Here is a 56,561-nt window from a genome sequence, read left to right as displayed (position 1 = left end):
GCCTGTTCGACAGCTTCCTCGACGATTTGAAGCGCATGGGCTTCTCCGGCGTGCAGAATTTCCCGACGGTCGGGCTGATCGACGGCGTCTTCCGGGCCAACCTCGAGGAGACCGGCATGGGCTATGGTCATGAGGTCGAGATGATCCGCGTGGCCCGCTCCAAGGACATGCTGACCACGCCCTATGTCTTCAACGAGGCCGAGGCGGTCGCGATGACTGAGGCCGGGGCCGATATCCTCGTCGCCCATATGGGCCTGACCGTTGGCGGCAATATCGGGGCCGAAACGGCCTTCAGCCTCGCCGATTGCGTACCGAGGATCGACGCCATCGCAGCGGCGGCGCGCAGCGTGCGCGAGGACATCATCATCCTCTGCCATGGCGGCCCGATTTCCTCGCCCGACGATGCCCGTTACATCCTCTCGCAATGCCGTCACTGTCACGGTTTCTATGGTGCGAGCTCGATGGAGCGGCTGCCGACCGAGGCTTCGCTGACGGCGCAGACCCGCAGCTTCAAGGCGATCGCCAAGGCCGCCGAATAGGCGTCCCACGGAACGACAGGAGGAAACGGAAATGGCGAAAGTCTATATCAGCGGGATTGTCGATGCGCCGGTCGACAAGGTCTGGGCCTATGCCCGCGACTTCAACGGCCACGGCGAATGGCATCCGCTGATCGCCGAGAGCCATGTCGAGGACGGGCTGCCGAGCGACCGTGTCGGCTGCGTGCGCAACTTCAAGCTGACCAATGGCGGGCACCTGCGCGAGCGGCTGCTCTCCTTCAGCGACTTGGAGCGCCGCTTCACCTACAACATCATCGTCTCGCCGATGCCGATCGAGAACTACGTCGCGACCTTCGGCGTGAAGCCGATCACGGAGGGCGACAAGACCTTCGTCGAGTGGATGGCGGAGTTCGACGTCTCGGCGGCCGACGAGGCCGACATCAAGGAGAAGGTCGGCCAGGGCACCTTCGCCGAGGGGATCAAGGCGCTTGAGAAGGCGGTGAAGGCGCGCGACTGAGAGTCGAGCTATTCGCCCTCGGGCGGTGCAGCCGATTGCAGCCCATAGGCACGCATCTTGTTGTAGAGGGTCTTGCGGGAGACGCCGAGATAATCGGCCGTCTGGCTGCGGCGGAAGCGATTGCGCTTCAGTCCGTGCAGGATCCACTCCTTCTCCGAGCTGAAGTTCCGCGCCGAGGAGGCCGCTTCGGCCCCGAGCGGCGGCAAATGCTGCTCCAGGATGACGCTGCCGCTGCAGGCCAGCACGGCCTGCTCCAGCACCGAATCCAGTTCGCGCAGGTTGCCCGGCCAGTGATAGGCGGCGAGAGCGCGGAAGGCGGCAGGGTCGAGGCTTTTCGGCTCGCTCTGCCGGCGCAGGCCGATCATGCGCAACGATTCATCGACTAGCGAGGGCAGGTCCTCGCTGCGCTCGCGCAGCGGCGGCAAGACGATGGTGAAGCAGCCCAGCCATTCGGCGAAGCGGGCATCGATCCCGTCGGCCGGCAGATGGCGCAGGTCCTCGCCGGCAATGGCGAGGAAGCGGACATTGAGCGGCGACGGCGTCTCGCTGCCATAGCGCCAGAACGAGCCGGCCTCGACCGCATCCAGCAGGGCGCGCTGCACCTCGAGCGGCATCTCGTCGACATCGTCGAGCAGCAGCGAGGAGGAATGGACGATCTCGAGCCAGCCGAGCCGGTGCTTGACGGCGCTCGGGTGCATCCCGGCCATGCAGCCGAAGAGGTCGAGCTTGAGGCGCTCGGCGCCCTGGTTGGCGCAGGGCAGGCTGACCATGTCGCGCGCCTGGCGCGGCCCGAAGCGATGCAGGGCGCGAGCGATCTCGCGCCGGCCGGTGCCCGCCTCGCCGGCGATGACCACGGGATAATCGGTCGTGGTCAACCGGTTGAACAGGGCGCGCGCCGTCTCGGCCGCCTGCGAATGACCCCAGAGGGGGCGCGGGAAGCGGCGCGGGTTGAAGCGGCTGTCGAGCCCGTCGGGCTGCTGGCGCGCCATGCCGATCGCCTTGAAAGCGGCGGTGACGACCTCGATGGCGCTTTCCGAGGGCACGCGATCAATGGTCGAGCCGCCGATATAGCCGTCGACCCGGGCGATCTGGCAGAACTCCTCAAGCTGCTTCGGGCTGACGATCGGTCCGCCCTCGACCAGGCAGCGTGTCTTGCGCGAGACGGCGCGAACCTGCTGGGCGATGGCATTGGCCATCAACCCGGCATCCTCGACGCGCAGATGCGAGACCGCGCCAAGCACGCCGCCGACATTCCAGCCGAGATCGATATTGACGATGTCGGCACCCTGCCTTGCGGCCTCTGTCGCCTCGTCGGCGGTATGGGTATAGGCCAGCGTCGAGAGCCCGCGTTCGCGCGCGACCTTGAGCAATTCGAGCTCGCGGCCGAAGCCAACGCCGCTGCGTTCGAGGAAGGCGCGATACTGGCCGTCGATCAGGATCGAGGTCGGGAAATTGGCGATGCCGGCGAAACCGGCTCTGGCGATGCGCTCGACCAACTCGACGAGATCGAGCCGCGGATCGAAGCTCGCCGCGCCGAAATAAACCGGCACGGTGGCGCGCGGCAGGATCTCGGAGCGCGCAAAGCTGAGCACGAACTCGTTGCTGTCGCGCAAGGGCAGCATGGCGGCGACCGAGGGCTCGCCGATGCAGCGCATCCTGCCGGCGCTGAGTGCGATCAGGAAATCGGCGCCGCCGCGCGTCGCCGACTGGGCCGCCATGCCGGTGCCGATCGCGGCGCCCACCATGAAGCGCGGCTGCTCCCGCTGGGAGCCTGAAAGGTCCGGCCCCATCGGAGCCGGGAGCCTGGCGTTACGACCCGTCAAAGGAGCGGATATAGTCCTGGACATCGATTGTCTTGCCGCTGCGGGCGCTCTCGATCCCCGCGAAGATCAGGGCTGCCGCGTGGAGGTTCGCCTCGACATGGGTCTCCATCTCGGCGCCGCCGTCAAGCCAGGTGCAGAATTTCTCGATCAGCCAGTTGTTCAGCCATTTCGGCTGGGTGATGAGCTGGATCTTCTGGCCCTGGCCCTCGCGACAGCGCTGGCGCACGAGCTGGCTACGCGAGAAGATTTCGATCTCGCGGTTGTTCAGGATCGCCGTGCCAAATTCGCAATCGACGCGGATATATTCCTTCATCCAGTCGTTCAGGCCGACGGCGGCCGAGGACGAGCCCTCGTAGATGCCGCGCACGCCATTCTGGAACACCATCATCACGATGCCGTCGGTGTCGCCGGCGTATTTCGCCCAGTCGGGCTTCCAGGTCGAGGCGGTCAGCGACTGGCATTGCGCCCCGGCGAAATCGGTGACGAGGTCGAGATGATGGACCGCACCCTCGATCATCAGCGGGTCCTGCATGGTGTGTCGGAACAAAGCGCCCCAGGCGAGGTGCTCGCGCATGTCGGCGAAGTAGCGGCAGCTGACATTGTTGACGCGGCCGATCTGGCCGGACTGGATGACCTGGCGCAGCGTCGTCTTGTCCTGGTCGAAGCGGTGGCTCATTGTCACCGCCATCTTGCGTCCGGCGGCGCGGATCTTGCGGGCGATGCGGGCACTGGCCGCCATCGTGTCGGCGATCGGCTTCTCGCAAAGGATGTCGACATTGTGCGCCAGCGCGACGTCGATCACCGCCTCATGGTAGCCGGGCGGCACGACGATCGTGCAGAAATCGACCTTGTGGGCGGCGAAGGCGGCCTTGGGATCGGTATAGCAGGCGGCTTCCGGCAGCTTCAGCGCCTTGCGGCCGAATTCGAGCGCCTTCGGGTCGATATCGACCAGCGCCACGACCTCGATCGTGCCGTCGGCGATGTTCGAGGCGAGGAACTCAGTGCACCAGCGCCGCCCGAAGGTGCCGACGCCGACGTGGATGACCTTCTTCGTCATGGTTCAGATTCTCTCGGGCTGAGGCAGGGCAGGGCCGTGGGTGTGGTTCCAGAGATGGCCGACGCGCTTGCGGCCCTCGAGCGATGTCTCGAAATAGACGGCCTTCACCGGCTCCGAGACACTCGCCATGTCGTGATGGTGGCCCATGCCGAGAGCGACGCAATCGCCCGGGCCGCTGTCGAAGAAGCGGTCTCCGACGACGACGGTGCCGCGGCCTTCGAGGACGAGCCAGTACTCATCGCAATCATGGTAGTGGGAATCGACCCGCGTTGACTTGGGATAGGAGACCGGGTCGCCATTATTGGTCGCGTTCGGCTCGTCGGCGACGCGAAAAATGCCGCAACCGGAGATATCCTCGCCCCAACTCCCGCACAGCCGCACGACCTGCGTCTTCGCGCCATGGCCGGTCGCGCTCCAGGCGGCGAAGCCGGGCTTGTCGTGAATGTCGAGAAACTGGCCTTCCTTCAGGATGACGGAGCCATCCGGCCCCATGATCTGAGCCGTGCCGCCGGTGCAGAGCAGGCGCTCCTTGGCGGTTGCCTGCTTGCGGGACGCCGCCTGGTTCTCGGGAAGGTCGATGATTTCGAAGGAGCGAAGCGTGCACCAGGCCGGCGGCGCTTCAAGACTGCGGAAAAGCGACAAGATCGGCACCTCGGAACGACATGGATGGCAGCCGGAGGTGAAAGGCAGTGGCCGTCGCGCCCGCGCGAGCCCGTCCTGGCAACCTCCCGGCGAAGACCCTGCCCGCAGCCTTGAGCGGCCGAAGTGAATCTCCACGGTTAGAATGACCGAGCCGCCATCAGGCCGATAGGACAAAACCGGGAATGGTGGGTAGAATTGGGAAAGCCGGGTGCCAGCAAGGACATCCGAGAATGGCGTGGGGCAGACGGATCTGCAACCCTCGCCAGGAGGAGCGCCGTGACCGATTCAACCTATGCAAAACCGCAATCGCTTACGCGCGTGCCGGGCGCGGCGGAGCTGCCTGTCCGGCACGGCGAGCCGCCCCGGCCGTTCCGCATCGTCACCGGCACGGAGCAGGACTGGGAGGGCGTCGCAGCTGATGAGCTCGTGCTGGTCTGTCCCTGGCTGGCGGGGCTCGACCCCGCAACCGGCCTGTGGCTTGCGGCACTGCCGATCCATGATTGCAACGCCTTCATCGATGGCGACTGGGTGCTCAATGCCCCGGCGCAATTGCGCGAGCGCTGCTATGTCGGCGTCTTTGCGCTGGACCGATTGCGCTCCGGCCCGCAGATCTTCGGCCCCCTGCGCGACAGGGGCGTCACCCGGCTGATCAACCTGCCGAGTGTCAGCTTCTTCGACGGCGCTACCGCGCAGACATTCGGCCGGCTCTCCTTCACCCTGGAGAGCGAGATCGCCTTCCTGGCGCAGGCGCGCAGCCTCGGCTTCGGCACGGCCCTGTGCGCGCGCGCGGAGGCTGAGCCTGCGCCCGGGAGGATGGCGCAGTTCGACTTCGTGCTGCGCCATCGCGGCCCCGGGCATCCGCTGGTGATCGAAGACGGCTGAGCGCAGCCACCAGTCCAGCTGCGCTCATGTGCGTCCGGTCGCCTATTTGATGTAGCCGCGCCGGCGCATGAACTGGGTCGCCTTGGCCTGCAGGTCGGCTGCCGCCTTTTCCGGCGTCTTGGTCTTGGCGCAGGCGGCATTGGCTTCGTCCGCCACCATCAGCAGGATCTGCTCGGCCTCCTTGACCGGGATGTAGCCGAAGGTCTCGCCGCTGAAGGCCGCGCGGACCGCCGGGTAGTGCGGGTTCTTCGCAACCAGATCGGCATCGCCGAGCAGGGAGAGCCGGGCCGGCGACAGGCCCGCCTCGGCATTGCGCTTGGCGATCGCCTTCGAGGTCAGCCAGGCAACGTAGAGCCTTGCCGCATCCGGGCTCTTGGCCTTGCCGTTGACACCGATCGAGGTGCCGCCGAGCAGCGCGCCGGAGGGCGGCGAGACCGCGGCGAACTTGCCCGCGACCTGCGACTTGGCCGGATCGGACAAGGCGGCGAGCCCACCGGCCCACATGATGGCGTGGGCCGACTTGCCGGTCGAGAAGCTGTTAAGCACCTCGTTATAGTCCCAGGTCAGGTTGCCGGGCGGGCTGATCGGCTGGAGCTGCTCGGCCATGAATTTCAGCGCCTTGATGCTGGCCGGACCGCCGAGATCGGGAACGCCCGCGGCATCGACATAGGTGCCGCCAAAGGCGTGGTAGAGCAGCGACCACATCACGTAGCATTGCGGCGTCTTGCCAGCCGGCAGGGCGTAGCCATAGCTGCCGTCGCCGGTCAGCGCCTTGCCGCGCTCGAAGACCTCCTCCCAGCTCGCAGGTGCCTTGGCCGCGATGCCGCGCTTGGCATAGTCGGCGGTGTTGTAGAGCAGGAAGGCGACGTCGCCGAGGATCGGCAGGCCGACCAGCTTGCCATCGTGCCGGCCGTAGATGTCGAGCACCTTGGGGGCGTAGTCGTCGAGATCGAGCGCCGGAGCACCTGGGACGCTCGCTGCCGTCGACGAGAGATCGGCGAGGTAGGGCGCCAGATCGTTCTTCCACTGATAGACGAACAGGCTGACATCATAGGAATTGGTGCCGCTCGACCAGTCGAGCATCAGCTTGGCATAGTGGTCGCTGGGCGCGCTGCGGGTGACCTGGAGCTTGATGCCGGTCGCCTCGGTGAACTCCTCGCCGATCTTGATGGTGGGGTCGAAGGGTGGACTGGTGCGGGAGAGCACGTTCAACGTGGTGCCCGCATAGGTTTTGGGCAGGGCGTCGGCGGCGAAAGCCGAGGCCGAGGCTGCGAGCGTTCCGGCGGCCAGGCCTCCGGCGACGAATTGGCGTCGGTCGATGCCGTTCATGGATATCTCCTCCCTCGCTTGCGTTTTGCCGGAGCGCCTTGTGGCGCTCCCCTCTCATCCCTTGACCGCGCCCATGGTGAGACCCCGGACAAGGTATTTCTGCATGACGACGGCGAAGGCCACGACCGGCGTCGAGATCATCACGGCGGCGGCGCCGATCGCGCCCCATTGCACGCCGTACTCGTTGCGGAAGCCGATCACGGCGAGCGGCGCGGTCGCGGCGTTGGACTGGGTCAGCGCCAGCGCGAACAGGAACTCGTTCCAGGCGCCGATGAAGACGAAGACGCTGGTCGCGACGAGACCACCGCCGACGAGCGGTACCATGATCTTCCAGAAGACCTGGAACTCGGAGCAGCCATCGACGATGGCGGCCTCGCGCAGCTCGTTCGGGATCTCGCGGAAGAAACCGCGCAGCAGCCAGACGGCGAAGGGCAGGTTGAAGGCGCAGTAGACCACGATCAGGGTCAGGCGCCGGTCGAGCAGGCCCGCCCTGGAGGCGGCGAGGTAGAGCGGGATCAGGATGGCGATACCCGGCACCATGCGCGCAACAAGCACCGAACCGAGGAAGAGCCTGCTGCGCTTGTTCAGGTGCGCCAGCGAATAGGCTGCGGGGGCGGCCAGCAGCAGCACGGCGAGCGTGGTCGGGATCGCGGTGAGCAGGCTATTCTGCAGGTAGAGCTGGAAATTGCTGTCGACGAAGATGGTGCGGAAGCCGTCCAGCGTCGGCGCGAAGACGAAGCGCATCGCCAGCGTATCGACCGGCTGGCGGAAGGCGGTCAGCACCATCCAGGTGTAGGGAAAAGGTAGACGAGCGCGATCACGGCCCAGAGCGCCGTCAGCGCGGCCATGCGGCCCTTGCTCGTCTGGCTGAGGTCGACACCATTCATCCGCGATCCTCCAGCGCACTGCGGAAGAGCCGGAGCAGCAGCGGCGAGCTCGCTACGAGCACAATCACGACGAAGATGCAGGCGATGGCGGTGGTACGGCCGATGTCGAAGGCCGAGAAGCCGGTCTTGTAGGCGAATATCGTGATCGTTGTCGTCCGGTCGCCCGGGCCACCACCGGTGAGCAGCCAGATCTTGTCGAAGTCACCCATGGCGGCGATGGCGCGAAACGAGGTCGCGATCAGCATGTAAGGCACGAGATGAGGCAGGGTGATGTAGCGGAAGAGCTGAAGTGACGTCGCGCCGTCGACCTTGGCCGCATCGATGGTGTTGCGGTCGAGCGCCTGCAACCCCGCCAGGATGACCAGCATGAAGAAGGGCGTGGTCTGCCAGACATCCATCAGGATGATCGAGGGCAGCGCCATGGCGAGGTCGAGCCAGGAGAAGCCGGGCAGGCCGAGCCCGCGCAGGGCCGTGTTGAAGACGCCGGAATCCTCCTCGTAGAGCAGCTTCCAGAAGATGCCGATCACCGAGGGCGTGATTACCATCGGAATGATCATGATCGAGCGGAAGAACGAGCGGGCATAGAACTGCGTGTCGAGCAGCAGCGCGAAGATGGTGCCGAGCGTCAGCCCGCAGCAGATCGAGACGAAGGCGTAGATCAGCGTGACCCGCACCGCGGACCACAGCTCCGGGCTTATCAGGACATCGCTGTAATTCTCCAGCCCGACATAGATGTCCTGACTGCCGGGGCTGGTGAAGATCCAGGCCGTGAAGCTCGCGTGAAACGCGAACAGCATCGGGCCGAGATAGATCAGGGCCAGCACGCCGGCTGCCGGGGCCAGGAAAAGCAGCGCATTGCGGCGCTGGCGACGCGCCGAGGCGGAAGCCGTCATGTCCTGGCGGAGCCCGTAGCGCGCCCCGTGACGGGATAGAGCGGGTCGGTGTAGCCCGGCGTCGAGGCATGGCCGGGGGGCACGAGGCTATCGAGGAAAGCCTCGTCCTCGGCATCGAACGCCTGGTCTAGCGCCGCGAGGTATTGCACCCATTGCGCGTCGCTTTTCGGCCCGGCGATCACCGCCGGCACTGCCGGATTAGCCAGGACCCAGTTCAGCGCGAAGCCGATCATGCTGCCGCCGCGCGCCTCGACATGGCCGCGGATGCGTTCGGCGATGGCGAGCGATTCCGGCCGGAACTCGGTCTGCAGCAGGCGGGGGTCGTTGCGGCCGGCGCGGGTGTCGGCGCCCGGAGCGGTCCCCGGCCGATACTTGCCGGTCAGGACGCCGCGCGCCAGCGGGCTGTAGGGCACGACGCCGATCCCGTAATTGGCGCAGGCCGGAATGTACTCGACCTCGGCCATCCGCGTCATCGCGTTATAGGGCGGCTGTCCCGCGACCGGCTTCGGCGTGCCGATCAGGCCGCAGAGCCGGATCAATTCGGCGAGGCGCCAGCTCGCGAAATTGCTGATGCCCCAATGCCGGATCTTGCCCTGGCGGATCAGGTCGCCGAGCGTCTCGACAGTCTCCTCGCTGGCGACGGAGCGATCGTCCATGTGCAGGTAATAGAGGTCGATCCGGTCGGTACCGAGCCGCTTCAGGCTCTCCTCGACACCCTGCATCAGCCAGCGCCGGCCGAGACCGCCGCGGTTCGGCTGCGACGGGTCGACCGTCGCGCCGATCTTGGTGGCGAGGATCCAGTGATCGCGATCGCCGGCAATAGCGCGCCCGACCAGTTCCTCGGAACGCCCTTTCGTGTAGCTGTCGGCCGTGTCGATGAAGTTGACACCGGCCTCGCGCGCGCGGGCGACGATGCGCTGCGCCTCGTCCTCCGCGGTCTGGTCGCCGAACATCATGGCGCCGAGACACAGGCGCGAGACATGCATGCCGCTGGAACCGAGGCGTCGATAATTCAAGTCAGTCTCCTAACGTGGATCAGGTGGCGCGAGGCTCAGCCCTTGACCGAGCCCATGGTCAGCCCGCGCACCAGGAAGCGCTGCATCACCACCGCGAACAGCACGACCGGCGTCGATATGATGAAGGCGGCGGCGCCGATCGAGGGCCATTGCACGCCGTATTCGCTGCGGAAGGCGACCATGGCGAGCGGCGCGGTCGAGGCGAAGCTGTTGGTCAGGGCGAGAGCGAACAGGAACTCGTTCCAGGCGGCGATGAAGACGAAGACGCCGGTTGCGACGATGCCGCTCGAGGTCAAGGGCAGCATGATCTTGAGGAAGACCTGCAGTTCCGAGCAGCCGTCGATGATGGCGGCTTCGCGGATCTCGCCCGGCACGTCGCAGAAGAAGCCGCGCAGCAGCCAGATCGCGAAGGGCAGGTTGAAGGTGGCGTAGAGCACGATCAGCACGCCATGGGTGTCGAGTACGCCCAGGCGGGAGGCGACGAGGTAGATCGGGATCAGGATGGCGATGCCTGGCACCATGCGCACGACCAGTACGAAGAGCAGGAAGCCGGTGCCGCGGATCGGCAGATGCGCCAGCGCGAAAGCGGCAGGTGCCGCGACTGTCAGCACCACGACCGTCGTCAGCGTCGAGACGATGATGCTGTTGAGCATATAGGCGCGGAAGATGCTGTCGCCGAGCACGCTGCGGAAGCCTTCCAGCGTCGGCTCGAAGATGAAGCGCAGCGAGAGCGTGTCGACCGCGGAGCGGAACCCGGTCAGCACCATCCAGGCATAGGGGAAGAGATAGACGATGCCGAGGCAAAGGCAGAGCAGGCTGAGCAGCAACCGCTTGGCGGAATGGGAGAGCGTGAACGTCATGCCGGCCTCCGCGCGGTCCTGAACAGGTGCCGCAGCAATGGCGCACTGGCGACCAGCACGATGACGACGAAGATCATGGCGATCGCCGTGGTCCGGCCCATGTCAAAGGAGGAGAAGGCGATCTTGTAGGTGTAGACGGTGATGGTCGTGGTCGCCTCGCCCGGCCCGCCCTGCGTCAGCAGCCAGATCTTGTCGAAGTCGTTCATCGTGGCGATGCCGCGAAAGGCCGCCGCGATCAGCATGTAGGGCACGAGATGGGGCAGGACGACATAGCGGAAGCGCTGGAAGACGTTCGCGCCGTCGACCCGCGCCGCATCCATCAGGTTGCTGTCGACCGATTGCAGCCCGGCCAGGATCACCAGCATGAAGAACGGCGTATTCTGCCAGGAATCCATGATCACCATGGCGAAGAAGGCATGGTCGAGCCCGAGCCAGGCGACCTTTGCGAAGCCCATCGCGACCAGCAGCGAGTTGAGCACGCCCTGTTCCTGCTCGTAGAGCAGCTTCCAGAAGATCGCGATCACCGCCGGCGTGATCACCATCGGGATCAGCATGATCGAGCGGAAGAACGAGGCGAAATGCAGCTCGTTGTCGAGCAGCAGCGCCAGCAGCGTGCCGAGCGTCAGGCTGAGCGTGACCGAGGTCAGCGTATACAGCAGCGTGATCTTCACGGCCTGCCAGAAGGACGCGGCCCCGAGCACGTCCTTGTAGTTCTCCAGCCCAGCGCGGATCGTCTCGCTGCCGGGCTCGGTCAGCACCCAATGGGTGGTGCTGGTCATGACCGCGTAGATCATCGGCCCGAGATAGACGGTCGCGAGCATGATCACCGCCGGCGCCATGAACCAGTAGGGCTCGAGCGGCACCTTTGCCCGGCGATGGATCTGCCCCTTGCGGAGTCCGGCCGGCATGGTCTGGTGTCCGGCCGCCAGAATTTGCGAACTCGTCACGGCTGGCCGCTTACTGGATATAGCCGCGGCGCTTCAGAAGCGTGGTGACGCGCTCCTGCAAGGCCGCTGCGCCCTGCTCCGGCGTCTTGGTGCCCGAGCAGACGGCATTGGCCTCGTCGTAGATCTGGATGTTGACCTGCTCGGCGTCCTTGATCGGCGCATAGGTCGCGACATTGCCCTCCATCGCCTTGAGCACCGTCGGGAAGAACGGGTAGCGGGCATTGGTCTCGGCATCGAGCAGGGCCGAGCGGCGCGTCGGCGAAAGGCCGACCAAAGCGGTCTGCTTGACGATCTCGGGCGAGGTGAACCAGCCGACGAAGAGCTTCGCCGCATCGAGATTGCGCGACTTAGCGCCGACCGAGACGCCCCAGCCGCCGAGCAGCACTGTCTCGGGCGTCGGCGCGTAGCCGATCGATTTGGCGATCTTCGACTTGGTCGGATCGTAGAGCGAGCCGACGCCGCCGGCCCACATGTAGCCCTGCGCCGCCTGAGCCGATGAGACGCTCGCGATCATCTCGGGGAAATCCCAGGTCAGGTTGCCGGGAGGGCTGACCGGGCCGAGCTGCTCCTTCATGAAGCGGAAGGCCTCGACGCTCGCCTTGCTGTCGAGCAACGGCTTGCCGGTAGCGTCGAAATACTGCCCGCCGAAGCTATGGAACAGCGTGATCCAGACGCAGCAGGTTTGGATCGTCTTGCCGGCCGGCATGTTGTAGCCGTACTGGTCGCCCTGCTTGAGCTTGACGCCGTTCTCGACGAGCTGCTTCCAGGTCGCCGGCCCTTGCTCCGGATCGAGCCCGGCCTTCGTGAAGGCGTCCTTGTTCCAGACCGTGAAGGAGGTGTCGCCGTTGATCGGGATGGTGGCGAGCTTGTCGCCCACCTTGGAATAGGCCGCCAGGGCGCGCGGGGCGTAGTCCTCCCAGTTCATCGCGGGAATGCCGGCGACGTCCTTGTCGAGGTGGGCATGGTCGACGACGAACGGCGCGACCTGCTCCTTCCACTGATAGGCGACCAAGTAGATATCGAAGGAATTGGTGTTGGTCGTCGTGTCCAGCACCATCTTCTGATAGCGCTCGGCTGTCGGCAGGGCCGAAAATTCGACCTGGATGCCGCTGGCGGCGGTGAATTCCTTCGCCACTTCGGCAGATGCGACATAGGCCGGCGTGTTGCCCCAAACCACCTTCACCGTCTTGCCGGCATGGGTCCTGGGCAGGTTGCGGGTCGCTGCGGCGGCAGCGGCCTGAGCGGCGCAGTGTTGCACGAGAGCGGTGTACGAGGCGCCGGCGGCGAGAGCGCCCAGCGTGAACTGGCGGCGCGAAAGCCCCATCATTGTCGATCCTCCCATGTGGTTTCTTGTTGGGAGCAGGACAGCAGATCAAATATGCGGTCTCAATCGGCTTGTTGGGGCACACTGTGTAATTGTGGGTAACTTTGGACAGTGCTCCGGCCTGCCGCTAAAGCGCAAAAGATTGCTTTCAATCAGCATTCGGGTTCCGTTGATCGCCCGATCCCGGTCTGCCGCATGTGGAAGCAATTCCGAAGCGAGGCGCCCTCAGGGCCAGTGCTGAAATGGACACACAGGAGGGGAGCATGCGATCCGCCCGGCCAACGACGTAGTCTTAGTGAGGACACCGGACTTCAAGCACGCTATCGGCATTCAACATCGCCTCAGGCAACTCTCCCGCGCCTGTTGCATGTCGAGTATGCGGACGACCGTCAGCGCTCCCGCATCTTCAGGATTGGGCGTGGCGACGGCGCTGGGAAATGCCGCACGTAGGATTCGTCGCGCGGCTCAACCTCTGGATACCAGACCAGAAGCGTCTGTCGCTCGGGGTCTGCCTCATCGATCTCGACTCGGCCTTTTCCGTCCGTCGCTGCAGCAAGGTGTTCGGCCAGGAATTCGTGCAGCGCGCCGGTGATATAGCTGCGACAGGCGTCGCGAATCGCGTCTAGGCGAGCACGGCGCTTGTTGTTCGACAGTGCCTCGAGCTCTTCCACGGAAGCGGGCTCGTCGAGATCGTCACGAAACACCGTGACGTCGATGTCTTCCGAAAATCGCTCAATGAGTCCATAGGCTTTCGATAGCGATGTTCCGCCCTTGAACAATAGGCGTGGCCCTCCCGCTGGTCGTTCACGATAGAGGGCGTCGAGAGTCCAGCAGACCCAAAAATCCTTTTTGACATTCCCGATCGGGGTGCCGAGCCGGTTTGCTGTGGTCAAAAAGAGGTCGAGCTTCTCGGCGGGTGCGGCTGAGATGACTTCGGCATAGGCAACAGCGCTCACGAGTGCTTCTCCAGCTCGCCATTCATAGGTTCAAGAAGGGGCCGGAGAAAATCCTGCATCCAGATCGGCATGGCAGAGAGCCCCGCGCGAAGATCCTCGCGTATCTCCTTTCCATGCTTTGGAGCGGTGAGCAGCCTGCGAAGTTGGTTCTCGACGCTCCGTCGATCCTCTTCGGTGCTCATCATATCCTGCATCCAGTAGAGTGCTTGGACGACGCGCATGCCTGGGCGTCCCGCCCAGTAGAGACGGCTGGGTGCGGCCGATTTGAAATGGATGACCTGCTTCCCGAGCGTGATCGGTTTCAAGCGGGCATCAATCAGCACTTCAATGCGCGCCGGGGCCGCCGTGGTGAGGCCGAGGTCGTTTGCGGCAGTCATGCCGTCGACCACGACACGGGCTTGGTCCCGCCGCGTCACGGCTCTGATCACAGCGCGATAGTCGGGGACCGCCGTTTTGCCAGTGAGGTTGCTTTTTCGCGGCTTGTCGTAGAGCCCACGATCGATGCGACGGAGTTCGCCTGCCGCGACGAGGCGTTGCAATGTCTTGTCGATGGCAGCGCGGCTGGCGAGGTCCGCGAAATCGCCGGGCGTCCACACCTCTGCCGGCGTCGCGTCAATACGGGCCATAAGGCGCCGCCGAAGGTCTGTGGCCGGTTGATCGAGCATGTCCGAAATATGATGCAAAGTTCGGACGCTGTCGAGGGCGTCCTAACAATGCTGCATTCTTCGGACAAGCCGTGAGCCCCACCGGCGCTCAATCGACGTGAGCGTCGAGGTTTGCGAGAGCCGCGTTGAGCCGAGCAGGCATCCCCTTGATGTCAGTGTCAGCTGACGTGAACAATTACGTCGTATCCAGCCGCGGCGACTTGCCTCGGCTGCGCGATTATCGCCTTTCGTGAGACACAGCTTTCCCCGTTGCGGGGCTAGCCGCGTGATTGAGCTGGCGTTCCTCGGAAGGGGCGTTCCCGCGCGCTACGCTCCCCGCGCGCCCGGCAGCGCGATCTTATGCGGCATGGAATGCAGCCTGGCGTCTTTCCTGATCTTATCCAGATCGGGCTCGCTCTGCACGATCATCCATTTGCGCACGGACGCCACGACCGGGCTCAGGCTGTTCTCGTTCGGGCTCAGGAAATTGTAGGTCGCGCCCGTATTGATATAGGCTGAGGAAGCCGCCTGGAGCGAACGCGACGCCAGAAGACGCGATGCGACGGACAGCCAGCCAAGCGCGATGCCCTGCCCGTTGAGCGCCGCCTGGAGCGCGACCGCATAGTCGGAAAAGACCATCAGCTGATAATTCCTGGGCATGTCGATCCGGGCCAGCCGCGCGAAAGTCTCCCAGTCGCACCAATGATCGCTGAGCGCGATCAGGGTATGCGACTTTCCCGTGCGGGGACGGTCGAACGTTCCGACCCGGCTGAGATAATCGAATGAGGCGATCGGCTGGATGTATTCCTCCATGTAGAAGGTCTCGTTCAACAGAGCCTGCGCGGCCGGAAAACGCCGCAGCCCGAGATCGGCGGTGACGGCCGAGGTTCCAACCCCGCCCTGAATGAGTTCGAAGCGCAGATCGACATCGGGAAACGCCCGGTTGAAGTCGGGCAGCCGAGGGATCAGCCAGTGGGCCGCCATCGACGATGAAATTGAGAGCAGGACCGCCTCGCGATGGTCTTTGCGCCTCTCCCATGACGAGATCAGCGTTTCAAGGGAATCAAAAGCCTCCGTCAGGATGGAGCTCAAGGCCACGCCGCTCGCGGTCAGCCGGACCTTCGGACCGGAGCGCGCGAAAAGCTGCTTGCTGATCGCTGCCTCGAAATTGCCGATGGCCTTGCTGATCGCCGGTTGAGATACGTTCAGCTCTTTCGCGGCGCGCGAGAAATTTCCATGGCGAGCGGCCGCCTCGAAAGCATAGAGCACATGCGCCGGCGGCAACTTTGATCTCATACCATAACCCTTGCTTATGATGAAGATACGGTCAAATTCTGATCGAATATCAAAAGCCTCATTTTATATCACTAAAATCAGCATCTTAAGCAGAAATTAGTGCGCAGTTTGACACATCAGGGCAGAAGGCGCCCCTTCCTTTCATAATTCATAAGGGAGGCTTTCGTGGTGGCTGACGTCCTGAATAGACGCACATTCAACGCACTGCTCGGCGGAACGCTCGGCAGCAGCTTGATGCCCAATCTCGCCTTCGCTCAAACACCGCGCAAAGGCGGAAGAGTTCGCGTCGCAATGGCGCAGCAGAGCACCAATGATACGTTCGACAGCGCCCGTTTCAGCAACGCCAATGACTATATCCGTGGTTCTGCGGTCTTCAACACGCTGACGCGCCTGGATCCGGCCGGCATGCCGAAGCCGGAACTCGCGCTTTCGTGGGAAGCCAATGCCGCGGCCACGGAATGGCGCTTCAAGATCCGCCCCGATGTCGTGTTCAGCGACGGACAGCCGCTCAAGATTGAAGACGTGGTCTATTCGATCATGCGCCACGCGGGCGAAAACACAGCATCCTCGGCCAAGCCGTTAGTCAGCAACATCCAGTCTGTGCGCAAGGAGGGAAACGACCAGCTCGTCGTGACCCTGCTCGGCGCCGACGTCGAAATCCCGATCCTCTTCGGTTTGCTGCAGTTCGCGATCGTCAAGGAAGGCACGACGGATTTCTCCAAGCCGCTCGGCACGGGCCCCTTCGTCATGGCTGCCTTTCAACCCGGCATCCGTACCATTCTCAAGCGCAACGAGCGCTTCTGGCAGGAGGGCAAGCCATATCTCGACGAGATCGAGATGATCTCGATCACCGACTTGAATGCCCGCGTCAGCGCGCTTCTGTCCGGCGACATCGATATGGCGGCCGACGTTCGTGGGCCTGGCATCGGGCAGATCGAGGCGAACCCTTCGACGAAGCTCTTCACAACGGAGAGCACCCGCTATGCCGGATTCCAATTCGACGTGGCTCGCGCGCCAGGCTCCAATCAGGATCTCGGCCTGGCGATAACCTACCTGTTCAATCGCCAGAAGATCGTCGACCTCGTGCTCCAAGGCCACGGCACCGTCGCCAACGATCATCCCATCGGCAAGATGAGCCCGTACTACAACAAGGATCTGCCGCAGCGCGAGTTCGATCTCGACAAGGCGAAGTTCCACCTCAAGAAGTCTGCTATCGGCACCACGCCGGTAGAGCTCTCTGTCAGTGATGGCGTCGTCTACAGCGTCGACATCGCCCAGCTCCTTCAACGCGAGGCTGCCCGCGCCGGGCTGGATCTCAAGCTTCGTCGCGAGCCGTCGGAGAGCTACTGGACCGCGGTTGCCGGCAAGCGCCCATATTTCGCAACGAATTTCTTCGCCCGCCCTTCGCCTAATCTACTGCTGGACGTCACTTGGAAGACCGGCTCGCAGTGGAACTACTCACACTACTCGAGCGCGCGCCTAGACGAGCTGATTGGCCTGGCCCGGGCGACGCTCGACCTGCAGAAGCGCACGGCAATGTACCATGAGATGCAGACGATCCTGCATGGCAGCGGCGCGCTCTCGATGCCCGTCTTCATGAGCTACATCGATGGCGTTTCGAGGCGAGTCCAGGGCCTCGTCCCCAACCAGCTCGGCAACTTCTCAGCCTTCCGTTTCGCCGATCAGATTTGGCTGGCATGACCGGAAGCGACGATGGACCTGGTTCGCTTCATCATCCGACGGCTGGCAGCAGGCATCGTCCTGCTGCTCGTCGTGTCTCTCGTCATTTTCGTCGCCTGCGAATTTCTTCCGGGCGACGTCGCAGAGATCATGCTTGGCCAGTCGGCCAGTCCTGAGAATGTCCAGGCGCTGCGGGTCGAGCTCGGTCTCGACAAGCCTTCCTACCTGCGCTTCCTTGCATGGATCTGGGGCATGTTCCATGCGGATTGGGGCATCTCGTTGACCACGCGTCTGCCAGTGGCGGACATGCTCTCGGAGCGGCTGGCCAATACGCTGGTTTTGGCGGGATTGACGACGCTTGTCGCCGTCCCGCTCGCCCTTGGCCTCGGTATCGTCCTTGCCGTGCGCAAAGGCACGAAACTCGACCGCTTCGGCACCGTCGCGATCGTTGGACTCTGTTCCACGCCGGAATTCCTCGTAGCGACAGTCGGCGTGCTCGTCTTCGCCATTCACCTGCATTGGCTGCCTGCGATTTCTTATCTCTCGCCCGGCCAAGGCGTCTTTCCGTTTATGAAGTCGATCCTGCTTCCCTTCGCCACGATGACCATCATCATCGGGGCGCAGATTGCCCGCATGACGCGAGCCATCGTTGGGGACATTCTGACCCAGCCCTATGTCGAAATGGCGCGGCTCAAGGGCGCGAGCGGCACGCGCGTCGTCGTGCATCACGTGTTGCGCAACGCAGTCGGGCCGCTCGTCAACATCGTCTCGCTCAACGTCGCATACCTCGTCAGCGGGGTGGTCATCGTCGAGACCATCTTTGCCTATCCCGGACTGGCGCGGCTCATGGCCGACTCGGTGCTGGCGCGCGATCTGCCTGTGGTCCAGTCCTGCGCGATAATTTTCTGCGCCGCCTATATCGCGCTGATCATGCTGGCGGACATCATCGCCCATCTTTCCGACAGTCGTGCCAAAGACGGAGCGATATCGTGACGGCGCTGACACAGGTTCGCAGGTCCCGCGTCACGCTTTTCGGCGTGGCGAGTGCGATGCTGGCTGCCATCGCTGCAATTGCGCTTCTCGCGCCGCTCCTGCCGCTGCACGACCCCGATGCTTTCGTCTCCAACCAGACCTTTGCGCCTCCTTCCGCGCAATACTGGCTGGGAACGGATTTTCTCGGACGCGACCTGTTTGCGCGGCTTCTCGACAGCGCCCGCATCACCCTGGGCATGGCACTGGTCGGCACGGTGCTGGCCCATCTGATCGGCGATACGCTTGGCCTGTTCGCCGCCATACGGGGCGGGTGGGTCGACGCCGTGGTCAGCCGCATCGTCGATGTCATCCTGTCGATCCCGAAGATCATCGCCGGCTTGGTCGTGCTCGCCGCAGTCGGCCCGTCGATCGTCGCGATCGTTACTCTGACGGCGATCGTCTATGCCGCGGGCGTCTTCCGCGTCGCGCGGGCGCTCGGCAAGGATCTGGTATCGCAGGATTTTGTCGTCGTCGCCCAGGCACGCGGCGAGAGCCTCCGCTGGATCCTGTTCGATGAGATGCTGCCGCATGTCGTCGCACCGCTCGCGGCCGATTTCGCCTTGCGGATGAGCTTCGCGATCCTTTTCATGAGCGGCCTCAGCTTCCTGGGGCTGGGCGTTCAGCCGCCCATGGCGGATTGGGGCGGCCTGACCCGCGAAAATCTGGAGGGGCTGCAGATCGGTTCGCTGGCGGCCATCTATCCCGCCGGGGCCATCGCCATCGTCGCCATCTCGCTGAACCTGTTCGTCGATGGTCTGTGCGAACGGGGTGCCGAGGGAGGCGCGATATGACCCTCCTCGACATCCGCAATCTCAGCCTGCGCTCCGACCGGGGCGTTCCCATCCTGAGGTCGGTTTCGCTGAGCCTGGAGCCCGGCCAGGTCGTGGCGCTGATCGGCGCGTCGGGCTCGGGCAAGACCACGCTCGCCTTGAGCGTGCTCGGGCTGCTGCGACCAGGCATCGTGCAGGAAGCCGGCGAAATCCTCTACAAGGGGCGCGATATCCTGCGCATGAAGGCCGGTGAGCTGAACAGCCTGCGCGGCAGGGAACTGTCCTACATCGCCCAGAGCGCCGCCACCTCGTTCAATCCCAGAATCCGGCTCGAGCAGCAGGTCACGGAGAGTAGCCGGATCCATCGCACCATGACACAGGCCGAGGCGCGAGGGCGGGCCGAGGCGATGTATCGGACGCTCGACCTGCCCGAGACCGCCGGTTTTTCCGCCCGCTATCCGCATGAGGTGTCCGGCGGGCAGCTTCAGCGCTTCATGATCGCGATGGGTCTGCAGGAGCGTCCGGATGTCCTGGTTTGCGACGAGCCGACCAGCGCTCTCGACGCCACGACGCAGGTCGAGGTGCTGAAGGCGCTGAAGTCCGGCATCGGCGCCAACCGCACGGCCGCGATCCTCGTCGGGCACGACATCGCCCAGGTCGTACAGGTCGCCACCCATGTCCTCGTGATGCGCCAGGGAGTGGTCGTCGAGGAAGGGTCCGTGGACGATATCCTGAACCGCCCCGCCCACGACTACACGCAGGCGCTGCTTCACATGCATCGCCGCTTTGATCCGGCGCGGCGGCCGGTCGGCGCCGGCAGAAGCGGGGCCGCGCCGCTGCTCGAGGTCAGGAACCTCGGCGTGAACTATGCCTCGCGCCACGGCTCGGCAGGCATCAGCGCGCTCAGGGGCGCCTCGATGCGTCTGCATCGCGGCGAGATGATCGCGGTCATCGGTGAATCCGGGTCCGGCAAAAGCACCTTCGCTCGCGCTGTCGCGGGCCTGACGGCGGCCAGCGAAGGCGAGGTTATCCTCGACGGCGTGCCCGTGGCGGGGGATGTGCGCAGCCGTTCGCAGGCGACGCGCAAGGCGATCCAGATCACGTTCCAGTCGGCGGACACCTCGCTCAACCGGCATCATACGGTCGGGCGCATCCTCGGGCGCGTGCTCGAGTTCTACGGCGAAACGTCCAAAGGCCGCCGCGATGCGCGGATCGCGGAGTTGCTCGAATGCGTGCAACTCCCGGCGCATTATGTGTCCCGCAAGCCCAGCCAGTTGTCGGGCGGAGAAAAGCAGCGGGTCAACCTCGCACGCTCCCTCGCTGCCGATCCCGACGTCCTCATCTGCGACGAGATCACCTCGGCGCTCGACAACATCGTGTCTGACGCGGTGCTAAGGCTGATCGACGATCTCAAGATCCGCCTCGACATCGGCGTGATCTTCATCAGCCACGACCTTTCGGCCGTCGCCAGCATGTCTGACAAGATCATGGTGCTGCGCGGCGGAGACGTCGTCGAGCACGGCGCGACCTCCGAGGTTCTCGGCGATCCGCAGCACCCCTATACCGCGCTCCTCCGCTCTTCCGTCGCCGAGTTGAGGGTCGGCTGGCTCGAGGAGGCGGCCGGTCTCCATCGCGAGCTGCGGGCCAATCTTGAGGCGCCAGCAGGCGCCATTCGCAGCTGAATTGGGACAGAACCGTGAAAATAAAATCCGCCACCGTATACTCCGTGCAGGGCCAGGGCCTTAAGCCAGTTATTGTCAAGCTCGAAACCTACGAAGGCATTGTCGGCCTGGGAGAGACAGCGATCTCCTACGGCTGCGGCGGAACCGGTGCTGCCGGAATGATCAAGGATCTCTGCGCCCGTTTTGTAATCGGCGCCAATGCTACAGGCATCAACGCGCTGGTTGCTGAGATGTACGACCAGTCGTTCTGGCTGAAGAACCCGGGCGGCATTGCCGGCGCCGGCCTTAGCGCCATCGAGCAGGCGCTCTGGGACATTCGCGCGCGCTCGCTTGGGGTACCGGTCTACGACCTGTTCGGCGGACGGATGCGCGACGATTTAGCTTACTATGCCAACGGTTGGTATTTCGGCGCCAAAAGCGTTGGAGAACTCGTGACAAAGGCGGTGGCCGCCGCCAGAGACGGGCATTCAGCGCTGAAAATGTATCCGCTGGCGCGGATCCAGCCCAACGGAACGTTGCGCCACCCGACCTCCCGCTACGCCGATGAACGGGACGCGGTGCGTGGGGCAGTCGGGCTTGTCCAACAGGTCCGCAAGGCGATCGGCGCCGACGTCGGCCTCGTCCTCGACTTGGCCGGCGGGCTCTCGGTCAGCGACACGATCCGCTTTTGCCGGGACGTCGAGGATTGCGATATTGGATTCGTGGAGGAAGTCAGCGACCCGGGCGATCTCGGGTCCTTGCGCCGTGTCGCAGATGCCACCTCTATCCCGATTGCGACTGGCGAGCGTCACTACATGCGCTACGGCTTCCGCGATGTCTTCGAGAGCAGGTCGGTCAGCATATTGCAGCCCGATATTGGAAATGCGGGCGGCTTTGCGGAAGTACACAAGATTGCGGCGATGGGCGAAGCCTACAGTCTCAAGGTCCAGCCGCACGTCTGCGGTAGCTCGGTCGCGGCAAGTGTCGCCATGCACATGAGCGCCTGCCTGCCGAACTTCTATGTCCAGGAACACTTCCCTTACTGGACGCGGGTTCCGGGATATATCGAAGTCGCCACTCAGCCTTTTGACACCTGCGCTCGCGATGGTGCGATCCGGGTATCCGATGCCCCCGGCTTTGGCGTCACTCTGGATGACAAAGTAATGCAAGAGCACGTCTGGGCGCACCTGTCCTGACTACGCGCCTGCGCGAGTGAACTAACTATTCGACGAATCTTAGACGATCCCCGAAGTGATGGCGCCCTGACCGCGCGCCACGCATGCTCGGATTTAACCTGCAATATGAGACAAAATGGCTGAAACAATTCGACCCATCGACAGCGAAGAACTTGCAAGGCTGCGCGCCGATACGCCCGGCCTGCGGCACCAGACGTTTCTGCTGAGCTGCGGTGCGTCACTGATGCCGCGCCCGGTTCATGACGCCATGCGTGCCTATCTCGATCTGGAACTGATGCAAGGCGGATACGGTGCGGCCGAGACCGAAGCGAAAAAACTGGACGACGTCTATCCCTCGATTGCCCGGCTGCTGAACGCTTCGCCTGACGAAATAGCGCTGGTGGAAAACGCGACGGTGGCTTGGCAACTCGCCTTCCAGTCCTTTCAGTTCCATCTTGGAGATGCGGTCATCACTGCGGAAGCCGAGTATGCCGCCAACTACGTCATGCTTTTGCAGGCTCGAAAGCGCTACGGGATAGAAATCCGGATTTGCCCCTCGAACGCTTTTGGGGAAATAGATGTCGAGGCGCTCAGCGCCCTCATCGACTCCCGCGTCCGGCTTATCGCCTTAACCTGGATTCCGACCAATGGCGGCTTGGCCAATCCGGCAGCCGAGGTGGGCCGGATCGCTCGCGCGCACGGGGTTCCGTATCTGCTCGATGCCTGCCAAGCAGTTGGCCAGCTGCCGATTGATGTCGAGGCTCTCGGCTGCGATTTCCTGGCCGGAACAGCTCGCAAGTTCCTGCGTGGTCCCCGCGGCGCTGGATTCCTCTACGTCAATTCGAGAATGATGACGACCCTGGAGCCCCCGATGATCGATCATTATGGCGCACCATGGGTGTCGATCGATCGCTACGAACTGCGGCCGGATGCCCGACGTTACGAAAGCTGGGAGAACAACTACGCTGCACGGATCGGCATGGGGATCGCCGCAGATTATGCGATAGCGATCGGTCTCGACAGGATCGAATCCCGCTGCAATCATTTGGCTAGGCGGTTTCGCGATGGATTGGGGTTGCAGCGCGGCGCAAGGCTACATGATCTGGGTCAAGCTCCGAGCGCGATTGTCAGCTTCACCCTCGACGGGGTGGATTCGAACGACGTCGTTTCGCATGCGCGCAGCCACAAAGTCAGCATCAGCACTTCGATGGCGTCGAGTACCCGCATAGACGCGGAGCGGAGAAACCTGCGAACGCTGGTTCGCGTCGCTCCGCACTATTTCAACGATGAGTCCGAGGTCGATCACGCGCTCGAGGTGATCGGATCGGCTGCGAAAACTGCAGGATCGCATTTGCTTTGTCACACCTCAGGTAGCTAAGTAACTAGTCCCGGCATTTGGTGGCTTGATCGAACCTGAAATTTTCGGGCTCCATTGTCCGCCGTCTGCAGATGTACTTGTAGGGTGTGTGATCTTTCGGGATCTTCAGGCGCTGCCCAAAATTGTAAGCTCAGACGAAGTCCCATGGCTTGGGTTCGGATGGAGCATCTGCCGTATTGAGGCGGCGGGCTGGCCATCACCGACCCGCTCGGTGGCCAAATACCTGTTCTCTTCGACGTTATCTCGGCTTCGGCGGGACATATCCGCTCGACATCGGGATGAGAGGCGCAAAATGCTTCGACAGCAGTTTTAGTGTGCCGAAAATGGGCGAATGGCGCGGTTTTAGGCGCTTTCTTCTTGCACAGTCACTTGCAAGATTGCCGATTTACACAGCCCGCCGCTAGCGTTGACCATGACGGCCATGGAAGGTGGGCCTGCATGTCGAATCTGGTTTTTGCGCTAGCGATTAATGGCCTCGTCTGGGGGCTGATCATCGCGCTCATCGCGCTCGGCCTGTCGATCATTTTCGGCCTGCTCGACATCATCAACGTCGCTCATGGCGACTTTTTCATGGTCGGTACCGTGGCCGGGTTGGTCGTGGCGGAGGCGACGGGATCGTTTTGGCTAGCATTGGCTGCCGTGCCGGCGATCGGCTTCCTGCTCGGCCTCGTCGTCGAGCGTCTCGTGATCCGGCCGAGCGCGAGGCTGGCCTCGCTGACGATTGTCACGACGTTCGGATTGTCGATGATACTGCAGGAGATGGTGCGCGCAAGCTTCGGTGCGCAGCCACGCCGCATGGCGGCGCCGGTTCCGGGCACGATCCCGCTTTTTGGACTGGACTACGAACTCTACCGCATCATTGCGGCGCTGTTCGCATCCCTGTGCCTGATCGGCTTCTTCGTCTTCCTCAACCGCAGCAAGCTCGGCACCTGGATCCGCGCCGTGCGCCATGACCGCGAGACGGCGACCGCGCTCGGCATTCCGGTGACGCGCGTCTGCGCCTTCACCTTCGCGCTGGGAACCGCGCTCGCGCTGGTCGGAGGCGCGATCGCCGCGCCGATCACGACGGTGGAATTCCGAACCGGCATCGACATCCTGCCTGCCTGCTTCATGGCCGTCGTCATCGGCGGCCTAGGCAATCTCCAGGGTACGATCGCCGCCGCGGTTCTGCTCGCGGTCCTTGAAGGCATCATCACCAGCGTCGGTGATCCCACGATCGCCCGCATCGTCTCGCTGGCCGTGATGTGCGGCGTGCTGCTGCTGCGCCCGCACGGCCTTTTCGCTGGAGCCACTCGATGAGCCGCGCAACCCTCGACCGGGCCGCCGTCGCGCTGCTGCTCGTGGCCCTGCTCGCCGCACCTGTCCTGCTTGACGTGCTCGGGGCTCCGTTCTGGGTCAATATCATCGCCGAGATCCTGATCTGGTCTCTGCTGGCCGCCAGCGTAAACCTGCTCTTCGGCTATGTCGGCCTGCTCTCGTTCGGGCAGGCGCTCTACTTCGGCTTCGGAATGTATGGCGTCGCGCTCTCGATCGGCCATTGGGGTGTCGGCTTCTGGAGCGCCTTCGCCATCGGCGTCCTCGCATCCATCCTGATGGCGGCAGCGGCCGGAGCGCTCGCCGTCAGGTTGACCTGGCATTATTTCGCAATCATCACCGTGATTTTCTCGCTGATCTTCTACTTCGTCGCCTTGTCGTCGAAGGCACTCACCGGAGGAGACGACGGCCTGTCCTTCGCTGCGCCGCCAGTTCTTGATCTCGGAGGCTGGAAGCTCAGCCTGACGGATCCCGCGACGCAGTATTACTTCATTCTAGCCGTCTGCCTGCTCTGCTACGGATTGAAGGCGCTGATCATTGCGAGCCCATTAGGCCTTGCCTTCGCCGCCGTGCGCGAGAACGACCGGCGCGCCTCGCTGATCGGCATCGACGTTTACCGGACACGCTGGATCGCCTTCGTGCTTGCCGGCGCATTGGCCGGCGTCGGCGGAGCGCTGTTCGCCTTCTTCGGCCGCTACGCCTCGGCCTCCTATATGGTCTACCACGTTTCCGGAGAGGCTGTCGTTTGGGCGATCGTCGGCGGGGCGGGCACCCTGCTCGGTCCCTTCGTCGGCACGGCGCTGCTCGTCCTCTTCCGCGAACTCGTCTCCGGTTTCTGGGAGCACTATCTATTGGCAGTTGGCGCGATCGTGATCGTGGCGGTGATTTTCGCGCCGGAGGGCCTCGTCGGTGCCTGGAATCGCATCGGTCGACGCGACGCCGCGCAGGTTTTGCCTGAGGCCGACGCGGCTGCTGCGGCCGAGGCGCGCACATGACCGGGACCGCTCTCGCCATTACGGGACTCGTCAAACGCTTCGGTGGCCTCACCGCAGTCGACGGGTTCGATCTTGCGCTTGAAAGCGGCAAGCTCAATGCCGTCATTGGCCCCAATGGGGCCGGCAAGACTACGTTGTTCAATCTCGTGACGGGACTGATCACGCCGGACGAGGGCAGCATCATGTTTCGCGGGACGAACCTCGCCCGTGCGAAACCTCATGAGATCGTCGCAGCCGGGATCTCACGCACGCTGCAAATCAAAAGCGTCTTCGGCGGGCTCACGGTTGCAGATAATCTGCGGGTCGCCGTCATGACCCATCAAAGGATCCGCAACTGCCTGCGCGCCTGCGCGAGCTATCGAGCCGTCTCCCAGCGGGTTGAAGCCCTGCTCGAGGAGATCGGGCTCTCGCACCTGCACAGCCGGCTCGCGAATACCCTCTCCTATGGCGATCTCGCCTTGCTCGAGATCGGGATCGCGCTCGCCAACGAGCCGGCGCTGCTTTTGCTGGACGAGCCGATCTGCGGCATGAGTCCCAGCGAGACGCAGAAGACTGTCGAGAAGATTCAGGATCTCGCAACGCGTATCGATGTCGTGTTGATTGAGCACGATATGGAGGTCGTATTCGCCATCGCCGATGCCGTGACGGTAATGGCGAACGGTCGCCTGCTGGCTGCCGGCACGCCCAAAGAGATTGCCGCCAACGCGCAGGTCCAGGAGGTCTATCTCGGCTCTCCCGACGAGGGTGATTGAGCCGATGCTGCAGGTAATCGATCTCCAGGCTCGCATCGGCAAGATCCCAGTGCTGAGAGGCGTCTCGCTTACGATCGGCAGGGGCGAGACGGTCGCTCTGCTCGGCCGCAATGGCGTCGGGAAGACCTCGACGCTGCGCGCGATCCTGGGCCTGCTCGACCGCACGAATGGATCTGTCAGCTATGACGGCACCGACCTCACGAAGCTCGCCGCGCACAAGGCCGCGGGGCTGGGCATCGGCTACGTTCCGCAGGGGCGTGGCATCTTCCCTTTGCTCAGCGTCGAGGAAAATCTGCTGCTGGGCCTGCGCGGCGCACCGGACCAGGCTGAACTCGACGATCTCTACCGACGCTTCCCGCGACTCGACGAGCGCAGGCGCCAGCCGGCGGGCACGCTCTCTGGCGGAGAGCAGCAGATCCTCGCCATCGCGCGCTGCTTGATCATGCGCCCCTCGCTGCTGATGCTCGACGAGCCGACCGAGGGCATCGCGCCAAAAATCGTCCAGCAGATCAGGTCAGAAATCGCGCAGGTCGCAACGAAGGGTATTTCCGTGCTGCTCGTCGAGCAGAACGTGCGCACCGCGCTGCGGCTTGCTTCGCGCATCTATTTGATGGAGCGCGGCACCATCGTCCACGAGACCACGCCCGACGCGCTGCGGGCCGATGCTGACGTGCTCCACCGCTATCTCGGCGTCTCGCTTTAACCTGAAGGGGAACCATCATGGCCAAGACACCCGGCGCGACCAAGCAGGCCGATACGACGAGCGCCCAAGAGATGTCCACGACCCACACCTCGCTCGAGCGGCGCAGCTTCCTCGCCCATGCGCTGGCCGGCGGCGTCGCCGCTGGCACGGCCTATCTCGGCCTGACCCGCGATCTTTACGCCCAAGCCGGCGGTCCGATCGTGCTCGGTCACCATGCCGAACTCACAGGTGGCTTCTCCTCCTGGGGCTACTGGCACGACAAGGCGGCCAAGGCCGCCGTCAAGCTCGTCAACGAGATGGGCGGCATCGCCGGTCGAAAGGTTGAGCTCGCGACCGAGGACACCGAGTCCAACCCCGCCGCCGGCGCCCGCAAGCTGCGCTCGCTAATCCAGCGCAGCAACGTTTCCTTCGTCATTGGCTCCGTCCACTCGGGCGTCATGCTATCTTCGATCCCGATCGCGACGGAACTCAAGACGGTCTATTTCTCCGCAGGCGAGGCCACCGAGGCGACGGGCTCCAAGGGCAGCCGCTATAGCTTTCGCACGGGCACCGACACCTATGCCCTGGCGGCGGCGGGAGCGCCCTGGGCCTATGAGAATCTTGGCAAGAACTGGACGATCATCTCGCCCGATTATGCCTGGGGCCACAGTCACTATGCCGAGCACAAGGCGGTCATTGAGAAGCTCGGCGGCAAGGTCAACGCGCCGGTCTTCGTGCCTCTGGACGCCAAGGATCTAGTGCCCTACCTCGCTAAGATCCCCCAGGAGACGGAGGTGCTGTTTTCGGTCTTCTTCGGCGCGCAATCGGTCGCTTTCTACACCCAAGCCAAGTCGATGGGCCTAGAAAAGACGATGAAGATGTATTCGATCTGCGGCACGCTAGAGGCGATCGCGCCCAACGACATCCAGGGAGCGGCCGAAGGTCTCTATGTGCTCGAGAATTTCCCACGCATGACAACCTACAAGGACGACGCCTTCCATAGGGAGCACAACAAGCGCATGGAGATCGACGACATAGATGCGCGCGAAGCTAACTCGCATCGGGTCATGGCCAAGAGCCATGCTTGGCAATCTTGGGAAAACATCTTTGCCCTGAAGCAGGCGATCGAGAAGGTCGGCTGGAAAACCAAGAAAGACGACCAGGCCGTGATCGAGGCTCTGGAAGGCCTCGCTATGGAGAACTCGCTCGGCTTCCCGCAGGGCTCGAAGACCCTGCGCAAGGAAGATCACAGCGGCATGATCGACTGCTACCTCAGCCGGGTTGAGAACGGCCAGCTCCACGTCAAGAAGAAGATCGCCAAAGAGGAGTTGGCGGCGATGATGCCGCCGCGCGTCGATTTCTCGAAACAGCCGGTTTGAGTAGCCGCGTAACCCCGCCCCTGTGATGGCAATGTTCACGTGCCGGCCTGAGCGTCCTGGCAGATCGACGGAGCAATGAGACCCGTGCGCGGGTGGAGTAGACGACGCTGTTGTGGCAGTTGCGCGCCTTTTCCAAGAGGACTCGACATTCTCCTGGCGGAGCATCCGAGAAAACGTTGAGTTTCCCTGGAAGTCGCTGGAGTTGCCAAAGCCGAACGCCGCCGGCGCGCAGACCATTTCCTTGACTTGGTCGGCCTCCTAGAGTTCGCGAATTACTATCCGTCACAGCAGTCGGGCGGCATGCGGTAGCGCATCGCCATCGCGCCGACGCTAGCCTTCGAGCCTCGCATCTTATTGATGGACGAGCCGTTCGCCGCATTGGGCGAACAGACCCGTCTGCTTCTGGGTGACAAGGTGCTGGCGCTCCGCCGTTGATGGAATAGTTGGGGCTGGCTCGCAATGCCGGATTCTCCGGCGCAGTTTTCTCTGGGCGCCCGCTCTCAGGGTGAGAGCGTCATCGCTTCGATCGGTCGCTTCGACCTCGAATATTCCGGCGAGCGTTTCGGTCGGGACGGCTATCGCTACAGCGCCATGCTGATGCGCACCGGCGCCGCCGACGAGATCGAGCTGCCGGTCATGGTGACGCCGCTCGGCGCTATCGCGCGCCTCGAGCATGCGCTCGGAGATTTCGAGGGCGAGCGGGAGCGCTATCGCCAACGCCTGACCGATGCCCGGCGCCGCCTTGCCTCCTATCAGACGCGCGATGGTGGGGAATTTGCCTTCGCGGGCGAACTCTCCCAGAAGCGGCAGCAGCTTGCCGATGTGGAAAAGGCCCTTTCGGCAGACGTTGATGCGCGAACTATTGACGACCCGATCGGAGAGCGGGCGGCAGCATAGTGCTTAAGTTTCGCGACAAAATCGCCGGCACTGATTGTTTAGGGGAACATCAGCCGCGAAAGTCAGGTGCAAAAGTCAAACTTGTGCGACAGACTTTCGCGGCCCCCGATTCCGAGCCGCTGCGCACAGTCGCGCGTCCAGTGAGGGGTCGTTTGCGGAAGGGGGCGGAATCCTACGCTAAGCAAAAGCTCGCTAAGCAGAGTGATACTGCGAAGTCCGCCCATCAGACGGGATTGTCAGCTCGCTCAAGGTCGGGCTCGATAGCGCGACCCGTTCAATGCCCTCGCTCGGGTAGGCCAGCTCGCCATTCGACCAAGCATCGCCTCCTTGACCTGTTAGGCAGGAACGAAAGCTAAGCCCCTCGGTCGGGCGTTCTCACAATGAGGCTTGCGATAAGGCCAGGCCAAGCGGCAGTCGACGATACCTCGCCGACCAACTACTCTAACGCGGCGTACACAACAGCGTCGCCCCGCTCGAGAAAGACGTAAGTAACTGGGTCACCCAAACCATTCGACTTGACCAGAACCGCCGACGAAATCCTCAATTCCCTCGCCAGTATATCCAACAAAGCTCTGGCGCAGGACGCTAGAGCTCCTTGAGTGCCGTCGCGGTGTCGGAGAGGATTTCGTCGGACAGGCCCCCTTCGCCGATTGCTCGTGCCATGGCAAGGGCACCAACCAGTGCGCTGAGTACCAAGCAGGCGCGACGTCGATCACCAGCGGCGTCCCTACCCGGCGTCAACCCGGCCAGAAGCTCGAGGTATTGCTCGACCTGGCGTCCATAGGCCGAGCGGGTTCGATCATCCGCGCGCGAAATGTCCTCGGCCAACCCGGCCACTGCGCATCCGGCCTCAGGGTGGGCGCGGTGGGCTGGACTAAGGTAGTCGTCGACGATCGCTTCGAGCGCCCGTCTGCCACCTTGGCCGGACGTAGCCACAGTCCGTGCACTTCCCTGAGCCAAGGCGCGTTCCACCGCTGCGCCGACCAGGTCATCTCGGGATTCGAAATGACGGTAGAAGCCGCCGTGCGTCAGGCCGGCGTCCCGCATCAGCTCCGCTACTCCGACACCGTTTATGCCACTGCGGCGCATTCGAGCCGCAGCGATGTCGACGATTCGATCGTGGCTTGCCGCCTTGTCAGCTTTCGAACTACCCATAAATGAAACTCCGGCCCCGATGCGACACCCGTTATATCCTAGCGAGTTTGGTAACGATCCAGTTCAGGCGAACGCAGGCCAAGGCTTCGGCCCCCCTCGAGGGGCCGCTGTTGGTGTCATTGGGTATCGGTGCTGAGATTGCCGAGGTGATAACCCATGCGTGCCTCGAAATCAGGACCCACTTCGTCGCGCTTTTGCGCTATTCGGGCTCCCCGGGCATGGACAGTCGGCCAAGAGAAGGCGTTGAGGAAAACGTCCTGTGTCTGCATCAGGTCCTCAGCGGACGGCAGGGTTCTACGGTTGATCAGCCGCTTGGCCTCGGCGAGCGCAGGCTTGTCGAACGACGCGATGCGCCGAGCGAGGTTGTCGACGTAGGCGTCGAGCTCATCATCGGGGAGTGCGCGGTTCACCCACCCGTAGTGCGCTGCCGTTGCTGCGTCGAAATCATCACTGCCGAGGACGATTTCGAGTGCCCTGGCCCGTCCGACGAGGAGTGGTAGGCGCTCGGTTCCGCCACCGCCGGGGAAAACGCCTGCCCCGACTTCGATCTGAGCGAAGATCGCGCGCTCCAGGCTGGCAAAGCGCATATCACATGCCAGAGCAATCTCAGAACCCCCGCCGCGCGTGCGACCCCGAATCGACGCGATGGTCACGACCGGGGAGCTGGTCAACCGTGTCGTGGCATCGATGAACGTCGGCAGACCAGTCGGCCCCGGCGTCAGGGGAAAATCGGCGAACCGGGAGACGTCGTAGTGATTAACGAAGAAGTCCGGGTCAGCACTATCGAACACGACCACCCGCAAGGTGTCATCGGCCTCGATGAGACCGACGATCTGCTGCAGCTCGATGAGGGTCTCCGGATCGCAAAAGTTCAGCGGCGGATTGTTGAAGGTCACCCGCCAGTATCCTGGCGCTGCCTCGGCGATCGTGAACTGGGTCAGTGGAGCACTCATCCGAAAGATTCCTTCGTTTTAGGGCGCTGAGCACCGGACGTGTCGGGTGCGCAGGCCGTCTGGTCGTTGACAAGGAGGATGACAATCATCATCCTCATTGTCAATGAGCGACCGCATCGAGGCCACCGGGCAACCGCTACGGGCGGCTGGGGAAGCGGAGCCGCTTAACGCGAGGGCTCTGCAACAAACATTTGCGATCTTGGAAATGCACGCATCTGGCCGAGCCCAGCGGTGCGGGCGATCTCCTCGCTCGTCGTACGCAAGGCTTCCGCGATCCTGTGCTGGGCGAAGACGCCATCATCCGCATATTGGGCGACGACCATGGGTCAGACCTCCATCTCGCTGTGGCGATCATTCCGACGCAATAAAGTGCCGGAAACAGCGGAATTCAACAGGGGAGGAGAGGAGGAATAGCCCGCTCGCAGATCGGCCAATCCGGCAGCGCTGACGCTCAACCGCAACCTGCCGCGATCCCGGCCCGTTGTCCTTCGCAGGGCTGAAAGCCCCGCTCGTCCGGCCGGGCAGGGATGCTCGGCCGCAGTTGTGCCGACCTGGCCGCTCCGCGGCCCGGGGTGTGTCTTCGGGAAGAAGACGGAAAAGGACCGGCGAGAGCCTGAGTCCGCAATCCCCAAATGGAGCAGTCCTATGCATCTCATGAAGGTCGATCCGCGCGCGCTGAAGGAGAACCCGGATCGTTCGCGCCAGACAAAATCCACGCCGCAGGCCGATGCCCTACTGTTGGCGACGATCAAGGCCGTCGGCATCGTCCAGCCGCCGGTCGTTGCGCCGCAAACCGATGGCGGCAACGGCTTCATCATTGATCGCGGCCACCGTCGCGTGAAGCAGGCGATCGCCGCCGAGCTCGAAGAGATCGAGGTCCTCGTCGACGAGGCGGCCTACGATAATGGCGCGATGCGCTCCATAGTGGAGAATATCGCGCGCGAGCAGCTCAATCCGGTCGACCAGTGGCGCGCTATCGAACGCCTCGTCGCGCTCGGCTGGACCGAGGAGGCGATCGCCGTCGCGCTCGCGCTGCCGGCGCGCCAGATCAAGAAGCTCAGGCTGCTGGCGAACGTCCTGCCCGCCATGCTCGACCACATGGCGAAGGGCGATATGCCGAACGAGCAGCAGCTGCGCACTATCGCGGCGGCCGACTTCGAGGAGCAGAAGGAGGTCTGGAAGGTCCAGAAGCCGAAGAAGGGCGATCCGCAGGTCTCGTGGTTCGCCGTCGCCAATGGGCTGTCGAGGAAGCGCATGCATGCGCGCGACGCCAGCTTCGGCGAGGATCTCGCGCTGGCCTACGGCATCCAGTGGGTCGAGGACCTGTTTGCGCCGGCCGACGTTGACTCGCGCTACACCACCAATGTCGAGGGCTTCCTCGGGGCCCAGCAGGAATGGATGACCAGTAACCTCCCCAAGCGTGGTATCATCGCTGACGTGAACAGTTGGGGCCAGGTCGCGCTGCCGCCCAAGGCAAGCCAAGTCTACGGCAAGCCGGGCAAGACCGACCGCACGGCTATGTACCTCGACCGCGAGGGCAAGGTGCAGACGGTTCATTTCCGTCTGCCGGAGCCGAAGAAGGTACAGGGCAAGAACGGCGAGGGCCCGGACGGAGCCGATGACGCGATCATGGGTCCGAAGCTGCGGCCTGATGTGACCCGCAAGGGCGTCGAGATGATCGGCGATCTGCGCACCGACGCTCTTCACGAGGCGCTGGCGCAGGCCCCGCTCGAGGACGACTCGTTGATGGCGCTGCTCGTCCTTGCACTCGCCGGGCGCAACATCTCGATCCAGTCCGGCGCCTCCGACGATGTCCACGGCTTCGCCCGCATGCAGCGTCATGCTGTCCGCCTCGTCAGCGATGATGGCAAGCTCGCCTTCGACATGGACACGCTGCGTATTGCTGCCCGCTCGGCCCTCATCGACGCACTTTCGGCGCGCCAGAACCGGACCGACAGCGGCATCATCGCGCGGATCGCCGGCGAGGCGATCAGTGCGGACGGTTTCCTGCCGAATATGGGTACGGAGGAGTTCCTCTCGTGCCTGTCGCGCCAGGCGCTCGAGCGTTCCTGCAAGGACACACCCGTTCTGCCGCGCGCCCGGGTGAAGGACACGCGCGCAGCGCTCGTCGAACACTTCAAGGAGGAACGCTTCGTGTATCCGGCGGCGCGCTTCACGCCGGATGCGGATGAGGTCGCGACCTGGCGTTCCAAGAGCGTGGCCGTAGAGAAGGGCGATGGGGCCGACGCTATGACCAGCTCCGAAGAGGTCGTCGAGGAGACCGCGGTGTCCGATGAGGATAGTCTGGACGTCGTCGACGAGGTCTATCGGGTCGCGGCCGAATAGCCGCGTTCCTTCCCTCATTCCCTTCCGATCGATTTCCCCGCCGCCGGCCTCGTGCCGGCGGTCTCGTTTCCAGATGCTGCAGGAACGACGCCGGTCCGATCGCCGCGTTTGCGCTTGGATGACGTGAGCGGCAGCGGACAGGCAGCGGGTCAGTATCACGGAGGCTTGTAGCCTCGGTACTGATCAGGGTGATGCGGAGGCCGCTGCAGGCCAACGCATCATCTCTCTCCGGTAGGATCGCCAGCGCGAGCCGGGCCTGGCCTGCGTCTTCTCGGGTTTGCTGCGGTCTGAACCGCCGACCGTGCACTTCAAGGTCGCGTACCGCGCCGTGTGACGGCCGACCTCAGCCGATCTCGCAGACCGGAGCCGCGCCCTTCGCGAGGGCCAGGGGCCCTGCGGGGGCGCAACTCGCGTCCGCTCGCCTGGCAGAGGCCGGACCCGGAAGCGCCCGGCTTGCGACGGTTCCTTTCGACCGCACCCGAGGGGACGCCGGCAAGCGCCGGACCAGCCCCAGGCGAAACCGAAGAAAGGAAACGATCCATGGCCAAGGCCGCTCAACCTCGTCGTCAATCTGCCCCCGTCGTCCAGCTCCGCAAAGGCACGACGCTCGAAATGGTCCGGCTCGCCTGTCCCGACGCCAACCAAGCCACCCTCATCTCCGAAAGCTTCGGGCTCCCTGTTCTCGACAGCGACGGAATCCGGGATCTGCACAACCGGCTGATCGTCGAGACGGCCGACAGCCTCCAGGAAGGCCTCGGCGAACGGGCGATGCAGATCCACCTGCAACGGATCGTCGGCGCCTATGTCGGCTCGGCTCATGGCGCCGGCCAGTTCTATTCCCGCGCCGTCACTGAAGCGCGCGACGCCACTGCCAAAGCGGCATGCGACGCTCGCGACGAGGATCTCAACGGTCCGGTCGGGTTCGATGGCCCCGCCCAACGCAAGCGTGAATTCGCCGCCGACATGGCCCTGCAATCCCACGCGCTGCGCATGGCGGCCGAGGGTGCCGTCTGCGCTTACGAGCATGTCGTCGGCGAGACGTGGAAGCCCTTCGAGCGTCCGATCGAACAGCCCGGTGCTTCCGTCAACCGCAAAGCGGCCGAGCTGCAGATGAGAGCCTTCGGCTGAGCCGTCGCGAGCGGGGCTTTGCCGCTCCGCTCGTTCGGGCCACACGCATGCCGTCAATGCGGGCCGGTTCCTCGGAGCCGGCCTTTTTGCATGTGACGCCACTCATTCCAGGCAAGAAGCGACCGGCGCTTGAGGGCCTCGCGACCCCTCCCGACCGGGGCCCTGCCGGTGGCGGGACCGCGCGCAACGGCTCTGCCGTCCTTCACTCGCGTTCCGGCCCTGCGGGTGCCCGCCCTCCCGGTAGCCACCGGCCAGGGACCTCCGTGAGAGTTCGCGATGGCCGCGACCTCCGGAACGGAGGGTTGGAAGATGAGCAAGAAGAAAGAGGCACCGCGCGGCGACATTTATGCGCAGATCACGGAGAAGATCGTTGCGGATCTGGAGAACGGCGTGCGCCCGTGGATGCGGCCTTGGCATTCAGGCAACGCCAACGGTCGCGTGACCCGGCCGCTGCGCCACAACGGATTGCCCTATTCGGGAATGAACGTTCTGTTGCTCTGGTCGGAGGCGACTGCGCGCGGATTCACTTCGCCGATCTGGATGACGTTTAGGCAGGCACTCGAGCTCGGCGGCGTGGTTCGCAAGGGCGAGAGCGGCTCGATGGTCGTCTTCGCCAGCCGGTTCAAGAAGACGCAGACCGATGCTGCCGGCGAGGAGTTCGATCGGGAAATCCCATTCTTGAAAGCCTACACCGTCTTCAACACGGCTCAGATCGACGGGCTGCCCGACTACTATTGCGGGCAAAGGGAACCAGTTCGCGATCCCGTCCAGCGGAACCAAGACGCCGACCGCTTCTTCGCCAACACCGGGGCAGCGATCCGGCATGGGGGTGATCGCGCCTATTACGCGCCGGGGACCGACCATATCCAAATGCCCCGCTTCGCGATGTTCCGCGATGCGGCTGGCTATGTCGGGACCCTGAGCCATGAGGTCACGCACTGGACGGCGGCCCCGCATCGCGTGAACCGTGATCTCAGCCGCTATGCGAAGGACCGTTCCGAACGAGCCCGCGAAGAGCTGATTGCCGAGCTCGGCTCGTGTTTCCTCTGTGCTGATCTCGGGATCGCACCGGAACTTGAGCCGCGGCCGGATCATGCCAGTTATCTCGGCTCCTGGCTGAAGGTGCTGTCCGACGACAAGCGAGCGATCTTTTCCGCGGCCGCCCATGCGCAGCGAGCTGTCGCCTATCTGCACGGCCTGCAGCCACTATTGGCGACGGTGCAGGAGACAGCCTGATGCACTCCTCGCTCATTGCAGGGGAGGGCATAACGCCCTTCTCGATCCGCATGCGGGCCCTCAGGTCAGGAAGGCCATTGGGGGAGCGACGGTCCGGTCCTGCTCGTGTTCAGTGTTGCGGTCCCTGCTCTCCGCGATCTGGGCCGTGCAGCGTGACCGGAGGCACGGGCGACCGGATAGCCCAGCAAGACCGGTTGGTCGCGCCGTGGCGCTTCAACTGAGGGTACCTCCGCTGGTGCGGACGGGCTCTTGTCTCTTCGGGAAACTGATCCAATTTCGGACCTGCGCGTCGCGATCGACGGCAGGAGAGGGGCTTTGGCGAACGGCTGGTGTGCGGATCGCCGCTCCTGATCATCCGGTTGGCGCGTGGGACCGAAGCGCGAGGCCTCTGTGTGGTTCCTTCCATGTCGCCGACAGCCGACCCTTCTGCGGGCTCGATCGGGCATGTCTGACCGGGGAACGGCTTGGCCTCGATCGTCTTCCCGCAACGGCCATCCGCAACTTTCTTCCCCTGAGCGCTGTGCGCTCATTCCTCGCGGGTCAAGAAAGCCGCTCCCGGCCGCCCTCCACGCTGTTCCGGCCCCGGTAGGGTGCGGTCCGATCGCCCCCGGTCTTTTCGACAGCCATCGAGACCGCGAAGGGCGCGGCTCGAAACACCGGAAAGGAACACGACAATGGCGACCATCGGCTCTTTCACCGCCACTGAGAACGGCTTCACCGGCTCGATCCGCACGCTCTCCCTCAACGTCAAGGCCCGCTTCCAGCGCGTCGAGAACCCCTCGGACAAGGGCCCGCACTTCCGGATCTTCGCCGCAGGGAACGTCGAGCTGGGCGCGGCCTGGCAGAAGGTCTCCGAGCAGTCGGGCCGCGACTACCTCTCGGTCAAGCTGGATGACCCGAGCTTCCCGGCTCCGATCTACGCCACGCTGGCCGAGGTCGAGGGTGAGGATGGCCTTCAGCTCATCTGGTCCCGTTCCAACCGGGACTGAGCTGCCCGATCAATCCGGCCCCGCCATCGAGGCGGGGCCGGTTCCGCGTTTCAGCCGTTCAACGCGTCCTTCGTCGCCTTCGCCGGGGAGAAGGTCAGCTTCCTCGAGGCTGCGACCTTGATCGTCGCACCGGTCGCGGGATTGCGAGCATCCCGCGCAGGGCTCTCCTTCACCTTGAACTTGCCGAAGCCGTTGATCGACGTTTCCGCGCCGGTGACGGCGGCTGCTGCAATCTCCTTGAACACGCCTTCGACGATGGCCTTGGCCTGTGTCTTCGTGAGCCCATGCTCGCCAGCGATCTTATCGGCAATGTCCGATGCAGTGGTCATGAATGAATTCCCTTCCGTCTTGGTCGGCTTCCTGGCGCTTCTTGTCCAGATTAGCACCCGAGCACGCCTTACTCCCGAAATCCACGGCGCTTCCACTGAAAAACAACCGCAACTCCGATCAGGCGCGCTCAAGTTGTCGAGTTTCTGCCTGATCGGCGCCTTGCGCAGGCGATCGCTAGGAACGGCGCATCGAACCCGCCTCCGGTCCGCGAAGCCGTTCGGAGCAAGATCGAAGGGGGAGCTCAAGCAAGCGCTCGCTGACCAACGCCATCTTGGCGCAGCAGAATGTCGTGATCGACGAGAAGCCTCCCCGCTGAGGAAGGCATTCGTCATGTCACTGGCCGCACCCGCCAGATCGACCGGCGGTTCCGCTTCCAATGGCCGCTGCCAGCGATTGCTCGCGGCAATTCCGATCGTGCTTGTGACCATCAGCGAAGGACCGTGTCCAGCATCGCCGAAGCGCGTGACCTCGCCGCTTTTCCTGTCGGGCGATAGCCACGCTTGCGCTTCTGCCGCAGCAGATCGAGGAAGAGACCGACCGCATCCTCCTCGCACTCGAAGTGATGCTCCATCGCCTGTCCGCGTGTTCCGATTCGGCCCCAGCGGCGGGTGAGGCAGATGTCTCCAAACAGGGTCGGCTCGATCGACATGGCATAGTAGCGGGCCATGTTCTTCGAGGCGTCCTCGCGTTCCACGTAGAACCGATAGGGCTGGGCGATCATGACACCAGAATCGCGCAGCGGCAGGTTTTGCGTCCAACGACAATTGTGAATCGGTCTGGCCTCGGCGATTCGCGTCCGTGAAGGATTGGGGTTGGGCGAGACGCCTTCTGCGCACGACTCCAGTCGCCTCGCGACCGAAGCCCGCACGCCGTCTCTGCCGATCCCGGTGACGATCGTGTCGCGGAGGTGCGCCGGCGAACCGTTTCGCTGAATTCCTTCGAGGTCCCATTCATGCGGCCGAAGCGTTCAGCCGAGGCATGGCACAAAGGCGCTTCCCGCGGGAGCTGGAGGGAGCTCTCTGGTCGGCCCATGATACGGCCGGCGGAGCCCGCCTCAAGGACGCGCGGTGCCCCCAAAATGCTGACGCATTTCGGCTCCCCCACGCGCCGCCTGCGGCGGTCGGCTGGCGCCGATCCTTGACCCGGTCTCCGCCGACGCGTGGCGCGCCTTCGTCCATTCGAGACGAAGGAGGTTCTCATGACCATGCCGATCGATCAGCAGATTGCCGAACTCAGGGCCGAGCTGGCCGATGCCTGCCTGAGGCCGCGGGAGCGTCGCAAAGCGCAGCGCGAGCTCGAATTCTTAACCGAGCAGGACCGCAGCGAGGTTGAAGCGGCGTATTTCGCAGAGGGCGAGAGCTGGTCAGCAGTCCATGCCGTCGAGCTGGCCGCACTGCCGTTTTGAGCATCACCGATCGAATAGGCCGGTCTGACGCCACGCGCGTCGGGCCGGCTTTTCGCATGTCGCCAGTCGCGACCGGGATGGATGCTTATTTTCGCAAGCGGGCCTGCGCCGCGATCCGCTCGTCGGCTTTGCTCTTGTCGGCCAGCGCCGAGGTCAATTCATCATAGTCGACGCCGTTGCGTTTCAGCGCGCGGCGCGCGTCGTCTTCCGTGAATCCCAGCAATTCGAAGACGCTCATGTTCAGGCGCGCGGCGATCCGCTCGATCGTGCGAAGGGTCGGATTCCCCTTGGCGCGCGAGACATCGTAATAGGTGCCCTTGCCGATGCCGAGCTTGCTGATGAAGCCGGGCGAGTCATTGCTCTGCGCTTCCAGCTCCTGCAGGCGCATTGCCAGCATCTCGTTCAGGATGGATTGCTCGCCTTCGCGGGGACGGCGGACATTGACCATGGCGATGACGCGACCTTCGGGGCAGGATAAAAATTTTCCGTGCAACCCCCCGCACAGCGTCATCAAACTATTATACGGACCATTGGTTATCAATATATCGAATTAGAATAGTTCCGTCTGGGACGACGATCGCCGGTTGTGTTGCGGGGTGGAGTGGCCAAGGTCATCTCGGCGCATCCGGCTCACGGCCGGACCGGGCTCTCCTCGCGCCATCCGGCGCTCACCGAACCGCCTCCAGCGCTTCGGCCGGAGGGAACGATCCCTTGCGCAACTCTGGTTAGTGGGGTGGTGGTCTGTCACCTAGACCGGGAGCGCCGGCATCGGCTCGTCGCCTCGCGACCAGATCCAGGCCGGCAGGTCGCTCGAAGCGACCAGCGCATCGAGAGCCAGGCGATAGGCCGCATCGGCCTCGTTTGGCACGATAAACATGGCGAGCGGCGTCGGAGCCTCCTCGTGGAGCACGACGCTGGCCAGAGGTTGGTTCGCCGGAAGATTATAGCGCAGCCCTTTCAGGAAACTGACTTTGCGTCGAGTCAGGGCATCGAGCAGGTTTGCCTCGGACACGCTCTCGAACGGAATCCAGTTCTCTGTGACCGCCATCAGCGCGATCGCCTCGACCGTTGCGACACCGGCCAGATCCAGGCCGAAGGTGGCGATCGCGACGAGATGCGCCTCCGGGCTCGCATTCGACAGCGAAAGCTCGCTGGCGAATACCACCCCCATGCGGCGGTGGATGTCCTCGTTCAGCAGGAACGGGAACTTTGGCGCGTGCTTGATCAGCAGACGATGCCCGGAGCGGGCAGGTACGATCTCTTTGACCTCGCCGACGACGATGAGAAGCGGACGGGCCTTGCCGGCTGTAGCCGTTGCTCGCACGATGAAGGCCGAACGGCGCTGGGCGATCTCAGCCTCGCGCTCGGATTGAAACATTTCTGGCACGTAGAGGATATCTGGCAGCGCCTTGCCCTTGCTGGTCTTGCCCTCGGTTGCCTCGAGCAGGAACTTTCGGATGACGGCCCAGTTGCGTTTGCCGGCCATGCCTGGCCGCCACCGATTGAAACCCGCCTGATCCCAGAGATAGTGCAGGAGGGCGCGTAGCGTCAGCTTGGTCCCGTCGCTGCGGACCTCGCCTTTGTCTGGCGTCGCGCTTGGAGCCGGCGGCGCACGGCCGGCCGATTTTGTCAGACTGAAATCGAGCTTGAGCAGGGTGTTTCCGGTTTCCAGATCCTCGCTGATCGCTGAGCCCGCAACCGAGCCCAATCCCGACAGCTCATAGGGCGGCTCATAGGACGGGCAGGCGGGGTCATGCCGCGCACCTGTGCCCGGCATGCGTTTTAGGGTCAGACGACTTCCAACCCGCGCGATATAGAGCGGCAGTCCCGGATTGCGACACAGACACAAGGGCCGGACTTGACGAGCCTGAGCATCGGCGAGTCTCGTCTGGAAATCCGCAGTGTCGGTCGCGATCACCTCACCCTCGATCGCGATCTGTCTCATCGCGCAGGCATCACGGTGTCTCCGCTGATGGCTGAGTCAGCGCGATCATGCATCGGGGCGATCAGGGAGGCGAGCGAGCCTCTCGAGAAATTCACGCACGGCCTGGTCGATCAGCCGGAGTGGCTGCACCTGGCGCTCTGCGGCGATCTGCCGGATGACGAGATCGATCGGGCGAGGCAAGCGCAACGCCAGCGGTCGCGAGGCCAGGCGGTCACCGTAACCTTCGAACGGGTCGCGCTGTCGCGGTGGCATCGAGGACCCGACCTGCCTGACGATCTGAGCGCCGGCCCCATCGCTCGTCGCGGGAAACGTCCCAGATGGCCGCAACGGCTCCGCGCCATAATCGGGCGTCACGACCATTGGTCGCGGGACAGGTGCGGTTTCGGCCGTCGCCTTGCGCGGCAAAGCGAGGCGCCGCTTCGTCTCGGTCACGCAGACGTCTCCTGGCTGGCGGCGAGCAGCTCGCGCACGACCTGGTCGGCGTTGTAGCGCGCCTTGCGCACCGCTTCGTCCCTGTCGTTCATCTGATAGAGCGTGCCGTGGCCATTGGTCATGGTGCGGTAGGTGATCCGGCGATAGAGCGCGTTCTGGCAGAGTTTGACGCCCTCGCCGTCGAAATATCCCAGCACCTCCCGGATCGGCGCAGTGTTGCGATCGAGGCTGTCATATTCGTTGATCACCACCCGATAAGGCGGCTCCGCAACACCCATCTCGGCCGCGCGCTTTTTCATAAAGCCGACCGTCCGGACGATCTGCGAAGCGTCGAACATCGAGACCTTGCACGGCAGGATGACGAGGTCAGCCCGGAATGCCGTCTCCGTGATCCGTGTGTCGGCAAAACCGGGTGTATCGATGATCACCGCATCGCGCTCGTCGAGTTCGGCCAGGTGCTTCAGCACCGCAGCTTCGGTTGTCGCATGGACGATGTCGATGCCGGATGGGTCATGGCCGCGCGCTTTCGACGAGGCATGCCATTGATAAGCCGAGCCCTGCGGATCGGCATCGACCAGGCCGATCGCATAGCCCTGCTGCGCGAGTTCGCCGGCGAGCAGGATCGACATCGTCGTCTTGCCGCTGCCACCCTTCGGCGTCGCCACCGCGAAAATGCTCGCCATCGTTCAGCCCTCGATCGCCTACTGACCGCATGCGTCACCAACGCGATGACGCATGGTTTTGGTCATTGGTCAGTATATTGACTAATCTTGTCAAGGCGGGAGTGCCCTGGTCTGGAACTCGATTGGTCGTCGATTAAAGCGCCGCCGTGTTTCGTTGATGGCTTGGTCGTGACCTGCGGCGATCGCTGATCAGCGCAACGACGTGTTGCTGGAACTGTGGAGCAAGCGAGCACGACAGTGACAGACACACGCCCTGACGATGCCAAGTGGTGCGGTTTTGCCGGAACACCGCAATGAGGGGTTCATGGCGTCATGCGGCGCAGTTGTGTGGCAGTGAGTGACCATGAAAATGACGGAATACGCTACCCCGCTGATGCGGCAGTTCGACAATCGTGATCTCACGGAAATATGCGCTGCCCAAGCGCACGTCCGACGGAACGAACCGGTGCCGAAGGCGATGATTGATCGATTGCCGAACTTCGTTATCTCGGTACTCCGGCATGCGTGGATATCGTCGGCTGTCATGCCGTCGCGTCCAAAGCGGCCATTCGGGAATGCACCATGCTCGACAGGCAGGCGGGCGTGCTTGAGGCGCGCCGGAACCGCGAAACAAGGAGAGAGAAAGGATAAGTCGGTATTCCGACTATTGGTTGACAAGATACCGGTTTGTGGGCCAAACTAAGGGAAGCTGCGAGCGCAGCCGGTTCGCTGGCGCGGCATTGCCGACTCGATCGCGGGCAGCAGCGCATCGGTAGGGCGGCCGGAAAGGCAGCGGAGGGTGCGATGGCTCGAGCGAATTGCGGTCCGCGGAAAAAGCCCCGGCTTCGCACGGAATTGTCCGACGATGACGCGGCATGCCTGGAAGAGGCAGTGGCGTCGTTCGGCTTGCCGAAAGCGGAGGTCGTGCGTCGCCTGATCCGAGCATCCGTTCAGGCCGGACCGGCACTGTCGGCGGGAAACATGGAAGCTGTCGTCGCCCTGGCGGCAGAGGTCCGGCAGGTTGGCCGCACTCTGGCACAGATGCTGAGGATGATGCGACAGGGCAGAGGAGCCGAACTCGCGGCGGCAGAGCAGGTCTGGAGCGAGCTCCACGGCGCGATCGCTGCCATCGACGACGAGTTGACCGAGATCACGGTGACACATGGCGCGCGACTTAGAGGGGTTGCGCGGCTGTCTGCCGCCGAGGCGGCCGAAATGGAAGGCGCCGCAACATGAGCCAAGCGGTGGTGATCGAGCGATGGACGGAAATCTTTCGCGGGGCCCGTGAGGCTGTTGCCCATGGCCAGGCGCAACGGCGCCGGTCGGCTCTGATATCGGCGCAGGCGAGTGAACGCGGCCAGGATTTTGGCCGGACGCCGGGGGCAGCGATGATGGGTGCGCGCGCCATCCTGCGCGGCGTCACTATCACGGGAGGGCGCGATGCCGAGCGTGAACGCCGCCTCGATAGCGTTAGGGCGAAGGGCGGCGGCGGCGCGTCACCGGCTCGGCAGGCGCCGCCGGCTCGGATAGAGGGCGGTGCGCTCAGTCGAGCGCGTCGCCTGGCGGCGGGGTATCAGCCGGCCGTGGTGAAGGTCATCTCCTTCGCCCATGGGGCCCCGCGCGCGACCGCAACCGGGCAATATGTCCAGCGCGACGACGTCGCGCTTGAAACCCATGACGGGCGCATTCTAGCCGATCGTGAAGCGGTGGCCGATGAAATCAAGCAGTGGTCCAAATCCTTCGAGACCAGGAAGGAGAGCCAGGATGTCGTCGCGGTCAGGCTGAAACTGCATGGCGTGCGCGATACGCCTGCTGGGAGGGAAACCTGTGAGCGCGCAATCGCCTCAGGCTTCGCCGGCCACCGACACGCTTTTCGGCTCGAGCTGACATCGGACGGGGAATTAGAGGCCAGGATGGTGGTTGCGATGGCGGGCGCTGCCAAGGAGCGCTTCAGAGTCCGCGACGAGCAAATCGGCACTGAGCAGGATGGCTTTAGCCAGAAGCGCCTCGATGCCAGATCGGAGGCTGCCATCAAGGCTCGGATCGAAGCCGCGACCGGTCACCCTCAACATGCCATGAGCGTCGAACCCGGTGCATCGCGGCATGGGCGTGACGGGGTTGCCTTCCAGCTCAGGCAGCACATCGCAAAATACGGTGCGTTGACCGACGACCGTGGTCAGTCAGTTGCTGATAAGTCAGGTGCACGCGAGGCCGCGCGGGATTGGGCGCCGTCCCTGCGATCGCAGTCGCCGCGCGACACGATGCATCTGATGATTTCGGCCAAGGCGGGTACCGATGTCGCGGCGTTGACCAACGCGGTGCGGGAGTTCCTGCATGACCGCTTCGCCGACCATAAATTCATGTTCGGCATCCATACCGACAAGGAGGCCGAGGGGCATATTCACGCTCACGCCGTCATCACTGTGAAGAACGAGAACGGCCAGAAGATCCATCCGAACAGGGACGATTTTCGGACCTGGCGTGAGGTCTATGCGCAGCATGCGCGCGCCCAGGGTCTCAAGATCGTCGCGACCTCGGCAGTGGAGCGGGCTTCGTCACAGAGCTATGGCGCCAGGGACAAGGCGATCGTCGATGTGGCCGAGCGCCCGCGCCCGGCGCGTGAAGCCCTCGATCGCGCCTATGCGCGGGACCCCATCAATCATGGACTTATCGAGAAGGCGCGTCAGCGCATTGCGACGGCTCGCGAAAATCCGATCAGGCTGCCGCTGAGCGACGCGGACCGCCGGGCTGTCGGCGAGGGCTTGGAGGCCTGGTCGGCGGTTCTGAAGGAGGACACACTGAGCGCCGTTGCGTCGGAGATGGTCCAACGCCTGGCAATGGCGCAGACGCTGGGCGGCATCATCCACTCCCTTGAGAAACGCGTGCAGCATTGGTTGGGCAAGGAGGACAAGCCTGTGGCAATCACATCGGAACAGATGGCGAAGGATCTTCGCGCCATGAATGACGCGGTCGCGCGCACGACCGATCTCCTGGATGGGGCGACAAAGGACCAATTCCGCGAGACATCGGCGCGCTATCTCGAAACCCTGGCGATGCGGGTGGATTTTCAGCGGATGGAGGAACGAGGGGTTCAGGAGCTGTCACGCGGAGATATCGAGCGACTGGCCGGCGTCTCTGCAGACCGGCTGATCGAGCGCGCCGAAGCTGTGAGATTGAAAGAGAATCGTGAAGCTGCGGACGCGCAGCGGCTATCGGATCGCGCAATCGAGGTCGAACGCCGGCAGGAGGGCCGGGGCGGAATGGATCCGCAATCGCAGCGCGAGTTGGTATCAGAGCGCGCCATTGTCAACGCCACGCAGCAATCCGCCACGCGTGAGGCTCGTGAAGCTGCCGCGGCGTTAGAAGCGGCTCGGATGCTTGCGGAATCGCCTGGTCAGCCTTTGCCGAACGCGCTCCTGCAGACTGATGCGCTGGCCAAGTTGAAGGCTCAGCAGGAGAAGGTCGTTGGTCAGGCCGAAACCGAGCGTGCGAAATCTCAATCGGTCAAGGGACAGCGACAGAAATGAGAGCCTTGCTTGGGAACCCGCCCGCAATGCTTGGTACGGCGGTTGTGGAAGCTCGGTTTCGATCTGCGCCAGTTGGAGCTCGTCCGCGCCGTTGTGATGTCGGGAAGCCTGACCGAGGCCGCGCGGCAGCTCGGAATGACCCAGTCGGCCGTTTCGCAGATCCTTGGGAGTTTGGAGAAGGAGTTTGAGGTCTCGTTCGTAGATCGCACCATCAGGCCGGTGCAGGTCACGCCCGCCGGCCGGGCTCCGCTGAAAGGCGCGGAGGAATGTCCGCTTTCAATTGGGCAAGATCGGTCATGCCGCCACCTTCGCGTTCGCAGCCAATACTTCATCGGAGGAGCGGCCGACGATCTCCTCATAGAGTACGGGGTCCGTAGCTCCTTCGGTGTTGATCAGGAAAACCCTGGACTGTTCATTCAGTCCGATCTGCTTCCGAAGTTCCGGGAGACGAGCAACCTGGCTCAAGGCAGCCAAGCCAACGCCGCCGCTTTCGCCGGCGACTATTGCTGGGTCGCCGCTGAGCGGGTAGGCCAACCGCTTCATGATATCGACAGCTTCGCTGTCTTCGACCGTCATGAAGGCGTCAGCGATGCGCGAAAGGATACGCCAGGCCACGAGCGATGGCTCATAGCATTCCAGCATCGCCATTATGGTCGGCTCACCGTGGTCGACCTTGACCGGACGACCAGCGCGGGCGCTCTCGAACAGACAGGCGGCCTTGGACGGGTCGACGACAACGAAGTATGGGCGCTTGTCACCCAGTACCTCTGAGAAATAGGCGGCCGCGGCTGCAGCAATGCCCCCTACGCCCGCCTGAACGAAGACGTGCGTGGGCACCTGAGGAAACGCCTTCAGAGCCTCGCTCAGAAGCGCGGTGTAGCCCTGCATAACCAAACCTGGAATGCGTTCGTAACCGGGCCAGGAGGTGTCCGATACAATGACCCAGGCATTCTTCTCGGCGACGCGGGCAGCCTCTGCGACAGAGTCGTCGTAATTGCCGGCGACGCGGACCATTTGAGCCCCGTAGCGAGCGATAGCGGCGACGCGTTCATCGCTGACGCCGGAGTGGACGAAGATCACGCAGCGAGCACCTATCAACTGCGCGCCCTGAGCGACTGAACGACCGTGATTTCCGTCGGTCGCACAAGCCACGGTGAACTGAGCCGCCACATTGCGGACGTCCGGCGAATTGAAATCGGCGATGTCGATTTCGCGGCCCAGCTGCTTGGAGGCCTCCTCCACGATCAGTCGAATGACAGCGTAGGCGCCGCCTAAGGCCTTGAAGCTGCCAAGGCCAAGCCGGTGACCCTCGTCCTTCATGTGGATCGAAGAGACGCGAAGCGCACCGGCCAACTGCGGCAGGGAAACCAGCGGCGTCGCCTTGTGCCCCTCACGCTTTTGAAGAAATCGCTCGACCTCTGACGCCGCCGACGGTCCCAGCATTTTCGCATCGACCGGATCGAGAGGCTTGCCGTGATCGGGGTTGCGATTGGCGATCAGCATGTGTCGGGCCTTCAGCTACAGTAGTCGGTACAAAAATACAATATTGCGCTTTTATCGAGCGTTGCGCTCCAATTAAGTAACTTCGCTGCAATTTTGCTCCAGTTTGGACTAGGGATTCGCGCGAAATCATCGAACGGCTCGCGAAATCTGGACCAGCGAGACAAGGCAGTTATCCGGATCCTGCAGCAAGACACCAAGACGTCGCAGCGGAAGATCGCGGAGGCGGTCGATCTTTCGGCGGATGTCAACCAGCGCCGCATGCAGCGCATTAAACAAACGGGCTCATCAAGCCAATATCGGCGACGATCTCGCCGGGCTGAAACACGACCTGGGGCGGCTCGACAATTGGGTGACCGATCACGGCGACAATCGTGTCAACCCGGCAAGATCGTGCGGCCGCTGCGCATGGACGATCGCAGCCTGATGCGCTTCGCACCCGGCTATGCCACGCCGGTCCCCATGGAGACCGCGCTCGACTGGACCGATCAGCGCGGAGATGTGCAACAACAACGGCACCTGCCGGAAGTTGGCAGGCGGCACGATGTGCCCGTCGTACCGCGACGCGCGACGAGCAGCATCTCCCCCGTGGCCGGGCCAATACTGCCGGCCGTGTGCAAGGGTGCTGAAACCGATCTTTCGTCGCTGACTGAACTAAATCCATGATGGGACGAAGCGCAACGCCGTGCACGTGGCTCGCGTTCTGGTTGACGCATTGAAGCCGAACGCTCGCCGCTACCACGACACATCAGCGCGGTCGGTGAAGGGGTTCGACCGACCGCTTACCAATCATGCGCAAGGCCAGCTGGAAATGAAAGAATATTGCATTTTTATTATGAAATAAGAGCGCGCTTCTCACGAACGTTACAATACTAATTCATCTCGCGGGCGTCGCCTCATTTCTGCGCCTGCATCGTTTGCTGGTCGAGGTCCGAATATGTCCAGCTTTTCGCCCGCGACGGCCGATCGTGAACAAGTTGTGGCCGCGGCCCTTCGCTACGTCCGCGATGGCACCTTTTTTGCGGAGATGAAGCCGCGGATTGCCATTGCAAGTGAGAGCCCCCGTTTGGACTCCCTCGAAGACAATTTGCGCTACCTCAATGGTGAGATACGACCTCTATTGGAAGCCATGGGCTTCCGCTGCGAGCAACTGGACAATCCGGCCGAGGCTCGGCTTCCTGCTCTCTTTGCCGAGCGCATCGAAGATCCCGCGCTACCTACCATTCTGATCTACGGCCATGGCGATGTGCTTTGGGGTATGTCCGGTGACTGGAAGGAGGGGCGCGATCCTTGGACGCTCGTCGAAGCTGAAGGCCGCCTCTATGGTCGGGGCATAGCCGATAACAAGGGGCAGCATTCGATCAACCTGGCTGCTTTGAGACTGATCTTGGAAAGGCGCGGTTACCTTGGCTTCAATGTCAAAGTCCTGATCGAAATGGCGGAGGAGACCGGCTCTCTGGGCTTGGCCGATATCGCGCGGACCCACCGTGCGCGCTTGAAGGCGGATTGCTTGATCGCGTCCGACGGGCCGCGACTGGGAGCGAACTCGCCGACTCTGTTCTTAGGGGCGCGTGGTACTGTCGGCTTCAATCTGCACTGCGACCTACGCGAAGGCGCCTATCATTCCGGCAACTGGGGCGGCCTGCTGGCCAATCCGGGTATCCGGCTGACACATGCACTGGCCACGCTCACCGACGAGAAAGGCCGCATTGCGTTGCCAGAATGGCGTCCAGAGCGAATTCCCGAAAATGTCCGCGCCGCGCTTAAGAAGCTGAAGCTCGAAAAGGGTGCTGGCGATCCTGCGATCGACGACAGTTGGGGTGAGCCTGACCTGGTTGGCCCCGAGCAAGTCTATGGCTGGTGCAACTTCGAGATCCTGGCGTTCACGTGCGGACGCCCTGAGGCCCCAGTTGGAGCTGTTCCCCCCTCTGCCAAAGCAACATGCCAGTTGCGGTTCGTTGTCGGGGTCGATCCTTACAATGTAGTCCCGGCTCTGAGAGCTCACCTCGACGCGAGGGGCTTCACCGACATTCGTATCGAGGAACTTCGCGAGGACTTCTACCTAGCGACGCGCACGGACCTCGACAATCCCTGGGCCAAGTTTGCCCTGGGGTCGATGGAGCAAACGACTGGCCGTGATGTAGCCCTTCAGCCGAACTTCGGCGGATCACTCCCAAACGAGGTCTTTGCTGAGATTATTGGCATGCCGACGCTCTGGATTCCGCATTCCTACCCTGCCTGCTCGCAACACGCGCCGGACGAGCACATGCCAGTGACGATCGCCGAAGAGGGCATGCAGATCATGGCCGGGCTGTTCTGGGACCTTGGGTGCCCCGGGTCGCTCAACGGCATCGCCAAAACCTGACGATCCATCTTTCCAGCCCGCGAAGTGTCGCTGTTCTCCCCAAAGAACAGCCTTGAATCACGCCTCGGCTGATTAGGGGATCCGCTTTGTCCGCGCGACCTAGCGATAGGGATGTTCTAAGTTGATCGATTTGGCCATGCTGGCGAGCATTGGTTGATCGCCCGCCCTTCGCGAAGAGGGATGGCTGCGCTGTCAGGTTGACCTATCGCGCCAACTGGGCGGGAGAATGCAGAACATTTCGTTGACCTCGGCATAGTCCGCATAGCCACAGCGGGCGACCGGATTGGCCGCGGCGGTATCGAACCGGCCATCCCTTAGGTAAGCGGCGTCGATATAGATGCCGACTACCTGGCCGATGACCATGAAGGTCGGAATGAGAGTTCCTTCGACGTCTCGCATTTGAAGGACTGAAATCAATTTGCATTCGAGAGCGGCGGGAGTGCCCGACACCCGGGGAGGGCGCACATATCTGGAAGCCTCCATCCCGAGTTTGGAATACGCATACTCGCTTTGTCCGCGCGGGAGGTCGGCGGACGTTTCATTCATTGCATCGGCCAGCCGCTTGGAGACGAAGGAGCAGGTGAATTCACGCGTCTCCTCGATGAACGTCACGGCATCTTTCTTTCCTTCGGAGCAGAATGAAACGAGATGTGGTCGAGTGGCGACCGCATTGAAGAAGCTGTAGGGCGAGAGATTGATGGCGCCGCCCGCGCTCTGAGCTGTGATCCACCCAATCGGGCGCGGCGCGACGATGGCCTTGAGGGGGTCGTGTGCCAGTGAGATGTTGGCGCTCTCATCTGTGTAGATCATCCGCATATCCCGTTAGTGGAAGGGTCTCGAAAGCCTCGATTGAGGCCTACCGCTATGCGATAGAAGATATCGGGTTCGCGAGAGGCGTGCGCGTCAATTTCGGCCCGATATTGCAGCATTTTCTCATGTCACCGCTCGGGCTCTTGCCAACTCGGGCGAACCCCGATCGATACGAAATCTTAAAAAGCGCCCCGATAATGGCGATAAGCAGTACAAAAATGCTAAAAACCGGGGCTGATGCATAGTGTATGCTTCAGTCGCCGCGTTTGGGGCGCCGCCTCCGATTCCGCCGCTCAAATGAAACAAATTTGCAGAAGCCTCAGGCAATTCGAGCGCAAGCTTCGTTCAGGACGGTCTAAACTTTTTGGCAATCGTGGACGGATCGGGATCAACCGATCTGCCAATTGGGGAATTTGAAAAGGTGGAGGTTAGACATGTCTCGGCAAATCAATCGGCGTAGTATTCTTCAGGGTGCCGGAGCTATCTCATTGGCGGTTACCGGGCTCGTCAAGCCGGCAATAGCCAAGGCCATCCGCGGAACGGGCGAGCTGGTTGTATTCGATGGTGGTGGCGTCTGGGGCGAGGCTCAGCGCAAGGCCTATTTCGAGCCTTTCGAGCGGGAGACCGGCATCAAGGTCATCCGGAATCCCCGCGTGGAGACTGGCGCTGTTCGGGCCAGCATCCTGGCCGGTGCGCCGCGCTATGATGTCGCCGTTGCAGCGGGTGGCGTCACGCCGGGCTTCGAGCGCGACGGACTCCTCCTGCCCATCGACTACCAGTATTTCGAGAAAGAGGACCTTGAGGCGTTCACGCCCATCGCGACATCGAAATACACGTGCCCCCACATCGTCTACTCCCTCATTAGCGTGTACAGCAAAGCGGCGTTCCCCAACGAGGTGCCCAAGACTTGGGCCGATGTCTGGGATGTGAAGCGCTTTCCGGGCAAGCGCACGCTCGCTGGTGGCACTTGGGGTCCCACCGCTGCGGCGTATGAGATCGCCCTGCTGGCGGACGGCGTGGATCCGGCAAAGCTCTACCCGATCGATTGGGATAGGGCCTTCAAGAGCCTCGAGCGGATCAAGCCAAGCATCCTGAAGTGGTGGACCAGCGGGGCTGAGACCTCACAGCTGCTTATCGACAAGCAGGCCGTGATCGGTAGCGCCTGGAATGGACGTGTTTTCGGCGCGATCGAGGAAGGCGCGAACCTCGGCGTCAGCTGGGATCAGGGCATTATCCAGTACGACAACTGGTACGTGCTGAAGGGCGCTAAGAATGCCGAGAACGCGATGAAGTTCCTTGGCTTCAGCGCTCGGGCTGATCGCCAAGCGGAATTTGCCAAGCACATTCTGTATTCCCCGCCGAACGCCAACGCGTTCAAGCTGATCGACCCAGCTCGCGCGGCCCTGCTCCCGACCAACGAAAAAGTGCGCGGCCTTCAGATCGTGCAAAACTACGACTTCTGGTCCCAGCAGACGAAGGGCCAGGACAACGAGCGGTACGCTGTCTCACAGTGGGAAGCCTGGATCTCTGGCGTTCGCTGATCTTAGGGTCTCTCGAGCCGCCTGCACCAAGTGCTGCAGGCGGCTCGTAAGTCCGGCCTGGCCTTCAGCACGGCTACCGGGATGGCGCAATGCGCGCCTCGTAGCTCTTCTCCAAAGCAACATTGGCGGGTTGTACTGGTGACAAAATCGAACAAAGCGGCTTACGTGGCTCCCCTTATATTGCTGGGGCCAGTGTTGCTATTTGTTTCTGCATTCTATCTCGTTCCTCTTGTCCAACTGTTTGGTGGAAGCTTTTGGATCGGAGATGAATGGACCCTGGACGGCTATCGACAAACCCTATCTCAGGCGGCGTTTGTACGGATCTTCTTCAGGACACTGACTCTTTCGATCATCGTCACGATCATTTGTTTGTTGATCGGGTACCCGCTTGCGTACCAACTTTCGAAAGTGAAAGGCAGGGCGGCTGCCATTCTACTTCTGCTTGTTTCGTTGCCGTACATGACAAGCGTCCTGATCAGGACCTATGCATGGGTCATCATTTTGGCGCCCAATGGCGTGGTGAACAAGACTCTTCTGGGTGCGGGTCTGATCCAGGATCCGCTTGATCTGGTCTTCAATACGTTCGGCGTTTATGTCGGCATGGTTCAGATCCAGTTGCCGCTTATGGTCTTTCCGCTTTATGCGGCCATGATGCGTGTCGATCGGTCTTTGACCGACGCGGCCGCCAATCTCGGCAGCAATCCGGTGAGCGCATTCCTTCACGCATTCGCGCCTCTGACCGCACCTGGCATTGTTGGCGGCTGCACACTCGTCTTTCTGTCTTGCCTCGGCTTCTACGTCACGCCGGCTCTGCTCGGCGGGGCAGGGGACTACATGCTTGCACAAGGTATTACCGTCCGTGTGACGGCGCTCGCTGACTTTGTTGGTGCGACCACGCAATCGGTGATCCTGCTGAGCATCGTGATTGCGATGCTGATTATCTTCCGCTCGACGCTGGCCCCAGACACGGGAGAGGACAGGAGTACGAAAAAGCTGACCGCTAAGAATGGGACGGGCCTCACCCGCTATCCGGATGTGGTTGAAAGCCTACGGTGCCGGATTCACCCGTTCGCCCGATCCCTGTCGGAGGCGCTTGCCGTCATCCGGACCCCCCTGTTGTGGGCTACGACGGTCCTAGCGTTCATCTTTCTACTCGTGCCGTTGCTGGTCATCTTCCCGCTCGCCTTCAGTTCGGCGTCCTACCTGACGTTCCCGCCTCCCGGATATTCCCTGCGTTGGTTCAACACCTTCGTTTCCAACGACATATGGCTGAGGGCGGCCTGGTTTAGTATCCAAACGTGCCTGCTGGCCTCTCTTTTCGCGGTGGCTTTGAGCGTTCCGGCAGCGTACGCGATCGTCCGTCAGCGGGCGCCAGCTCGTATCGCGATCTACATATTGCTGATCTCGCCGATCGTTCTGCCACACGTCGTGCTTGCGTTGGGTCTGTATTTCTTCCTCGGAAAGATCGGGCTTCTCGGGACTAAAGCGGGTTTCGTGATTGCGTATACCGTCGTCGGCATCCCTTATGCGCTGATCGCGATCGTCGGTGGCTTGCGCCAGCTCGACGCCTCGCTTGAGCGTGCGGCCCAAAGCCTCGGTGCGACTCCGATAACGGCCTTCAGGACGGTCACGCTTCCATTGCTCCTCCCGTCACTGCTCAGTGCAATATTCTTCTCATTCATCATGGCATTCGACGATGTCATTTTGGGCTTGTTTCTAGGCGGTCCGAGCAGCGTACCGTTGTCTGTCCGGATGTGGGAAGACATCAAGCAAGAAATCAGCCCCCAAGTTGCTGTTGTCGCGGTGATTTTCTTTGCTGCACTGGCAGCCGCTTATCTGGTCCATCAACTCCTATCACTGCGAACGCCAGCCGTTGGCAATACTTCGAAGGACGACTGATCATGCAACATATCGATCTCGAATTTTCCAAGGAAGAGTTCGCGCAGCGTTTGTCTGCAGTGCGCGGGATTATGGCCGACTTGGATCTGCAGGTTCTCGTCCTGGACGAATTGGAATCCATGCAGTGGGTGTCCGGTTTCGGCATTTCACAGACGATGTGGCGGTGCGCGGTCGTCCCGCGGGAGGGGGAGCCCTTCCTCATCGTGCGGAGTCTTGATCTCGTGCCGGCGATCGAACGGTCGCCATTCTCCGAGATCGTTGGCTTCAAGGATTGGGATGATCCCGTCTCGGTACTTGCTGAGGAACTCCGCAAGCGCGGATTCGACAAGGTGGATATCGGCGTCGAATTCGACTCGTCGTCGATGTCTGTTCGGCGGCTCGCGGATCTGAAGCGCGAGCTCCCTGACGCTCGATTCAAGGACATCGGCATTCGCATTTGGGAGCTGAGGGCCGTTAAGTCGCCGGCGGAGATCGAGTATCTTCGTCGCGCAGCGCAAATCTGCGATGAGGCGGTGCTACGAGGCGTTGCAGCCATCAAGGTAGGAGGGCGTCAGCGCGATGTCGTGAAGGCTGCCGCGAACACGTATCTCGAGATGGGCGCCGATCCGGGCCGCGTGGGACCGATCACGACTGGGATCGGTTGGGGCGCGCTACACGGGAATGAGCATACTCATCCCATCGAGAAAGGAAGCATCGTCCATATCGAACTGACCCCCGGGTCTGCTGTTATAGCTCGCGGATCATGCGATCGGTCGTCGTAGGCGAGCCGACCAAGGAGCAGCTCGATGTCATGGATCAGTTGATCAAAATCCAGGATCGCCAGTTCGCGGCAATGATTCCGGGAGCTGTGGCCGGGGATATCGATGCTTTGGCTCGCGAGCCGATCCTCGCCGCCGGCCTTCGTCCGAGTTACGACAACATCACCGGATACACCCTGGGCTGCTATCCTTCTTCCACTCAGAAGGGCAGCGAGTTCGTTCATAAATTCACGCCGGCTGAGACGTGGAAGCTCAAGGAGGGGATGGTCCTCCACATGTACCTGTCTGCCGAAGGCTTGGCCATTAGCGAGGCTGTAGTGGTCCGATCGGGCGGGGTCGAACGCCTGACCCAATGTGAACGAAAGCTATTCAGCGTCGCGGCGTAAGTAAAGAACAGTGATGCTCGCAAAAGGGTTGTGCTCGTGAAGTCTCCATCGGCGGATTTGACCATTCAAGGCGCTTCGGTGTCTGTATCGAACCTCACCATGCGCTATGGCTCCATGGTGGCACTCGATAACGTGACGCTCGATGTCGCCGAAGGCGAGTTCCTCGCGCTGTTGGGGCCGAGTGGATCAGGAAAGTCCACGATCCTCATGAACATCGCTGGCTTCAATATTCCTTCCGCCGGTGAAATTCGCATCGGCTCGGAGGTGGTGACCAACAAGCCGCCGCATAAGCGCGGAATTGGAATGGTTTTTCAGCGCTATGCACTGTTCCCACACCTCACCGTGGCGGAGAACATTGCCTATCCGCTGCGGCGTCGTGGGTGGAAGCAAAAGGTCATCGCCGATGAGGTCGAGAGCGTTCTGGAACTCGTAGACCTCGGCGCTTATGGAGCACGGTATCCCGCTCAACTTTCCGGCGGCCAGCAGCAGCGCATTGCGGTGGCACGCGCTATCGTATTCAAGCCATCGGTTCTGCTAATGGATGAACCGCTCGGCGCGCTGGACAGAAAGCTCAGACAGCAGCTTCAGCTCGAAATTAAACGACTTCATCGAACCATCGGTTGCACGATCATCTTTGTCACTCATGATCAAGAAGAAGCGCTCTCGATGGCTGACCGCGTCGCGGTCATGCGGGGAGGCAGGATCGAGCAGATCGGTGACCCGACATGTCTGTACGAGCGGCCGGCCACTGATTTTGTGGCCGACTTCATCGGAGAGACCAATTTCATCGATGTCGCTGCCAAAGAGATTGCCAATGGAAGCGCGATCGTGACATTTCCCGGCTTTGAGCAAGGTCAATCCGTTCCCACTGCGAAATCAACAATCGCCGGGGGAAAAAGCAGACTGGGCGTGCGACCGGAGCACTTTTCAGTTTCGACCACCAGGCAGGGGCTCAAGGCCAATTTGCTGGAGAAAGCGTATGCAGGTGAGACAACGACTTTGCTTGTCGGGACTGAACTCGGTGAATTGAAAGTACGTTTGCCGAGCAACGAGTTGTGTTCGGGAATAGAACACGGATCGGAGATACATTTGGTACCTGACATGAAGAAGTCGCGTTATTTCGTAGCCTAGCTAAGGTCGCGAGGCCCTCTTCTCGTCGCAGCAAGGCCATGACTATTTCAAAATACAAGATTTAAGCTAGATCGCGACCGTCAAACCAACCTTTACACGATCCATCGCTACAAACGTTTTAAATTTTTTTACGTTCGTGTTGTTGAAGAATAGCTGTCTCGTCAAATCCTCGTAGGCTGACATTGTCGATATGACTATCACGAGGATAAATTCGACATCTCCGGTGACGTAGTAACATTGTTGCACAAACGGGCACTCGATAAATTGCCGTTTCGCTTCGTCGACATGGCGTATCGTTTCGCTATCGAGCTCGACTTCCACGAACAATGTGATCGGTTTCCCCACGGCCGTGGGCTCGACAACGGCAATGTTTCTGGAGATCACCCCGCCCTCTTCCATGCGCTTGATGCGTCGCTGGACGGCGGCTGCGGAGAGGTTGACGCGCTCGCCGATCGTTCGCTGGGGCGTCTGATTGTCCTTCTGGAGAATTTCGAGGATCGCGCGATCAAAGCTGTCGAGATTTGGATTCATGGTCCACGCGTTACAAATGTGCATCCAGAGTTCTCAAATAGAGCGCCTTTCTCTGGCGGATTGCAATAACGTTTAGCGGATATCCGGCCGAGTACGACTTCCAGAATTTGAGAGGGTTTCGTGAGTAACGACAGCAAGCTCGATTATTTGGAACTTGAGCGCGAGATGACGACTTGGCGGCACGACCTGCACGCCAATCCAGAGTTTGGCTTTGAGGAGCATCGGACAGCTGCCTTCGTGGCTTCGA

51 protein-coding genes and 5 pseudogenes (2 of these 56 running past the window's edge) are annotated in these 56,561 nt (G+C 62.6%); 32 read left to right on the top strand and 24 right to left on the bottom strand.

Annotated elements, in window-relative coordinates:
• Together QO058_RS29985 and QO058_RS29980 are read left to right on the top strand one after the other, a co-directional pair.
• On the top strand, positions 1 to 539 hold the 3' portion of the coding sequence (locus QO058_RS29985) for a phosphoenolpyruvate hydrolase family protein (protein WP_284173449.1). The gene continues 301 nt to the left of window position 1, outside the view; the window shows 539 of its 840 coding nt (coding positions 302-840); the start codon falls outside the window, past its left edge; it ends in the stop codon at positions 537 to 539.
• Between the two features lie 31 nt (positions 540 to 570).
• Entirely contained in the window at positions 571 to 1,014 is a 444-nt protein-coding gene (locus QO058_RS29980; RefSeq protein ID WP_284173448.1) for an SRPBCC family protein, read from the top strand.
• Between the two features lie 8 nt (positions 1,015 to 1,022).
• Here QO058_RS29980 and QO058_RS29975 read toward each other — a convergent pair whose 3' ends face one another.
• The 3 genes from QO058_RS29975 to QO058_RS29965 are packed head-to-tail and all read right to left on the bottom strand — an operon-like array spanning position 1,023 to position 4,545.
• A complete protein-coding gene (locus QO058_RS29975) occupies positions 1,023 to 2,804 on the bottom strand; it encodes a phosphoenolpyruvate hydrolase family protein (protein ID WP_432212104.1) in 1,782 nt (593 codons plus the stop codon).
• A gap of 19 nt (positions 2,805 to 2,823) precedes the next feature.
• Positions 2,824 to 3,894, bottom strand: coding sequence for a Gfo/Idh/MocA family protein (locus QO058_RS29970; RefSeq protein ID WP_284173446.1), 1,071 nt, complete (start codon positions 3,892 to 3,894; stop codon positions 2,824 to 2,826).
• A 3-nt stretch (positions 3,895 to 3,897) separates the two neighbouring features.
• Positions 3,898 to 4,545, bottom strand: coding sequence for a cupin domain-containing protein (locus QO058_RS29965; protein WP_284173445.1), 648 nt, complete (start codon positions 4,543 to 4,545; stop codon positions 3,898 to 3,900).
• A gap of 267 nt (positions 4,546 to 4,812) precedes the next feature.
• Here QO058_RS29965 and QO058_RS29960 point away from each other — a divergent pair, with 267 nt between their 5' ends.
• Positions 4,813 to 5,418: a hypothetical protein gene (locus QO058_RS29960; protein WP_284173444.1), complete on the top strand. Its 606-nt coding sequence runs from the start codon at positions 4,813 to 4,815 to the stop codon at positions 5,416 to 5,418.
• Positions 5,419 to 5,460: 42 nt separating this feature from the next.
• On the opposite strand, the gene QO058_RS29955 is transcribed toward QO058_RS29960, so the two are convergent.
• From QO058_RS29955 to QO058_RS29910, 10 genes and pseudogenes are all read right to left on the bottom strand, one after another.
• Positions 5,461 to 6,747 (bottom strand): extracellular solute-binding protein, encoded by a 1,287-nt coding sequence (locus tag QO058_RS29955; RefSeq protein ID WP_284173443.1) that lies wholly within the window; start codon positions 6,745 to 6,747, stop codon positions 5,461 to 5,463.
• A 54-nt stretch (positions 6,748 to 6,801) separates the two neighbouring features.
• Positions 6,802 to 7,533, bottom strand: coding sequence for a carbohydrate ABC transporter permease (locus tag QO058_RS29950; RefSeq protein WP_284173442.1), 732 nt, complete (start codon positions 7,531 to 7,533; stop codon positions 6,802 to 6,804).
• Positions 7,534 to 7,630: 97 nt separating this feature from the next.
• Complete coding sequence (locus tag QO058_RS29945; RefSeq protein WP_284173441.1) at positions 7,631 to 8,527, bottom strand: carbohydrate ABC transporter permease; 897 nt, start codon at positions 8,525 to 8,527, stop codon at positions 7,631 to 7,633.
• Positions 8,524 to 9,543 carry an aldo/keto reductase gene (locus tag QO058_RS29940; RefSeq protein ID WP_284173440.1) on the bottom strand — a complete coding sequence of 340 codons (1,020 nt, stop codon included), beginning with the start codon at positions 9,541 to 9,543 and terminating at the stop codon, positions 8,524 to 8,526. Before QO058_RS29940 ends, QO058_RS29945 begins: the two co-directional genes overlap by 4 nt.
• Before the next feature lie 35 nt (positions 9,544 to 9,578).
• Complete coding sequence (locus QO058_RS29935; RefSeq protein WP_284173439.1) at positions 9,579 to 10,403, bottom strand: carbohydrate ABC transporter permease; 825 nt, start codon at positions 10,401 to 10,403, stop codon at positions 9,579 to 9,581.
• A complete protein-coding gene (locus QO058_RS29930) occupies positions 10,400 to 11,311 on the bottom strand; it encodes a carbohydrate ABC transporter permease (protein ID WP_284173438.1) in 912 nt (303 codons plus the stop codon). The genes QO058_RS29935 and QO058_RS29930 overlap by 4 nt, the downstream gene beginning before the upstream one ends.
• A 49-nt stretch (positions 11,312 to 11,360) precedes the next feature.
• A complete protein-coding gene (locus QO058_RS29925; protein ID WP_284173437.1) occupies positions 11,361 to 12,677 on the bottom strand; it encodes an extracellular solute-binding protein in 1,317 nt (438 codons plus the stop codon).
• Between the two features lie 437 nt (positions 12,678 to 13,114).
• Positions 13,115 to 13,630: pseudogene (locus tag QO058_RS29920) on the bottom strand (nucleotidyl transferase AbiEii/AbiGii toxin family protein); the annotation flags it as partial.
• Positions 13,627 to 14,295 (bottom strand): DUF6088 family protein, encoded by a 669-nt coding sequence (locus tag QO058_RS29915; RefSeq protein WP_284173436.1) that lies wholly within the window; start codon positions 14,293 to 14,295, stop codon positions 13,627 to 13,629. The pseudogene QO058_RS29920 and the gene QO058_RS29915, both read right to left, overlap by 4 nt.
• A gap of 306 nt (positions 14,296 to 14,601) precedes the next feature.
• Positions 14,602 to 15,558, bottom strand: a complete 957-nt coding sequence (locus tag QO058_RS29910; RefSeq protein WP_284173435.1) for a LysR family transcriptional regulator — start codon at positions 15,556 to 15,558, stop codon at positions 14,602 to 14,604.
• A gap of 180 nt (positions 15,559 to 15,738) precedes the next feature.
• Between QO058_RS29910 and QO058_RS29905 the strand changes: the two genes are divergently transcribed.
• The 12 genes and pseudogenes from QO058_RS29905 to QO058_RS29850 form a co-directional block, all read left to right on the top strand.
• The gene (locus QO058_RS29905) at positions 15,739 to 17,271 is read left to right on the top strand and encodes an ABC transporter substrate-binding protein (protein ID WP_284173434.1); all 1,533 of its coding nucleotides are present in this window, start codon (positions 15,739 to 15,741) and stop codon (positions 17,269 to 17,271) included.
• A 12-nt stretch (positions 17,272 to 17,283) separates the two neighbouring features.
• Positions 17,284 to 18,243, top strand: a complete 960-nt coding sequence (locus QO058_RS29900) for an ABC transporter permease (protein WP_284173433.1) — start codon at positions 17,284 to 17,286, stop codon at positions 18,241 to 18,243.
• Positions 18,240 to 19,073: an ABC transporter permease gene (locus QO058_RS29895; protein WP_284173432.1), complete on the top strand. Its 834-nt coding sequence runs from the start codon at positions 18,240 to 18,242 to the stop codon at positions 19,071 to 19,073. The genes QO058_RS29900 and QO058_RS29895 overlap by 4 nt, the downstream gene beginning before the upstream one ends.
• Positions 19,070 to 20,734, top strand: coding sequence for an ABC transporter ATP-binding protein (locus tag QO058_RS29890; protein WP_284173431.1), 1,665 nt, complete (start codon positions 19,070 to 19,072; stop codon positions 20,732 to 20,734). Before QO058_RS29895 ends, QO058_RS29890 begins: the two co-directional genes overlap by 4 nt.
• A 14-nt stretch (positions 20,735 to 20,748) precedes the next feature.
• A complete protein-coding gene (locus QO058_RS29885; protein ID WP_284173430.1) occupies positions 20,749 to 21,909 on the top strand; it encodes a mandelate racemase/muconate lactonizing enzyme family protein in 1,161 nt (386 codons plus the stop codon).
• Positions 21,910 to 22,024: 115 nt separating this feature from the next.
• Positions 22,025 to 23,266, top strand: coding sequence for an aminotransferase class V-fold PLP-dependent enzyme (locus QO058_RS29880; protein ID WP_284173429.1), 1,242 nt, complete (start codon positions 22,025 to 22,027; stop codon positions 23,264 to 23,266).
• Positions 23,267 to 23,704: 438 nt separating this feature from the next.
• Complete coding sequence (locus tag QO058_RS29875; protein ID WP_284173428.1) at positions 23,705 to 24,565, top strand: branched-chain amino acid ABC transporter permease; 861 nt, start codon at positions 23,705 to 23,707, stop codon at positions 24,563 to 24,565.
• Positions 24,562 to 25,575: a branched-chain amino acid ABC transporter permease gene (locus QO058_RS29870; RefSeq protein WP_284173427.1), complete on the top strand. Its 1,014-nt coding sequence runs from the start codon at positions 24,562 to 24,564 to the stop codon at positions 25,573 to 25,575. Before QO058_RS29875 ends, QO058_RS29870 begins: the two co-directional genes overlap by 4 nt.
• Positions 25,572 to 26,327: an ABC transporter ATP-binding protein gene (locus QO058_RS29865; RefSeq protein WP_284173426.1), complete on the top strand. Its 756-nt coding sequence runs from the start codon at positions 25,572 to 25,574 to the stop codon at positions 26,325 to 26,327. The genes QO058_RS29870 and QO058_RS29865 overlap by 4 nt, the downstream gene beginning before the upstream one ends.
• Positions 26,328 to 26,331: 4 nt before the next feature.
• Positions 26,332 to 27,030, top strand: coding sequence for an ABC transporter ATP-binding protein (locus QO058_RS29860; protein WP_432212103.1), 699 nt, complete (start codon positions 26,332 to 26,334; stop codon positions 27,028 to 27,030).
• 17 nt (positions 27,031 to 27,047) lie between these two features.
• A complete protein-coding gene (locus QO058_RS29855) occupies positions 27,048 to 28,388 on the top strand; it encodes an ABC transporter substrate-binding protein (RefSeq protein ID WP_284173425.1) in 1,341 nt (446 codons plus the stop codon).
• 495 nt (positions 28,389 to 28,883) lie between these two features.
• Positions 28,884 to 29,285: pseudogene (locus QO058_RS29850) on the top strand (hypothetical protein); the annotation flags it as partial.
• A gap of 585 nt (positions 29,286 to 29,870) precedes the next feature.
• Here the strand turns inward: QO058_RS29850 and QO058_RS29845 are convergent.
• Together QO058_RS29845 and QO058_RS29840 are read right to left on the bottom strand one after the other, a co-directional pair.
• Positions 29,871 to 30,440, bottom strand: coding sequence for a TetR/AcrR family transcriptional regulator (locus QO058_RS29845; protein ID WP_284173424.1), 570 nt, complete (start codon positions 30,438 to 30,440; stop codon positions 29,871 to 29,873).
• A gap of 116 nt (positions 30,441 to 30,556) precedes the next feature.
• Positions 30,557 to 31,393, bottom strand: coding sequence for an enoyl-CoA hydratase/isomerase family protein (locus tag QO058_RS29840; protein ID WP_284173423.1), 837 nt, complete (start codon positions 31,391 to 31,393; stop codon positions 30,557 to 30,559).
• 645 nt (positions 31,394 to 32,038) lie between these two features.
• On the opposite strand from QO058_RS29840, the gene QO058_RS29835 reads away from it, so the two are divergent.
• The 4 genes from QO058_RS29835 to QO058_RS29820 all read left to right on the top strand — a co-directional run bounded on the left by QO058_RS29835 (position 32,039) and on the right by QO058_RS29820 (position 37,092).
• Positions 32,039 to 33,739, top strand: coding sequence for a ParB/RepB/Spo0J family partition protein (locus QO058_RS29835; protein ID WP_284173422.1), 1,701 nt, complete (start codon positions 32,039 to 32,041; stop codon positions 33,737 to 33,739).
• 540 nt (positions 33,740 to 34,279) lie between these two features.
• A complete protein-coding gene (locus tag QO058_RS29830; protein WP_284173421.1) occupies positions 34,280 to 34,867 on the top strand; it encodes a hypothetical protein in 588 nt (195 codons plus the stop codon).
• A gap of 309 nt (positions 34,868 to 35,176) precedes the next feature.
• Entirely contained in the window at positions 35,177 to 36,103 is a 927-nt protein-coding gene (locus QO058_RS29825) for an ArdC family protein (protein WP_284173420.1), read from the top strand.
• A 674-nt stretch (positions 36,104 to 36,777) separates the two neighbouring features.
• On the top strand, positions 36,778 to 37,092 hold the full coding sequence (locus tag QO058_RS29820; RefSeq protein ID WP_284173419.1) for a DUF736 domain-containing protein: 315 nt from the start codon (positions 36,778 to 36,780) through the stop codon (positions 37,090 to 37,092).
• 50 nt (positions 37,093 to 37,142) lie between these two features.
• Here QO058_RS29820 and QO058_RS29815 read toward each other — a convergent pair whose 3' ends face one another.
• On the bottom strand, positions 37,143 to 37,421 hold the full coding sequence (locus QO058_RS29815) for an HU family DNA-binding protein (RefSeq protein ID WP_284173418.1): 279 nt from the start codon (positions 37,419 to 37,421) through the stop codon (positions 37,143 to 37,145).
• A 428-nt stretch (positions 37,422 to 37,849) separates the two neighbouring features.
• The gene (locus tag QO058_RS29810) at positions 37,850 to 38,143 is read right to left on the bottom strand and encodes a WGR domain-containing protein (protein ID WP_284173417.1); all 294 of its coding nucleotides are present in this window, start codon (positions 38,141 to 38,143) and stop codon (positions 37,850 to 37,852) included.
• 477 nt (positions 38,144 to 38,620) lie between these two features.
• Here QO058_RS29810 and QO058_RS29805 point away from each other — a divergent pair, with 477 nt between their 5' ends.
• Positions 38,621 to 38,827, top strand: a complete 207-nt coding sequence (locus QO058_RS29805) for a hypothetical protein (RefSeq protein ID WP_284173416.1) — start codon at positions 38,621 to 38,623, stop codon at positions 38,825 to 38,827.
• Between the two features lie 85 nt (positions 38,828 to 38,912).
• On the opposite strand, the gene QO058_RS29800 is transcribed toward QO058_RS29805, so the two are convergent.
• The 4 genes from QO058_RS29800 to QO058_RS29785 form a co-directional block, all read right to left on the bottom strand.
• Entirely contained in the window at positions 38,913 to 39,338 is a 426-nt protein-coding gene (locus QO058_RS29800) for an XRE family transcriptional regulator (RefSeq protein WP_284173469.1), read from the bottom strand.
• A 237-nt stretch (positions 39,339 to 39,575) separates the two neighbouring features.
• Positions 39,576 to 40,745 (bottom strand): DUF1173 domain-containing protein, encoded by a 1,170-nt coding sequence (locus QO058_RS29795; protein ID WP_284173415.1) that lies wholly within the window; start codon positions 40,743 to 40,745, stop codon positions 39,576 to 39,578.
• A gap of 72 nt (positions 40,746 to 40,817) precedes the next feature.
• Positions 40,818 to 41,204 (bottom strand): hypothetical protein, encoded by a 387-nt coding sequence (locus tag QO058_RS29790; RefSeq protein ID WP_284173414.1) that lies wholly within the window; start codon positions 41,202 to 41,204, stop codon positions 40,818 to 40,820.
• Complete coding sequence (locus tag QO058_RS29785) at positions 41,201 to 41,887, bottom strand: ParA family protein (RefSeq protein WP_284173413.1); 687 nt, start codon at positions 41,885 to 41,887, stop codon at positions 41,201 to 41,203. The genes QO058_RS29790 and QO058_RS29785 overlap by 4 nt, the downstream gene beginning before the upstream one ends.
• A gap of 783 nt (positions 41,888 to 42,670) precedes the next feature.
• On the opposite strand from QO058_RS29785, the gene QO058_RS29780 reads away from it, so the two are divergent.
• The 3 genes and pseudogenes from QO058_RS29780 to QO058_RS31590 all read left to right on the top strand — a co-directional run.
• Positions 42,671 to 43,102, top strand: coding sequence for a hypothetical protein (locus QO058_RS29780; RefSeq protein ID WP_284173412.1), 432 nt, complete (start codon positions 42,671 to 42,673; stop codon positions 43,100 to 43,102).
• Positions 43,099 to 45,393: a relaxase/mobilization nuclease domain-containing protein gene (locus QO058_RS29775; protein WP_284173411.1), complete on the top strand. Its 2,295-nt coding sequence runs from the start codon at positions 43,099 to 43,101 to the stop codon at positions 45,391 to 45,393. Before QO058_RS29780 ends, QO058_RS29775 begins: the two co-directional genes overlap by 4 nt.
• Positions 45,394 to 45,402: 9 nt before the next feature.
• Positions 45,403 to 45,624, top strand: a pseudogene (locus tag QO058_RS31590) (helix-turn-helix domain-containing protein); the annotation flags it as partial.
• 63 nt (positions 45,625 to 45,687) lie between these two features.
• Here the strand turns inward: QO058_RS31590 and QO058_RS29770 are convergent.
• Positions 45,688 to 46,896, bottom strand: coding sequence for a diaminopropionate ammonia-lyase (locus tag QO058_RS29770; protein ID WP_284173410.1), 1,209 nt, complete (start codon positions 46,894 to 46,896; stop codon positions 45,688 to 45,690).
• 93 nt (positions 46,897 to 46,989) lie between these two features.
• On the opposite strand from QO058_RS29770, the pseudogene QO058_RS29765 reads away from it, so the two are divergent.
• From QO058_RS29765 to QO058_RS29755, 3 genes and pseudogenes are all read left to right on the top strand, one after another.
• Positions 46,990 to 47,151: pseudogene (locus QO058_RS29765) on the top strand (AsnC family transcriptional regulator); the annotation flags it as partial.
• A gap of 123 nt (positions 47,152 to 47,274) precedes the next feature.
• Positions 47,275 to 47,498: pseudogene (locus tag QO058_RS29760) on the top strand (hypothetical protein); the annotation flags it as partial.
• 332 nt (positions 47,499 to 47,830) lie between these two features.
• Positions 47,831 to 49,258 (top strand): M20 family metallopeptidase, encoded by a 1,428-nt coding sequence (locus QO058_RS29755; RefSeq protein ID WP_284173409.1) that lies wholly within the window; start codon positions 47,831 to 47,833, stop codon positions 49,256 to 49,258.
• 192 nt (positions 49,259 to 49,450) lie between these two features.
• Here the strand turns inward: QO058_RS29755 and QO058_RS29750 are convergent, their stop codons facing one another.
• On the bottom strand, positions 49,451 to 50,068 hold the full coding sequence (locus QO058_RS29750) for a flavin reductase family protein (RefSeq protein ID WP_284173408.1): 618 nt from the start codon (positions 50,066 to 50,068) through the stop codon (positions 49,451 to 49,453).
• 488 nt (positions 50,069 to 50,556) lie between these two features.
• Here QO058_RS29750 and QO058_RS29745 point away from each other — a divergent pair, with 488 nt between their 5' ends.
• From QO058_RS29745 to QO058_RS29725, 5 genes are read left to right on the top strand one after another with little or no spacing between them, the layout of a single operon-like run.
• A complete protein-coding gene (locus QO058_RS29745) occupies positions 50,557 to 51,609 on the top strand; it encodes an ABC transporter substrate-binding protein (protein WP_284173407.1) in 1,053 nt (350 codons plus the stop codon).
• A 30-nt stretch (positions 51,610 to 51,639) separates the two neighbouring features.
• On the top strand, positions 51,640 to 53,508 hold the full coding sequence (locus tag QO058_RS29740; RefSeq protein ID WP_284173406.1) for an ABC transporter permease subunit: 1,869 nt from the start codon (positions 51,640 to 51,642) through the stop codon (positions 53,506 to 53,508).
• 2 nt (positions 53,509 to 53,510) lie between these two features.
• Complete coding sequence (locus QO058_RS29735; RefSeq protein ID WP_284173405.1) at positions 53,511 to 54,269, top strand: M24 family metallopeptidase; 759 nt, start codon at positions 53,511 to 53,513, stop codon at positions 54,267 to 54,269.
• Complete coding sequence (locus tag QO058_RS29730; RefSeq protein WP_284173404.1) at positions 54,251 to 54,652, top strand: M24 family metallopeptidase; 402 nt, start codon at positions 54,251 to 54,253, stop codon at positions 54,650 to 54,652. Before QO058_RS29735 ends, QO058_RS29730 begins: the two co-directional genes overlap by 19 nt.
• Positions 54,653 to 54,688: 36 nt before the next feature.
• Positions 54,689 to 55,783, top strand: a complete 1,095-nt coding sequence (locus QO058_RS29725) for an ABC transporter ATP-binding protein (RefSeq protein ID WP_347976759.1) — start codon at positions 54,689 to 54,691, stop codon at positions 55,781 to 55,783.
• A 66-nt stretch (positions 55,784 to 55,849) separates the two neighbouring features.
• On the opposite strand, the gene QO058_RS29720 is transcribed toward QO058_RS29725, so the two are convergent.
• Positions 55,850 to 56,314 (bottom strand): Lrp/AsnC family transcriptional regulator, encoded by a 465-nt coding sequence (locus QO058_RS29720; RefSeq protein ID WP_284173403.1) that lies wholly within the window; start codon positions 56,312 to 56,314, stop codon positions 55,850 to 55,852.
• Positions 56,315 to 56,479: 165 nt separating this feature from the next.
• Between QO058_RS29720 and QO058_RS29715 the strand changes: the two genes are divergently transcribed.
• A protein-coding gene (locus tag QO058_RS29715) for an amidohydrolase (protein WP_284173467.1) crosses the window boundary here: on the top strand, positions 56,480 to 56,561 show its 5' portion. The gene runs 1,046 nt beyond the window's last position; only the first 82 of its 1,128 coding nucleotides appear in the window; its start codon is at positions 56,480 to 56,482; the stop codon falls past the right edge of the window.

The organism is Bosea vestrisii, from assembly GCF_030144325.1.
GTDB lineage: Bacteria > Pseudomonadota > Alphaproteobacteria > Rhizobiales > Beijerinckiaceae > Allobosea > Allobosea vestrisii_A.
This window is presented reverse-complemented; position numbering and strand designations above follow the sequence as displayed.

What these genes read in the sequence shown, in the direction of transcription:
- QO058_RS29925 (WP_284173437.1), bottom strand. Translation starts at nt 12,677, where the DNA reads ATGATGGGGCTTTCGCGCCGCCAGTTCACGCTGGGCGCTCTCGCCGCC.
- QO058_RS29775 (WP_284173411.1), top strand. Translation starts at nt 43,099, where the DNA reads ATGAGCCAAGCGGTGGTGATCGAGCGATGGACGGAAATCTTTCGCGGG.
- QO058_RS29770 (WP_284173410.1), bottom strand. Translation starts at nt 46,896, where the DNA reads ATGCTGATCGCCAATCGCAACCCCGATCACGGCAAGCCTCTCGATCCG.
- QO058_RS29865 (WP_284173426.1), top strand. Translation starts at nt 25,572, where the DNA reads ATGACCGGGACCGCTCTCGCCATTACGGGACTCGTCAAACGCTTCGGT.
- QO058_RS29900 (WP_284173433.1), top strand. Translation starts at nt 17,284, where the DNA reads ATGGACCTGGTTCGCTTCATCATCCGACGGCTGGCAGCAGGCATCGTC.
- QO058_RS29880 (WP_284173429.1), top strand. Translation starts at nt 22,025, where the DNA reads ATGGCTGAAACAATTCGACCCATCGACAGCGAAGAACTTGCAAGGCTG.
- QO058_RS29860 (WP_432212103.1), top strand. Translation starts at nt 26,332, where the DNA reads ATGCTGCAGGTAATCGATCTCCAGGCTCGCATCGGCAAGATCCCAGTG.
- QO058_RS29875 (WP_284173428.1), top strand. Translation starts at nt 23,705, where the DNA reads ATGTCGAATCTGGTTTTTGCGCTAGCGATTAATGGCCTCGTCTGGGGG.
- QO058_RS29750 (WP_284173408.1), bottom strand. Translation starts at nt 50,068, where the DNA reads ATGATCTACACAGATGAGAGCGCCAACATCTCACTGGCACACGACCCC.
- QO058_RS29730 (WP_284173404.1), top strand. Translation starts at nt 54,251, where the DNA reads ATGCGATCGGTCGTCGTAGGCGAGCCGACCAAGGAGCAGCTCGATGTC.
- QO058_RS29785 (WP_284173413.1), bottom strand. Translation starts at nt 41,887, where the DNA reads ATGGCGAGCATTTTCGCGGTGGCGACGCCGAAGGGTGGCAGCGGCAAG.
- QO058_RS29720 (WP_284173403.1), bottom strand. Translation starts at nt 56,314, where the DNA reads ATGAATCCAAATCTCGACAGCTTTGATCGCGCGATCCTCGAAATTCTC.
- QO058_RS29815 (WP_284173418.1), bottom strand. Translation starts at nt 37,421, where the DNA reads ATGACCACTGCATCGGACATTGCCGATAAGATCGCTGGCGAGCATGGG.
- QO058_RS29975 (WP_432212104.1), bottom strand. Translation starts at nt 2,804, where the DNA reads ATGGGGCCGGACCTTTCAGGCTCCCAGCGGGAGCAGCCGCGCTTCATG.
- QO058_RS29825 (WP_284173420.1), top strand. Translation starts at nt 35,177, where the DNA reads ATGAGCAAGAAGAAAGAGGCACCGCGCGGCGACATTTATGCGCAGATC.
- QO058_RS29840 (WP_284173423.1), bottom strand. Translation starts at nt 31,393, where the DNA reads ATGAGTGCTCCACTGACCCAGTTCACGATCGCCGAGGCAGCGCCAGGA.
- QO058_RS29935 (WP_284173439.1), bottom strand. Translation starts at nt 10,403, where the DNA reads ATGACGTTCACGCTCTCCCATTCCGCCAAGCGGTTGCTGCTCAGCCTG.
- QO058_RS29950 (WP_284173442.1), bottom strand. Translation starts at nt 7,533, where the DNA reads ATGGTGCTGACCGCCTTCCGCCAGCCGGTCGATACGCTGGCGATGCGC.
- QO058_RS29890 (WP_284173431.1), top strand. Translation starts at nt 19,070, where the DNA reads ATGACCCTCCTCGACATCCGCAATCTCAGCCTGCGCTCCGACCGGGGC.
- QO058_RS29945 (WP_284173441.1), bottom strand. Translation starts at nt 8,527, where the DNA reads ATGACGGCTTCCGCCTCGGCGCGTCGCCAGCGCCGCAATGCGCTGCTT.
- QO058_RS29800 (WP_284173469.1), bottom strand. Translation starts at nt 39,338, where the DNA reads ATGACGCTGTGCGGGGGGTTGCACGGAAAATTTTTATCCTGCCCCGAA.
- QO058_RS29930 (WP_284173438.1), bottom strand. Translation starts at nt 11,311, where the DNA reads ATGCCGGCCGGACTCCGCAAGGGGCAGATCCATCGCCGGGCAAAGGTG.
- QO058_RS29805 (WP_284173416.1), top strand. Translation starts at nt 38,621, where the DNA reads ATGACCATGCCGATCGATCAGCAGATTGCCGAACTCAGGGCCGAGCTG.
- QO058_RS29780 (WP_284173412.1), top strand. Translation starts at nt 42,671, where the DNA reads ATGGCTCGAGCGAATTGCGGTCCGCGGAAAAAGCCCCGGCTTCGCACG.
- QO058_RS29835 (WP_284173422.1), top strand. Translation starts at nt 32,039, where the DNA reads ATGCATCTCATGAAGGTCGATCCGCGCGCGCTGAAGGAGAACCCGGAT.
- QO058_RS29830 (WP_284173421.1), top strand. Translation starts at nt 34,280, where the DNA reads ATGGCCAAGGCCGCTCAACCTCGTCGTCAATCTGCCCCCGTCGTCCAG.
- QO058_RS29845 (WP_284173424.1), bottom strand. Translation starts at nt 30,440, where the DNA reads ATGGGTAGTTCGAAAGCTGACAAGGCGGCAAGCCACGATCGAATCGTC.
- QO058_RS29870 (WP_284173427.1), top strand. Translation starts at nt 24,562, where the DNA reads ATGAGCCGCGCAACCCTCGACCGGGCCGCCGTCGCGCTGCTGCTCGTG.
- QO058_RS29955 (WP_284173443.1), bottom strand. Translation starts at nt 6,747, where the DNA reads ATGAACGGCATCGACCGACGCCAATTCGTCGCCGGAGGCCTGGCCGCC.
- QO058_RS29735 (WP_284173405.1), top strand. Translation starts at nt 53,511, where the DNA reads ATGCAACATATCGATCTCGAATTTTCCAAGGAAGAGTTCGCGCAGCGT.
- QO058_RS29810 (WP_284173417.1), bottom strand. Translation starts at nt 38,143, where the DNA reads ATGATCGCCCAGCCCTATCGGTTCTACGTGGAACGCGAGGACGCCTCG.
- QO058_RS29915 (WP_284173436.1), bottom strand. Translation starts at nt 14,295, where the DNA reads ATGCTCGATCAACCGGCCACAGACCTTCGGCGGCGCCTTATGGCCCGT.
- QO058_RS29820 (WP_284173419.1), top strand. Translation starts at nt 36,778, where the DNA reads ATGGCGACCATCGGCTCTTTCACCGCCACTGAGAACGGCTTCACCGGC.
- QO058_RS29970 (WP_284173446.1), bottom strand. Translation starts at nt 3,894, where the DNA reads ATGACGAAGAAGGTCATCCACGTCGGCGTCGGCACCTTCGGGCGGCGC.
- QO058_RS29980 (WP_284173448.1), top strand. Translation starts at nt 571, where the DNA reads ATGGCGAAAGTCTATATCAGCGGGATTGTCGATGCGCCGGTCGACAAG.
- QO058_RS29855 (WP_284173425.1), top strand. Translation starts at nt 27,048, where the DNA reads ATGGCCAAGACACCCGGCGCGACCAAGCAGGCCGATACGACGAGCGCC.
- QO058_RS29755 (WP_284173409.1), top strand. Translation starts at nt 47,831, where the DNA reads ATGTCCAGCTTTTCGCCCGCGACGGCCGATCGTGAACAAGTTGTGGCC.